At 51.0% G+C, this 50407-nt stretch carries 43 protein-coding genes and 1 tRNA gene; 7 read left to right on the top strand and 37 right to left on the bottom strand.

Features of this window, described 5'->3' with window-relative positions; translation table 11 throughout:
* The coding region (locus JRI46_02425) for a ribonucleotide-diphosphate reductase subunit alpha (GenBank protein ID MBW2038442.1) at positions 1-994 on the top strand (994 nt) is incomplete at its 5' end.
* A 108-nt stretch (positions 995-1102) separates the two neighbouring features.
* On the opposite strand, the gene JRI46_02420 is transcribed toward JRI46_02425, so the two are convergent.
* The 11 genes from JRI46_02420 to JRI46_02370 form a co-directional block, all read right to left on the bottom strand.
* Positions 1103-1795 carry a cytidylate kinase-like family protein gene (locus JRI46_02420; protein MBW2038441.1) on the bottom strand — a complete coding sequence of 231 codons (693 nt, stop codon included), beginning with the start codon at positions 1793-1795 and terminating at the stop codon, positions 1103-1105.
* A 76-nt stretch (positions 1796-1871) separates the two neighbouring features.
* Complete coding sequence (locus JRI46_02415) at positions 1872-3278, bottom strand: M48 family metalloprotease (GenBank protein ID MBW2038440.1); 1407 nt, start codon at positions 3276-3278, stop codon at positions 1872-1874.
* Positions 3279-3284: 6 nt separating this feature from the next.
* Complete coding sequence (locus JRI46_02410) at positions 3285-4556, bottom strand: glutamyl-tRNA reductase (protein MBW2038439.1); 1272 nt, start codon at positions 4554-4556, stop codon at positions 3285-3287.
* Positions 4557-4559: 3 nt separating this feature from the next.
* Positions 4560-5387, bottom strand: coding sequence for a c-type cytochrome biogenesis protein CcsB (gene ccsB, locus JRI46_02405; protein MBW2038438.1), 828 nt, complete (start codon positions 5385-5387; stop codon positions 4560-4562).
* A 72-nt stretch (positions 5388-5459) separates the two neighbouring features.
* On the bottom strand, positions 5460-6806 hold the full coding sequence (locus JRI46_02400) for a B12-binding domain-containing radical SAM protein (GenBank protein ID MBW2038437.1): 1347 nt from the start codon (positions 6804-6806) through the stop codon (positions 5460-5462).
* Between the two features lie 111 nt (positions 6807-6917).
* The gene (locus tag JRI46_02395; protein ID MBW2038436.1) at positions 6918-7763 is read right to left on the bottom strand and encodes a prepilin-type N-terminal cleavage/methylation domain-containing protein; all 846 of its coding nucleotides are present in this window, start codon (positions 7761-7763) and stop codon (positions 6918-6920) included.
* A complete protein-coding gene (locus JRI46_02390) occupies positions 7760-8275 on the bottom strand; it encodes a hypothetical protein (GenBank protein ID MBW2038435.1) in 516 nt (171 codons plus the stop codon). Before JRI46_02390 ends, JRI46_02395 begins: the two co-directional genes overlap by 4 nt.
* A complete protein-coding gene (gene tadA / locus JRI46_02385; GenBank protein MBW2038434.1) occupies positions 8268-10844 on the bottom strand; it encodes a Flp pilus assembly complex ATPase component TadA in 2577 nt (858 codons plus the stop codon). Before tadA ends, JRI46_02390 begins: the two co-directional genes overlap by 8 nt.
* Positions 10837-11160 (bottom strand): Hpt domain-containing protein, encoded by a 324-nt coding sequence (locus tag JRI46_02380; protein ID MBW2038433.1) that lies wholly within the window; start codon positions 11158-11160, stop codon positions 10837-10839. The genes tadA and JRI46_02380 overlap by 8 nt, the downstream gene beginning before the upstream one ends.
* A gap of 59 nt (positions 11161-11219) precedes the next feature.
* Complete coding sequence (locus JRI46_02375) at positions 11220-12203, bottom strand: diguanylate cyclase (GenBank protein MBW2038432.1); 984 nt, start codon at positions 12201-12203, stop codon at positions 11220-11222.
* 17 nt (positions 12204-12220) lie between these two features.
* Positions 12221-15550 (bottom strand): PAS domain S-box protein, encoded by a 3330-nt coding sequence (locus JRI46_02370; protein MBW2038431.1) that lies wholly within the window; start codon positions 15548-15550, stop codon positions 12221-12223.
* Positions 15551-15998: 448 nt separating this feature from the next.
* Between JRI46_02370 and JRI46_02365 the strand changes: the two genes are divergently transcribed.
* The gene (locus tag JRI46_02365) at positions 15999-18149 is read left to right on the top strand and encodes an aldehyde:ferredoxin oxidoreductase (GenBank protein ID MBW2038430.1); all 2151 of its coding nucleotides are present in this window, start codon (positions 15999-16001) and stop codon (positions 18147-18149) included.
* Between the two features lie 200 nt (positions 18150-18349).
* On the opposite strand, the gene JRI46_02360 is transcribed toward JRI46_02365, so the two are convergent.
* From JRI46_02360 to JRI46_02320, 9 genes are all read right to left on the bottom strand, one after another.
* Positions 18350-18655: a hypothetical protein gene (locus JRI46_02360; GenBank protein ID MBW2038429.1), complete on the bottom strand. Its 306-nt coding sequence runs from the start codon at positions 18653-18655 to the stop codon at positions 18350-18352.
* Positions 18656-18862: 207 nt separating this feature from the next.
* On the bottom strand, positions 18863-19573 hold the full coding sequence (locus tag JRI46_02355) for a hypothetical protein (protein ID MBW2038428.1): 711 nt from the start codon (positions 19571-19573) through the stop codon (positions 18863-18865).
* Between the two features lie 321 nt (positions 19574-19894).
* Positions 19895-20800: an MBL fold metallo-hydrolase gene (locus JRI46_02350; protein MBW2038427.1), complete on the bottom strand. Its 906-nt coding sequence runs from the start codon at positions 20798-20800 to the stop codon at positions 19895-19897.
* A 134-nt stretch (positions 20801-20934) separates the two neighbouring features.
* Positions 20935-22362 carry a patatin-like phospholipase family protein gene (locus JRI46_02345; GenBank protein MBW2038426.1) on the bottom strand — a complete coding sequence of 476 codons (1428 nt, stop codon included), beginning with the start codon at positions 22360-22362 and terminating at the stop codon, positions 20935-20937.
* Positions 22363-22451: 89 nt separating this feature from the next.
* Positions 22452-23135: a ubiquinone/menaquinone biosynthesis methyltransferase gene (locus JRI46_02340; protein ID MBW2038425.1), complete on the bottom strand. Its 684-nt coding sequence runs from the start codon at positions 23133-23135 to the stop codon at positions 22452-22454.
* Complete coding sequence (locus JRI46_02335) at positions 23135-24334, bottom strand: lactate utilization protein (GenBank protein ID MBW2038424.1); 1200 nt, start codon at positions 24332-24334, stop codon at positions 23135-23137. Before JRI46_02335 ends, JRI46_02340 begins: the two co-directional genes overlap by 1 nt.
* A 1-nt stretch (position 24335) precedes the next feature.
* Complete coding sequence (locus JRI46_02330; GenBank protein ID MBW2038423.1) at positions 24336-25346, bottom strand: (Fe-S)-binding protein; 1011 nt, start codon at positions 25344-25346, stop codon at positions 24336-24338.
* 424 nt (positions 25347-25770) lie between these two features.
* Positions 25771-27279, bottom strand: coding sequence for a cobalamin-dependent protein (locus JRI46_02325; protein MBW2038422.1), 1509 nt, complete (start codon positions 27277-27279; stop codon positions 25771-25773).
* Positions 27280-27291: 12 nt separating this feature from the next.
* Positions 27292-28557 (bottom strand): U32 family peptidase, encoded by a 1266-nt coding sequence (locus JRI46_02320; GenBank protein ID MBW2038421.1) that lies wholly within the window; start codon positions 28555-28557, stop codon positions 27292-27294.
* A 203-nt stretch (positions 28558-28760) separates the two neighbouring features.
* Between JRI46_02320 and JRI46_02315 the strand changes: the two genes are divergently transcribed.
* Positions 28761-29048, top strand: coding sequence for a hypothetical protein (locus JRI46_02315; protein ID MBW2038420.1), 288 nt, complete (start codon positions 28761-28763; stop codon positions 29046-29048).
* A gap of 137 nt (positions 29049-29185) precedes the next feature.
* Here the strand turns inward: JRI46_02315 and JRI46_02310 are convergent, their stop codons facing one another.
* The 17 genes from JRI46_02310 to JRI46_02230 all read right to left on the bottom strand — a co-directional run bounded on the left by JRI46_02310 (position 29186) and on the right by JRI46_02230 (position 47169).
* A complete protein-coding gene (locus JRI46_02310; protein MBW2038419.1) occupies positions 29186-29887 on the bottom strand; it encodes an ABC transporter ATP-binding protein in 702 nt (233 codons plus the stop codon).
* A complete protein-coding gene (locus JRI46_02305; protein MBW2038418.1) occupies positions 29880-30650 on the bottom strand; it encodes an ABC transporter ATP-binding protein in 771 nt (256 codons plus the stop codon). Before JRI46_02305 ends, JRI46_02310 begins: the two co-directional genes overlap by 8 nt.
* Positions 30650-31729, bottom strand: a complete 1080-nt coding sequence (locus JRI46_02300; GenBank protein MBW2038417.1) for a branched-chain amino acid ABC transporter permease — start codon at positions 31727-31729, stop codon at positions 30650-30652. The genes JRI46_02305 and JRI46_02300 overlap by 1 nt, the downstream gene beginning before the upstream one ends.
* Complete coding sequence (locus tag JRI46_02295; GenBank protein ID MBW2038416.1) at positions 31723-32613, bottom strand: branched-chain amino acid ABC transporter permease; 891 nt, start codon at positions 32611-32613, stop codon at positions 31723-31725. The genes JRI46_02300 and JRI46_02295 overlap by 7 nt, the downstream gene beginning before the upstream one ends.
* Positions 32614-32702: 89 nt before the next feature.
* A complete protein-coding gene (locus JRI46_02290) occupies positions 32703-33899 on the bottom strand; it encodes an ABC transporter substrate-binding protein (protein MBW2038415.1) in 1197 nt (398 codons plus the stop codon).
* Between the two features lie 97 nt (positions 33900-33996).
* Entirely contained in the window at positions 33997-34785 is a 789-nt protein-coding gene (locus JRI46_02285; GenBank protein ID MBW2038414.1) for a class I fructose-bisphosphate aldolase family protein, read from the bottom strand.
* Between the two features lie 146 nt (positions 34786-34931).
* Positions 34932-36281: a sigma-54-dependent Fis family transcriptional regulator gene (locus JRI46_02280; GenBank protein ID MBW2038413.1), complete on the bottom strand. Its 1350-nt coding sequence runs from the start codon at positions 36279-36281 to the stop codon at positions 34932-34934.
* The gene (locus JRI46_02275; protein ID MBW2038412.1) at positions 36281-37501 is read right to left on the bottom strand and encodes a hypothetical protein; all 1221 of its coding nucleotides are present in this window, start codon (positions 37499-37501) and stop codon (positions 36281-36283) included. Before JRI46_02275 ends, JRI46_02280 begins: the two co-directional genes overlap by 1 nt.
* Positions 37479-38549: a chorismate synthase gene (aroC, locus tag JRI46_02270; protein MBW2038411.1), complete on the bottom strand. Its 1071-nt coding sequence runs from the start codon at positions 38547-38549 to the stop codon at positions 37479-37481. Before aroC ends, JRI46_02275 begins: the two co-directional genes overlap by 23 nt.
* On the bottom strand, positions 38546-39067 hold the full coding sequence (locus tag JRI46_02265; protein MBW2038410.1) for a shikimate kinase: 522 nt from the start codon (positions 39065-39067) through the stop codon (positions 38546-38548). The genes aroC and JRI46_02265 overlap by 4 nt, the downstream gene beginning before the upstream one ends.
* Positions 39064-40323 (bottom strand): 3-phosphoshikimate 1-carboxyvinyltransferase, encoded by a 1260-nt coding sequence (aroA, locus tag JRI46_02260; GenBank protein MBW2038409.1) that lies wholly within the window; start codon positions 40321-40323, stop codon positions 39064-39066. Before aroA ends, JRI46_02265 begins: the two co-directional genes overlap by 4 nt.
* Entirely contained in the window at positions 40292-41119 is an 828-nt protein-coding gene (aroE, locus tag JRI46_02255; GenBank protein ID MBW2038408.1) for a shikimate dehydrogenase, read from the bottom strand. Before aroE ends, aroA begins: the two co-directional genes overlap by 32 nt.
* Positions 41098-42054: a type I 3-dehydroquinate dehydratase gene (locus JRI46_02250; protein MBW2038407.1), complete on the bottom strand. Its 957-nt coding sequence runs from the start codon at positions 42052-42054 to the stop codon at positions 41098-41100. The genes aroE and JRI46_02250 overlap by 22 nt, the downstream gene beginning before the upstream one ends.
* Positions 42051-43043 carry a 3-dehydroquinate synthase II gene (locus JRI46_02245; GenBank protein ID MBW2038406.1) on the bottom strand — a complete coding sequence of 331 codons (993 nt, stop codon included), beginning with the start codon at positions 43041-43043 and terminating at the stop codon, positions 42051-42053. The genes JRI46_02250 and JRI46_02245 overlap by 4 nt, the downstream gene beginning before the upstream one ends.
* A gap of 329 nt (positions 43044-43372) precedes the next feature.
* Positions 43373-44302, bottom strand: a complete 930-nt coding sequence (locus tag JRI46_02240) for an FAD binding domain-containing protein (GenBank protein ID MBW2038405.1) — start codon at positions 44300-44302, stop codon at positions 43373-43375.
* 3 nt (positions 44303-44305) lie between these two features.
* Positions 44306-46681 carry a molybdopterin-dependent oxidoreductase gene (locus JRI46_02235; protein MBW2038404.1) on the bottom strand — a complete coding sequence of 792 codons (2376 nt, stop codon included), beginning with the start codon at positions 46679-46681 and terminating at the stop codon, positions 44306-44308.
* Complete coding sequence (locus tag JRI46_02230; GenBank protein MBW2038403.1) at positions 46678-47169, bottom strand: (2Fe-2S)-binding protein; 492 nt, start codon at positions 47167-47169, stop codon at positions 46678-46680. The genes JRI46_02235 and JRI46_02230 overlap by 4 nt, the downstream gene beginning before the upstream one ends.
* Positions 47170-47462: 293 nt before the next feature.
* On the opposite strand from JRI46_02230, the gene JRI46_02225 reads away from it, so the two are divergent.
* The 4 genes from JRI46_02225 to JRI46_02210 all read left to right on the top strand — a co-directional run bounded on the left by JRI46_02225 (position 47463) and on the right by JRI46_02210 (position 49758).
* The gene (locus JRI46_02225) at positions 47463-47825 is read left to right on the top strand and encodes a response regulator (GenBank protein ID MBW2038402.1); all 363 of its coding nucleotides are present in this window, start codon (positions 47463-47465) and stop codon (positions 47823-47825) included.
* Between the two features lie 13 nt (positions 47826-47838).
* Positions 47839-47913 (top strand) — tRNA-Ala (locus tag JRI46_02220).
* Positions 47914-48188: 275 nt separating this feature from the next.
* Positions 48189-49001 (top strand): pyrroline-5-carboxylate reductase, encoded by an 813-nt coding sequence (proC, locus tag JRI46_02215; GenBank protein MBW2038401.1) that lies wholly within the window; start codon positions 48189-48191, stop codon positions 48999-49001.
* A gap of 283 nt (positions 49002-49284) precedes the next feature.
* A complete protein-coding gene (locus tag JRI46_02210) occupies positions 49285-49758 on the top strand; it encodes a PIN domain protein (protein ID MBW2038400.1) in 474 nt (157 codons plus the stop codon).
* Positions 49759-50407: the final 649 nt, after the last annotated feature.

The following is a 50407-nucleotide window of genomic DNA, read 5'->3' as shown; positions in this document are numbered from 1 at the left end:
GCCAGGTGTCATCTTTCTCGACCATATAAACAGAGGTAACCCCACCCCTCATCTGGGCCAGATCGAGAGCACTAACCCCTGTGGGGAACAACCCCTCCTCCCCTATGAGGGCTGCAATTTGGGCTCCATAAATCTGGCAAAGATGACCCAAAATGGCCCAGAGGGTCATGAAATAGATTGGGATAGACTCAGGCGTACGGTACGCCTCGCGGTCCGCTTCCTCGATGATGTCATCGAGATAAATCACTATCCTCTTCCACAGATCGAGAAGCTCAGCCGGGGCAACCGCAAGATCGGCCTGGGGGTGATGGGGTTTGCCCACTTCCTCATCCTCATGGAGGTATCTTATGATTCTGAGGAGGGAATTCGCCTGGGGGAGGAGGTGATGGGGTTCATCCAAGAGGTTGGACATGAGGCCTCCCTGGAATTGGCCAAGAGTCGTGGTCCCTTTCCGAATTTTCCCGGGAGCCGCTACGATCAGGAGGGGAAACCACCCTTGAGAAACGCCACCGTAACCACCATCGCCCCTACAGGGACCCTCAGCATTATCGCCGGTTGTTCCTCAGGGATAGAGCCACTGTTTGCCCTCAGCTATACCAGGAGGGCCTTGGAGGATGTGGAGCTCTTTGAGATTGACCCGCTCTTTTTGCGCCTGGCCAAAGAGATAGGGTTTTGGCGTCCTGAACTGGAGGATACCCTACGACAGACCGGCCTTTTGCAGGCAGAAAAGGAGATACCCCCTTGGGTGCGGCGGCTCTTCGTCACTGCCTTCGATATCCCTCCTTCCCGACATGTCCAGACGCAGGCCGCCTTTCAGCGGCACACCGACAACGCCGTCTCAAAGACCATAAACTTCCCCTCCCACGCTACTAAGGCCGATGTCCAAGAGGCCTTCCTCATGGCCTATCAAATGGGTTGCAAGGGGGTTACCATCTACCGGAGTGGTACCAGGGCGGGACAGGTCCTCACCTGTGGCTTGAATCAGCTTTGTTAGCTAACTATGAAAATCCAATTTATTCCCCTCCCCCCTTTGATGGGGGAGGGGAAGGATTTGAGTAAGGTTGTTTTCTGAGTAATTTGGAGAAGGTCTGGGGATTTATAATTAAAGCACCCCAGGGAATTTCTTCTTATATGCCAAGATGATGATCTCCACGGTCCCATCCAGATTGATATTGGTGGTGTTGATCACCAGATCATAGTGCCGGTGGTCAGTGATATCTTGGTCGTAGTGTCTTTTGATGAAATTTCTCTGTTCCCGGTCCCATTTATCCAAGAGCTTGATGGTTTCCTTCTCTTTAAAACCGTACTTCTGGGCTGCAAACCGCGCACGTATCTCTGGTTCACCCACCAGGCGGACCCGCAGGGCATCTTGGGGGGAAAGGATGAAATTGGCCCCCCTGCCCACGATGATACTCCCTCCAGCTTTACTCAAACTTTTAATGAAACGTTTTAAATGTTGTACATATTCGTCTTGAGAGACCTCATGGTCCCGGCGAAAGACGTTGGCGAACTCCTGAAAGGTGTTTCTGTCTCTTTCATCCAAGAAGTCCAGATGCCTTTCGTCCGCCCCCAGAGTATCAGCAATCTCCTTGATGATGTTTTTGTCATAATAGGGCCACCCTAATTTTTTGGACAATCGCTCGGCCACTGACAGCCCTCCAGCCCCCCGTTGTCTGGATATAAGGATGAGGGGCCTTATCTTCTTCTTCCGCTCCAGCTTATCCTTCTCTTTAATGAACCACTCTTTTATGTGTGACTCTATGATCACCTGTAGATTGGGATTTCTGATCCTCATTGAACACCTCTTCCTTCACCATTTCTTTGTGAGTCTCCTATGCTATGACAGGCAAGAGTAATATGTCAACCTCCTATCACCTCTCACACTCCCTTATCAGATCCTCCAGTTGTCTCTTCTCATCCTCATCCTGATAGTATCTCCAGGCCTTGCGGAAGTGGAAGAGCGCGGTCTCCCTTTCCCCCTTCTCTTTAAAATAAAGGCCAAAGTTTTTATGCGCCGGACCAAGGAGCCCCTTCATGCTGTATATCACGCCTAGGTTGTGATAGATCTCCACCTTCTGAGGATCTAACTCCAGCACCCGGCGGTAGAGGGAGAGGGACTGGTCCCATCTGCCTTCCTCCTGATGCCCTTGGGCCAAGTAATAGAGGATGGTAGTATCGTGGGGAAAGGAATTCAGGGTCGACTGCAAGGTCTGCAGGGCCCTGCCGACCTCTTTCGCCTGGAAATAGGCAATGCCCAGTTCTCGCATGATGTATCCATTCTTCGGTGAGGCCTTCAGTGCCGCAACCAAGATGGGGATGGCTTCTTTTGCCCTCCCTGCCATGACATATGAGACGCCCAGACCGTAGAGCGTGTTTACATCCCCAGGTCTTTCCCGCAGCAGGGAGGAGAAACGGTCGATGCCTGCCACCGCACCCCTCTCTTTTATAAAAAGCCTTATTTGGATCTTCTTTAGATCCCCGGCTGCTGCTGGGTGTGGTGAAGGGGGTTTAGGGGCACTCAAGAAGATGTCCGAAAGGTAGGTGATCCGGAAATCAACCCCAGGATGGGTGGAGAGGTAGGTAGGGATGTTGGGTGAGACATACCTCTGCCAACGATAGATCTTTTTGAGAAATATCACCATGGCCCGCGGATCGTACCCCGCACCCATCATGTACGTAGTCCCTTTTTGATCCGCCTCCACCTCGTTCTCCCTGGTATACTTGAGCATCAAGGATTGGGCCATGGCCATAGCGCTGGTGGCCAAGGCACCAGTACCTTTGGCGTCTTGCGAGAGGAAGGCCCCTGCGATGATGGCCGCCAGAGTGGCAAGGGAGATGCGCTTGGCCCTCTCCATCGCCTTGGCGATATGCCTCAGCACAGAGTGGCCGATCTCATGGCCGATGACCCCGGCCAACTCGTCCTCCTCGTCCACCAACCTGATTAGCCCGCTGCTGACGAAGATATGACCTCCAGGGATGGCAAAGGCGTTGGGTTCTCTCTCTTTGATGACGTAGAAGTGATAGGGGAACCGGTGGTCTCGGGCCTCCTCTAAGAGGCGCCTGCCGATCTTGTCCACATATCCCCTGGTGAGGGGGTCGTCAATGACCTCCAAATTTTGTTGGAGTTGTTGGGCCAGCTTGTCCCCCAGCTCCTTTTCTTCTTCTACGCTCATATAGGCCATCCCCGGGGTGGGAAGGCAGGCAATAACAAGGAGGCAGAAGGCCAATATCAAGCTGACGCATCCAAAGGGAAAAAAGGGGATTGCCCGACAGTTCATGGATGTCTATTCCTCGTCCAATTTGAAGAGTTTCTTCACCACGTCCACATATAACTCCCCTTCGGAGTCCTGACCTGTCTTCTTCAGTAGGGTGATGGGGTCGTGAAGGATCTTTTTGACGATAGCAGCGGTGAGGGCCTCCAGGGCCTTTCTCTCTTTTTCTGAGATCTGGGGGAAGGAGGAAAGGGTCTTCCCCAACTCCCTCCTCCTTATCTCCTCAATTTTCTCCTTTAACGAGACGATGGTTGGGACCACATCCAGGGATTGATACCAGCAGCAGAATTTCTCCACCTCCGTGGTCACGATCTCTTCGGCCCTTTGAGCCTCTTGTTGGCGATCCTTGATGTTCGCCTCAGCCACCTCCTGCAGGTCATCGATGTCATAGAGGTAGACGTTATCGATGGAGTTCACCTGCGGGTCGATGTCCCTGGGCACGGCGATATCGATGAAAAAAAGGGGTCTATTCTTCCTCTCCCTGATGATCTTGGAGACCTCTTCCTTCTGCAAGATATAGTCCGGCGAACCTGTGGAACTAATGACGATGTCCACCCGCAAGAGGGAGTTGGGGAACTCTGGAAAGGGGATTGCGTCACCGTGGAACCTTTCAGCCAATTCCATGGCCCTCTCCCAGGTCCGGTTGGCCACGATGACCCTCTTTACACCCCCTCGGGCCAGGTGTTGGGCGGCCAGTTCGCACATCTCCCCCGCCCCGATGATCAAGACCTCTCTCCCCTCCAGGTGGCCAAAGATCTTTTTAGTCAACTCCACGGCGACAAAGCTTACCGATACCGCCCGGTTCCCGAGGCTGGTCTCGGTCCTCACCCTCTTGGCCACGGAGAAGGCCCTATGAAGCAACTTGTTCAACAGGGTACCGGTGGTCCTGGCGGCGTGGGCCATTCGATAGGCCTCCTTTATCTGTCCCAATATCTGGGGTTCACCCACCACCATGGAGTCGAGGCTAGAGGCCACCCGAAAGATGTGTCTTACCACCTCCTCGCCTTGGAGGACATAGAGGGCGCCCTCGAACTCCGACAGGGGGAGATGGTGCTGATGGGCAAGAAATCCCTTGATCTCCTTGACCCCCCGCTCCGGAGCCCTGGTCGCTGCATAGATCTCCACGCGGTTGCAGGTGGAAAGGATCAACCCCTCGGCAAGGCTGAAAAGATCCTGAAGCGCCTTCAGGTATCGATCCAGGCCCTCCTCGGGAAAGGAGATCCTCTCCCTGATCTCCAGGGGGGCCGTACGGTAGTTGGCTCCGACCAGTATGACCTCCCTCATAGATCACCTAAACCACTCGGCATAGGTATGAAGCCCCTCCAGCAGGAGGTTGACCCCCAGAAAGGTGAACAGGACTGCCCCGAACCCCACAATGGACATGATGGCCGCCTTTTTCCTCCTCCACCCCATTGTCAGCCGTTGATGTAAGAGGGCGGCGTACAGCAGCCAGGTGATCAAGGACCAGGTCTCTTTGGGGTCCCAACTCCAGTACGATCCCCAGGCGTACTCCGCCCACACCGCACCGGTGATAATCCCTATGGTGAGCAGGGGGAAGCCGATGGTCAGAGACCGGTAGTTGATCTCATCGAGGACCTCCAAAGAGGGAAGCCGTTGAGAGAGGGCCCCTGCCCGCTTGGACTTGACGAGTCTCTCCTGAATGAGATAGATCACCCCCGCACAGAAGGCAAGGGCGAAGATGGCATCTCCTAGAAAGGCGAAGGTGACGTGGATGGGGAGCCAGTAACTCCTGAGGGAGGGGGGCAAGGAAAGGATTTCCTTTGGAAGGATGGCGGCCCAGATGACCATTAGCAAGGCAAGGGGGGAGATGAAAGACCCCAGCACGTCTACCCTGTATCGATGACGCAACAGCAAAAAGAAGCCGATAATGGCCCAGGCGAAAAAGGAGAGGGATTCATGGAGGTTGACCACAGGAGTATGGCCTGCCTCGCTATATCTCATCACGAGGGTAAGGCAATGGGAGATAAACCCAAGACCCAGAAGGAACCTCCCAGCCCAAGCCGCCCTCTCTTTGGAGAACAGGAGGTAGATGAGATAGGAGATGGTGCCAAGGAGGTAAAAGACCAGGGTGATATTAAAGAAAAAAAGATTCATAACTTTGTGCCGTATAACTAATTTTTATCATATACCTTTCTCCTTTTTCAATACCAATAGTGAATAGAAAGGCTACCAGTTCTTGGTAAGCCGGTGAAAGCTCCAGTTCATGGGGAGGTAGAAGAGGGGGTGGATGCGAGGGGGTTTGATGATCCTTTGAAAGATGGACCTTAAGGAAAAGGTCTCCTTCCATATCCACCGCATCCCTTTTTCCAGCTCCTCCACGCCCATCAAGAGGGGTTGATAGACGGCGTTCAAGGAGTCGTATTTCTGCCAATCTTTGGTCAGGAACCTACCCTCCCTTTCCAGCCGCTCAAATGACTCCGTGCCGGGATATGGTGTCATGATGAAGGCCAAGGACCAGTCAAGCCTATTCTCCACGACGAAATCGAGGGTCCTCTGGAATACCCCTGGGTCGTCGTCGTCCAGGCCCACAACAAAGGTCCCCATGATCCCGATCCCATATCCATGGATCTTTCTGACCGCCTCCCTGTATTTATGGGGCTTATTAAACCCCTTTTTCATGATCTCCAGGTTCTTGGGAGAGAGGGATTCAAAGCCGATGTTGACGGCGGTGCAGCCACTGGCGGCAAAGAGCTGGAGGAGTTCATCATCGTCGGCGATGGAGACCGGGGCATGTCCCCACCACAGCAGGTCGTAGTCCTTCAATAGTGAGAGCAACTCGATGGCAAATTTCCTGTCTGAGACCACATTGTTATCGATGATATACAAAAGCCTCCTCTTTAAAAAATATGGTAAGTCTCTGCTTATGAAGGAGAGGATCCTCTTGGCCCAAGGGGCCATGACCGGCCCCGCTCCGAACATGGCCTCTAGCTCCTTAGCGATCTCCTTTAGGGGGCGGTTTCGATATTGGTTGCCGAAGAAACGGGATACCTGGCAAAAATCGCACCGGTGGGGACAGCCACGGGTCGTCTCGAGGAGTTTCAGGGGAAAATAGAAGCGAGGGTTCAACAGCTCTCTCCTGGGCAGGGGGATCTCATCACCCCTTACCCACCCATCGGCTCGGTATACCCTCTTTAATCTGCCACAGCAGAAGTCCTCCAGGAGCTGAGGCCAGGTGACCTCTGCCTCACCGATCACCACCGCGTCCACATGCTCCAGGGCCTCTTGGGGTAGTATGCTGGCGTGGACACCACCCATCACCACCGTTACCCCTCTCTTGCGAAACTCCTCCGCGATCTGATAGGCCCTGGGGGCCACCGGCGTCTGAGCCGATATCCCCACCAGGTCGACCTTTTCATTGAAGTTTACGGGTTCATAGGCCTCGTCCACGATCCTCACCTCGGCATCCGGGGGGGTCACAGCGGCCACATAGGGGAGGTTCAAGAAGCCAAGTCGGAAGAGAAAGGCCTCCTCCTTTTTCCTCTCCCGCTCTGGTGCGACAAGGAGGATCTTCATAGATGTCCTGATCTCCTGGAATCTTTTGAAGACTAATTATATCTTGGAACCGAGGGGAAATTCAATGGAAAAAGAGATTGTGGCTGAATCCTTACCTTGCGTGTTGCCTATTCATTTTTGTATTACCCGCAAAGTTGATATGTCTATTTCATTGCCCTTTTTAGTACTGTGATAATACCACTGTTTGTTTTCAACAGAATATACTAAATTCCATTTGTAGCTCCACGGAAGCCTACGTTCTTTGCCCTTAAGATCGGTTACGTAAAACGTGCATCCCTCTTCAGGTTTAATCTGCATTCGGTTTCCTACAGGACTATAAATTATACCATTGTAACCTTTACTCCATTCATCAGGATCTAGTCCAATATCAGTAAACCTGTAATCACCCCAACTTCTTGGGTATCTACCCCTTTTCTTATAAAATCCCTCTATTAAATCTATCATACCCGTGCTTATTTCTTTAAAAGTAGACCCTAAGCTCGTAAGAGGTTTTTTCGGAGCTGGAGGTTTCGGAGGTATAGGAACTGGCGGTTCTGGAGCTGGAGGTTTAGGAGGTTTTGGAGTCGGAGGTACGGGAGCTGGAGGTTTCGGAACTGGGTGTGAGGTAGTTGGCAAGAAATGCATTGAACATGCCACTACTGGGTAGTAGGAATCAACAAGTTCTGCTGGAATCAATACATATTCCCCTCCCAATGGGCAGTTGGGTTCACTCTGCAGGTATCCTTCAGTTACCAGTTGCTTTAGGTTTTTTAGCTCGGTATTGGGATTATCATTGCAATACTGCACAATTATTTTTTGCAGAGCATCCCTGTTTACATGACATTGAGTTGAACGTGCCTTCTTGATGTAGTTCACATATGCTGGAAGCGCCACAGAGGCCAAAAGGCCTACAATGGCTATAACCATAAGGATCTCTATCAAGGTAAATCCTTTAAGATTGCCTTTAAATATTTTCATTTTATTACCTCAGGAATAGGATATTTCTTGCTCACACGGATTTCCTTGACGCCATGGAGTTCTGGATTGGGACAGCTCACCACTGTGTCTCCTTTTATCTTCTTCACCACATAGGGCTTCTTGCTGACAGGACAAACCATATCTCTGCCAGGCAACTTGCCTTCTTGCAGCAGCTTGGATATGTGCCAGAGGTTTTTGATGCACTGGTCAGTCTGTGCATCTGTTGAATATGTGCCGTGTCTGAGGGGCTTACCCTCTTTAAAGGCGGAAATTAGTTTAGGTGATTGTATGGCGATTATTGAAATACATGCCAGGAAAATGATCCATTGAAGCACCAGTCGCGCCCTGCTTTTCCTTTTACGTTTTATTGGCGGTGGTTCTGCCTTCTCAGGTACGTACTGCTCTGCAAGCTCGATCATACAACTGCTGCAGTAATCAGCGTCCTGTTCATCCTCGCTGAGCGGTTTCCCACACCTTTTGCAAACTGCACCCAAAAATTTTTCATCAGCCACCTTTGTCTTCTCCTTTGTTGCAGTTTTCAAGGGCATTTTTCACCCTCAACAATAATATATCCTTCTGGGTTGGCTTCTTGATATAGTCCATTGCTCCAAGTTCCAGTCCCCTTTTCGCATCTTCCGGATCTGTCCTGGATGTCAAAAATATCACCGGGGCTTCTATCCCTTTTTGACTCTTCATCTCCAGTAATTTAAAGCCATCCAGGTTGGGCATGTTAACATCCGAAATGATCAGATCAAATTTATGTCTGCCCAATTGAAGGAGGGCATCAATGCCATCTTCTGCAAGGACTACGGTATAGCCATGGTTTTCCAGGAAGCGAGCTATCAATCTTTGAGAATCCTTATCGTCCTCCACAACGAGGATCGATATCTTATCTTTTATCTTCTTCTCGGTGACAGGCATTCGGTGGTCTTCTTTTTTAGGTCTCTTTTGTTCGAATGCCAACTCTTCCACCAGCACCGTTTCATAAACGTCCTTTGGAGAGAAAAGGAGCTCTTTTACTTTTTCTACAGCATGGTAGCTAACAAGAAAATCTCCCCTATCTCTGATAAAGTTTCTTATCTCAGAAATAGGCACGCCTGAGCGAACCATTTCAGAGATTTCAGGGTCAAATTTTATTATTTCATATATCCCTTCTCGTCCATGGTAGCCGGTGTTGTTACATTTCGGACATCCGACAGGATGCGCGACCTGGGATGGGATCTCATCAGTAAATGGCGAAATCATATCAATCTCTTCCTGAGAGATCTGGATTATCTTCTTACAATGCGGACAAAGCCTTTTCAGCAATCTCTGGGCTACAACACCGATGAGGGGATCTGCCATTGTACCCCGATCAATGCCCAGTCTTTCAAGACGGAAAATTGCAGTGGTAGCATTGGATGTATGCAAAGTAGTGACGGTCAGATGGCCTGTGCTGGCAAAGTCCATTGCCATTTTAGCAGAATATTGATCCCTGATCTCTCCCAAGAACAATATGTCAGGATCCTGCCTCACAGCTGATTTGAGAAGTGATTCAAAGGTAACCCCGGCCTTTTCATTCACCTGTTGCTGATTGGCAAATGGTATATAGTATTCCACAGGGTCTTCTGCGGATATCAGGCTTCGTGTTTTACAATCTATATGGAATAGGAAACTGTAAATGGTTGTAGTCTTTCCTGACCCTGTGGGCCCTACGATCAGGATGACTCCATGGGTTCGTTTGGCAAAATCAATCATGGTGTTGACCTGTTTATCTGCCATACCGAGTTCTTTCAGGTCTTTTGGTTTGGCGCTCGGTTCCAGTAATCGAATAATAAGGCTTTCACCATTAGGTGTGGAAGTGGTAGCCAGTCTTAACTTGAAGGTCTTGTTGTTTATGGTTGCTGCAAAAGATCCGTCCTGAGGCTTCCTTTTCTCAGCCAAATCAAGGCCTCCCAGTACCTTGAGCCGGGATATGAGTTTAACGCCTGTGTTCTTTTTCAGGGCAAAAGAATCCCTCAAATCCCCGTCAATCCGAAAGCGGACAACAGTTTCGGTCTCCTTGGGTTCTATGTGGATGTCGCTGGCCCTTTCCAATACGGCTTTATTGATCATGGTGTTGGCAATATAGACAATAGGGTGTTTTTCAATTTCCTTTTTTGACATCTGTTTGATCAACTCGCTGGTAGGCCCCTCAATTTTTTGTGTGTCTTCAGCTATGGCGACCCTTTTGGCCGGTGTCTCCCCGCCAAGGTCTGCTCCATATTTAAATAATAATTCAATATGTTCAGGTTCGGTTATTGTGAGTTTGAAAGTTTGATCCTTCCCTGTAAGTTTGTTTAAACTATCCAGGAGTTCCAAGTTAAAGGGATTGCTCAGTGCAAAGGTATTCCCTTCACCCCCATCGCTCAATGCAACAACGAGGTTTGTCCTGCAAAATGGTATCGGAAGCACTCCTAATTGAACATCATAAGGGTTGATTTGGGAGATATAAGGTAGTTTTAAAAAATCAGCGATATATTTAGCCATCTGGCTGTTTGTGATCCCTAGGTAACGAACGATTAAATAAATTTGAGAAGGCGAAATAGCAGAAAATTTAACCCTCTTTTCAGACTCAAGATCTAACTGATCGAACAGAAATTCCTTGAATTGGAGAAAATAGGATGGCTGCATCCCTTCCTCAGATGGGACAGCATCTTTGTGCAGTTCCTTCCATTGGGTATTCGTCTTTAGATGTGTACGAGCCTTGTGAATAAGGATTTCTTTTTGAATAGGTTTCACAAGGTAGTCAACAGCGCCAACGGAAAAAGCCCTGGCCTTGTCCTGTTCTTCTCCCAGGGCGGTTATAAATATCACGGGGATGTAGGCAGTTTCGCTGTTTTTTTGCAGTCTTGAACAAACCTCGTAGCCATCCATTCTTGGCATCATAACATCAAGCAGAATAAGATCAGGTTTGTTGGTTTTAACAATTTCTAGCCCTTTGAGGCCGCTGTCGGCACAAATCACATTATAGCCGTTGCTCGTCAGGAGTCGTTCCATCAGCCTCAGCTGATCATGATTGTTGTCAATGACCAAAATTAAGGGCTTTACGGTACTATTCATAGACTACCTCAACACGCTCAAGGTAGTGTAAGAGTTCGTCAACCCACCTTCGCGTTTCTTCGGTATTTTTTGTCTTTGCGGCATCTTCAAGTGATCGGCCTATCTCGGTGATGGCGTCAAATCCATATCCCCCACCAGACCCTTTCATACTATGGCCCAAAATTCGAATAGTTTCATAATCACCTTTAGTCAGGGCTTCCTGCAATGTTTTTACATCATTACGCCTGTTTTCAAGAAATCCGGGTATAAGATCCTCGATCTCGGGATCCACATGGACAATTATTTTTTTCTGATTCGCGCTGTTATCCTGTGTCATGGTTATACGCTCCTTGTCCGGTTAAGCCGGGACCCAAGTTTATAACTTGTGTGCTAAATCTATTTGATTTCTCTTGTTACTACCCGATTACGTCCCTCCTGTTTTGCCTGATAGAGCGCTTTGTCGGCCTCAGCGACAAGTACGTTAGGTACTAAATTATAGTCTGGGATAGTAGATGTTACTCCTAAACTAACGGTAACTGTTTTACTGACCGATGACCTTCTGTGTTCAATCCCCAGGGCTTCCACATTTGAGTGCATAGCTTCTGCCACGTGGGCAGCCCCCTTTATCTCTGTTTCAGGCAAGATAGCCACAAATTCCTCACCGCCATATCGTGCAAGAAAGTCTCTAGGCCTTTTCAATGTATGGCTCAAAGCCTTTACAACCTGTTTAAGACAGTCATCGCCACATTGATGTCCATAGGTATCATTATAAGCCTTGAAAAAGTCTATATCAATCATGATCAGCGACAGTGGCTTATTATTTCGTGCCCCACTCCTCCACTCCTTATTGAGAAAATTTTCAAAATAACGACGGTTGGCGACACCAGTCAATCCATCAAGATAGGAAAGACGCTCCAATTTTTGGTTGGCCTCAGCAAGCTTTTGTGTCATCTCGAGTAATTCTTGCTCATGGGCCTTGCGCCGGTCTGTCTCGTGTTTTAGTTTCAAGACTGAGCGAATCCTTGCGAGAAGTTCTATCTTGTTTATCGGTTTGGTGACATAATCTACAGCCCCTGCGTCAAAAGCCGATTCCAAGTGAACCGCCTCTGTTTCTGCCGTGACCATTATAATCGGGATGTCCTGAAGATGGTCATTCTCCTTGATCAGACGGCATGCCTCTATACCATCTATATCAGGCATTACAATATCCATCAGGATAAGATCAACCCCACCATCCTTTTTAGAACCGTCCATATCCAAATAATTCAAGGCATCAATAGGTGATCCTGCAAGGAGAATATCTGTATGCCCAGCGGCCTTCAGGATAGATTCAAGGAGTAATAGCTGATCCTGTGAGTCATCAACGATAAGTATGCTCATAAATTATCCCCTACTTGCTAACCCTTATTGGCATATTTAGAAACTGCCTCCATCAGCTTTGCCTTCCTTATCGGCTTTGTCAAGTGATCAGTGCATCCTGCGTCAAGACTCTTTTGAATATCTTCTTTCATGGCATGGGCGGTAAGGGCAATAATCGGTGTCTCCTTTCTCCCATTTTCCCGCTCCCACTTCCTTATTTCACGGGTGGCAGTATAACCATCCATTACCGGCATCTGTACATCCATAAGCACAAGATTGTATTTCCCTGACTTGAACTTTTCAACAGCGATCGCGCCGTTTTCGGCTATGTCTATATGATCTTGAGGCCTCTTGAAATAGGATTGGATAAGCAGACGGTTGTCCGCGGAATCCTCAACAAGCAGGACGTTCAGGAAGCGGATTTTAGCGAAGTCGGCGGGCTTTACCCCGGGAATTTTGCCAACAACAGGTTTCATTTTGCGGCCCAATATGTCAGCAATAGCATCCAGCAGTTCTGCCTTTTTCACGGGTTTTACCAAATAAAACGTTATGTCAAGTTCCTTGCATCGGGCAAGATCGCCGCTCCTGTTATCTGAAGTGAGCATCATAATGGCCGTGTTCTTAATGTCCTCCATACTTTCTTTTATGTGTCGTGCCAGCTCGAATCCGTCCATGCCCGGCATACGACAGTCAATTATTGCCAGTTGATATGGATTGGCTGCCTTCATGGCACGCTTGAATTCTGCAAATCCATGCTCGCCGCTGTCCGCCTCTGTTACCATGGCACCTAATCTGGAAAGTGTATTTCCCAATACCATGCGATTCGTGTCGTTGTCATCGACTATAAGTACCTTAAGTCCTTTTATGTCCACTGGAATTTTCTCCATACGTTCTTTTGGTTCGGTCTGAATCGCAAACTTTGCAGTAAATGAAAAGGTGCTCCCCTGACCCGGTTTGCTTTCCACCATTATATGTCCACCCATGAGTTCCACCAGTTGTTTTGAGATGGCCAGACCGAGTCCCGTCCCACCATACCTACGGGTTGTGGAAGAGTCAGCTTGCGTGAAACTGTCAAAAATAGTCTCTATTTTTTCCGGGGGTAAACCGATCCCGGTGTCAGTTACTAAAAATAATAATTCAGCTTCTGCGTCTTCTGACTTCTGACTTCTGTCTCCTGTCTCCTGTCTTTTGACCTGAATGAGCACCTCACCCTTTTCGGTGAACTTGATGGCATTTCCGACAAGGTTTATCAGTATCTGACGCAGGCGGACCGGGTCACCCAGGAGTGCGGTCGGGACATCCGGCATAACATTATAAATCAGCTCCAGACCCTTTTCATGGGCGCGAATGGCCATCACTTCGCATATCTTCTCAATCATATCGCTAAGGTCAAAGTCGGTTGTTTCAAGATGAATCTGGCCCGCTTCCACCTTGGAAATGTCAAGGATGTCGTTGATGACGTTTAAAAGGTTTTCCCCGGCTGACTGGAAGATCTGGACATATTGCTGCTGCTCAGGTGTCAAAGGGGTCTCACACAGCAGATCGGCCATTCCGATAATTGCATTCATTGGTGTTCGAATCTCGTGGCTCATGCTGGCAAGAAATTCAGTCTTAGCCTTAGTGGCTACCTCGGCTTCCTCTTTGGCCTTTTCCAGAGCTATCTCAGCCATCTTTTGAGCTGTATAATCGGTGACTATCTCTATTGCGGCAATAAGACGACCGTCTTGATTATAGAAGGGAAAGGCCGTATTGTAACGCCACATCTCTCGACCATCCTTATCATAGGATTTCATAATTGCCTTGTGTGTCTTTTTATCCTTAAAGACCTTAATTACAGGACAATCTTCACACACATTGTCTCTCTTTTTAAAAAAGCGGTAGCACGGTTCCGTGAACATCTCCGGCCTGTCACCAAACAAGTCCTTGGCCGTTTGGTTGGCGTAAATGGTTTTCATCTCCGGAGTGATAATCACAATTGTATCCTGGATAGAAGATAAAATTTGTGCCTGCTTATACAGTGCCTCCTCCGCCCGCTTGCGATTCAATGCTTCAACAAAGGCAACGGATAGGGTTTCTACGGCTTGCTGATCATCCAGATCATAGCCCGATTCTTTGTTGGCCAGACCGATCATGCCGATAGTCTTACCCGCATGTTTCAATGGAACGCCCAGGAAGGAGGTCACCGGCGGATGACCTTCAGGAATCCCGACTCGGTCAGGGTGGGAGGCAGGATCGTTGACTATTAGGGATTGTTCATCCTTGAGCACTCTGCCCCATATTCCACGTATCTCCATGTCTTCAATCTTCGCCACTGCATCGGACCTCGGCATTCTACAGGCATCCCAACCTGAGTCACTCAAGGCAATGGTATTAAAGCGATTGGCCTGATTAACTTCACCGACAAAACCAAACTTGCTACCAGTCAAATACTCGGCTACAGTAAGACAAGTGCTGGCCACCTCTTCATCAGTTTCACTCGTCAACGTCTCTCTAAAGACCTTGTTGATTGCATCCAACATAGCACTTTGCCTGAAGATCCTTTCCTCTGCCTGCTTGCGTTCGGTGACATCTGCAATAACGGCGGTAATTGCTACAATCTTGCCATGATCGTCTAGAATAGGCGTTACTGAAAGGTCTCCCCACATTATACTACCATCTTTTCGGATGTATCGTTTTTCAATACGGTAGTAATCTATTTCTCCTTCAGCGAGTAGCTTTAGCTGCTGCTCACTGGTTTTCTTGTCTTCAGGGTGGGTAATGTCAAGGGCACTAAGTTGTAAAAGCTCTTCTTTTGTGTATCCAAGCATTTTGGCCAATTGATCATTTACGTTGATAAAATGCCCTTCCGGATCTACAACGTCTATCCCTGTAGCTGCGTTGTTAAAGATTGCTCTAAATTTAGATTCGCTCTCTCGTAATGCTTCCTCCATCCGCTTGCGCTCGGTGATGTCGCGGATGATACCCTGGTATCCCAGAATGTTTCCTTCATTATCCCTTCGCACAGTCGCAGTGAGCAGACATTCCATCTCTGCCCCATCCTTCTTGCGTAACTTCAGCTCGTAGTCCCTAACAGATCCCTTTTGCTCTATCGCCTGCCGAAATCTTAGCCGGTCATCGGGATTAACGTATGTCTCACGCACGTCCAGCCCCTCCAACTCTTCCCTGGTATGGCCAAAGAGATCCAAAAAGGTTTGGTTAACGTCAACCAACCTGCCCTCTCGAGTAGTAATATAGATCGCATCTCTGGAGTGTTCAAAGAGCGCGCGGTATCTCTCCTCGCTCTCTCGCAGCACCTCCTGTGGCCGTTTGAGCCCGGTGATCTCTTTTGGGGCGGCTTGCATGCGCAAGATCTTCTTTTTTGCGATCATTACCATCCTCAAATGCTCCCTTTGGTGTTTAAGCATATTTTATGCCAAACTTGAGAGTTTCCCTTTGTAGAAGTCTTTATAAGTTCATAGGTTATGAGAACAAGGGAATAGATATAGATAACGTAGCTTTTATTGCCCATTAAAGTGACGTTTTTTGTCACTTGCCCCCTGAAACCTACGATAAGGGATTTCCTTTTTTTGGAGGATTCAAGGGGTCAAGGGTTCAAAATGAAGGATTTTAGCGTATTTCACTCGACCACTGGACCCCTTGGCCCCTGGAACCCTGTATCTATTGGCGCCTTTTTAGCAACTTTTTTGGAGAAGAACCAAGTTTAATTATATCTTCGGGCCGAGGTGTTCAAGAAAAAAAGGTGGTTATAATCCTTGACATACAAACCCTGCTTTATTAATTTAGGTTCATATTATTTTGTTCGACGGAGCCGAATCCATGATTATTGCCGAAATGGACTACACCCCTGCTGAGATAGTCCGGGGATATACTGACAGGATACTGAGGGTTGACCTTACGGGTAGCAGGATAGAGACTGAGATACTACCCGATGACTTCAAGGAGAGGTGGATTGGGGGTCGGGGGTATGCCTTAAAACTGATTTGGGATGGGACCAATGAAAAGACCCGTTATGACAGTCCAGAGAACATCCTTGTCCTTGCTGGAGGGCCATTGGGGGCAGAACCCCTCTTCCCAGGCACTGGAAAATTCATAGCAGGCACCATCTCTCCCCTGACAGGGACCTTCATCGACTCCAATGTTGGGGGACACTTTGCCCCACTGCTCAAGCTTTCCGGTTTCGATGCCTTGGCGATCACAGGTATCGCCCCTGAGGAGGTAGTCCTCATTATTGATGGAGATGCAGGAAAGATCAGACTGATTAAAGCCCCCCAGGGAGAGGGTGCCATAAGCTATGCAACCGAACTGATGGAGACCCTTTGCCAGGGGAAAGGGCCTGAAAATGTCGCTGCAATCGCTACTGGCATAGGAGGAAAAAATTCCTCCTTTGGTATCATCAACAGCCTATTTTACGACACCAGGCGCAGGCGTGTCCGCTCAAAGCAGGCAGGTCGGGGCGGCACAGGGACTGTGATGAGGCACAAAGGGTTAAAGGCCATTGTAGTCACAAATAGCCTCCCTAGGTCCAAGGCCAATCGTCCTGCCAACCCAGAGATGGTTAAAGAAGCTGGGCGTAAGCTGAAACATGTTATCAGGACCCAGGATCCCTGCTATATGAACCTCAGGGCATGGGGAACCATTGTCCTCATTGACTACATGAATAAATACGATATACTGCCGGTTCACAACTATCAGGTGGGTACCCATGAAGAGGCTCACCGTCTCTATAGCGGCGTCTTTAAAAAGGAGTATTTTTCCTCTGGATACCAGGACGGATGTTATTATGGATGCAACCTCGCCTGTGCCAAAGGTGTGGAGGATATCACCCTAAAATCGGGCCCCTACAGAGGCAGGAAGGTAAGTGTAGATGGCCCGGAATACGAGACAGCAGCTATCGGACCAGCAACAGGCATCTTCGATCCCCAGTTCGCCCTAGAGTATAACTGGTACTGTGACGAGTATGGCCTCGATACCATCTCGACAGGGGTTACCATGGCGTTTCTCATGGAATGTTTCCAACGTGGATTCTTAACGACCGATGATATCGGCCATCCCCTCATGTGGGGAGATAGTGAGAGGGTACTACGTCTGGTCCACGAGATTGCCTCAGGGGAGGGATTCGGGAAAATAGCTGGAAAGGGAGTCCGTTTCCTTAAGGGTTGGGTCGCTGAGACCTACGGTCGTAACAATAACGGGGATAAAGATACCATACTCCAAGAATTGAGAAAATTTGGAATGGAATGCAAGGGACTTGAGTTTTCTATGTACATTACCAAAGAGTCGCTGGCCCAGCAGGGGGGGTACGGCTTCGCCCTCAAAGGGGCACAGCATGATGAGGCTTGGATGATATTCATGGATCAGGTACACAACGAGCTGCCTACCTTCGAACTGAAGGCGAAGGCCCTTAAGTGGTTCCCACTGTTTCGCACCTGGTTTAACGCTACAGGACTGTGCAAGCTTCCTTGGATCGATGTGCGACATCCAGAGGCCGCCAATACCCCTGAGCCAGCCAAAAACCTTCCCAGCGCCCAATACTTTGTAGAATACTACAACGGGACTGTGGGGATCAACAAGACCTTAGATGATCTACTCAAAGATTCAGAACGTCTTTACACCTTGCAGAAACTCATAAATCTCAGGCATGGTGTAGGTACCCGAGGGCACGATCAGATCCCTTTGCGCGCCATGAGCCCTGTCTTTGTTGAAGAATACAGGTCGCGGCAGGAACGCTACGATAATCAATTGGCTGAGATGCTAGGTAGTAAGGAGAGGTTGCCCATAAACCTCCAGCAACGACTTGATCTCCTTATCGGCATCCGCCAGAAACAGTACCAAGAACTATGCGATGCCGTATATAAAGAAAAAGGTTATGATCGAAATGGCGTCCCCACACAAGAGACCCTGGCCAAGTTTGACCTGTCGGACGCAGAGACTCAGGCCCTCATAGAAAAATATGGGGCCAAAGGCTGACAATGAAATCCTTAAGCAGACTTCCAAGATGACCTGCCTAATACCTTGAATTTAGTAGATTTCTAGACTACAAGGTCTTGGGTTACCTGAGCCTGGGTCTTCCGGAAGATGAGATTAAGATCGGGATGACGATCTAAGGTGAAAGGGGTAGAATCACCCATTGGCCAGATTTTATATGAGTCCATGCCTGCCTGAGGTGATCAAGCCAGGCGCACCGTGCCCGGTGGTATAAACTGGATACCGACGCGGTAAAGGTCAGACTCAGAAGGTTGGACATTCTTCACTTGGCCTCTAAGGGTAATGAGCGTTTCGCCGATGGCGAGCTCAAGCTCGAGGAGGGTCCCAACAGGAAGTTGATCCACCACCTCGACGGTTGCCCCCGCCAGATTCAATTCCAGGGTCCTCCCCAGACTGTGGACGACTGAGCTTGTCTTTTCCGGATCTACATAGACCAGATTCATCGAGAGAACCCGGATAGCAGTTCTCCTTTCCCGTTCTTCCTCCATGACGAGACTCCTTTTCTCGCATGGTGACCGAAACAGTCTTAAACTGTTGATCTTGTCGTGATATTTCCAACTAAAAAATAGTTTACTCTTTTGACCTCCAGGAGTCAATGATTTTTGTGGCTAGCGTAAAGAAATCTAAGGTAAGGTATTACATTATAACCGTGTCCCCGCCATGCTGGTTAGGGCGCAGAACTGAAGAGCTGGGTTTTATTCTTTTTCTTCCTCCCCTTCTTCAATCATAAAGCCCGATGTGGTTACGTAGATTCGAAAGGTCTTGGCTGCGGAGGGAAAGGTGAATACCGTGTTGCCGTAAACAGCATGTACAAAGGGTAGGCGTGCACCATATTCGTACATCCAGCGCCAGCGGGGATCCTCTTCGTTGGCAACCAAACTATACACGGTAGCAGGCTTGTTCACTTCGTCCTTGGCCCGAAGGTAACGACCGCGCACACGTGTGAGTTTGTACATCGTGCGAAGGCCGAGGAAGTTGAGCCAGTCGTCCCACTTTAAAATGTGCCCCTCAATGGCCCATTGTTGGCCATGCAGCCGATATTGACGAAGGTGGGCGACGGTTGGCGATTCAAGCGTCACAAGCTCAAGGATCGCCTCGTCTTTCGCATCGGGCACTGATGCACAATACACCGTGGCAGCCAGTTCGCGGTGTGTGAAGGCGGTGTAGGACTGGATAAATGCAAACAGGAACAAGAGGGCGGCCGCGACAGCAATCGCCAGCAGAATCAGGAGCAGGTGCAGCGTGCTGGTAACGACACCGACCCGGGCCACAGGTCTGCGCCGCAGACGACGAATGAGGCGCTGCACTCGTTTGTAGATGAATCCAATGAGTAGCGCAAGGCTAACGATAAGCAGCCCCAGCGCAATATAGATGGGAATGGAACCTGAAAACGGGGGATTGAACATGAAGATTCGTCCTTACATAAAAACGGCGCTTGACCTTCTGGTGCGTGTTTAAGGATCGTATTAAAGTTACACAATGGAGTATTGCATGAATGGCAAAGAGACTCAAGCCCAAAAGGGCCGGAGGACAACAAATCGGAGGGGTTACCTGTCACCCAATTTCCAGACCACCTGGCTGGCAACCTTTACACTTTTAGTCACGCTGTGAGAACAATATAGGAAATCAAATGGTATAGTGCAATACCTGACCCCTCCCTCTGTACTTACGCCCTTCAAAGCAAGGTGCCACTGCACCGTAAGAAGCCAGGGTCTGGCCCTTGGCCACTAAATATCCCTAAGTCTCTCAGCTAAATGGTTCACCCGGGCCCTTAAGTTAAGTAGGTAGGCCTTTTCTGGCTGTTTAGGCAACGGTTTGTCGTCGTGCTCTTCAGCCTTAATCCGGGCCACGACTCGCTCGACTGATCCCCTTTCGGCCCGCAAAAGCTCTTCCACTCTGGCTCTGAACCTCTCGGTCGATTCGATAGAGCGGGCAAAAAAGTCCTTGACCGCCGCACCGACAAAGACAAAGTGGTGCCCCTGACATAAGACCTCCACCTCTAAGGCAGCCAGGCGCTTCAGCCCAGCTAGGTAGGTTTCATAGTCAACTAGGAACTCCGTGACGATGTGACCGGTCAGATCAGCGCAACCTGCAGCCTCGGTGGCGATGAGAATCTTTTTTTCTGGTATATAGTAGCTTAGAAGATCGCGGGTGTGGCCAGGGGTTGCCAGAACTTGAACGGTCAAACCCTCTTCAAGCTCAACCACCTGTCCATCGCTTAAGATCATATCCACTTTAAATGGCTCGAAGGGCTCATTAAGCAGCTTGGTCCTATCCACCCCAGTAACCAACGAAATTACGTTTTGGCTCAAGGTTCTCATCAGTTTTTGGGCGTTTGGTCGCTCTATGATCTGGGCTGCTATTGATGACGCGGCCACCTGGAGCCCGGGAAAGACCTTCTTGAGGTAGAACGTCGCACCGCAGTGGTCGTAGTGGACATGGGTAATAAAAAGAATCTCTGGTCTGCACCTTCCTAAAACCGCCCGAATGGCCTCCTCGTAGATTCTACCCAGACAGCAGAAGCCGGCCTCAAAAAGAACCGGCCGCCATCCATCCAAAAGGTAGACGGGCGACCAGGGATGGCCCAAAACGTAGAAATCGTCCCTGACCCTACCTGTTCGGTTGAAGATCAAACCGTTCCTCGCCTGGAACCTAAAAAGTCCCCTCACGATTTATAATAACCTATTAGCATATATGACAAAATTATTGAAATGAAAACAAACCTATCGCAATACCCGTTATAATGTAAATAAATGGAAGTTTCCTGCTATTTTTCTCGCTTCGTTGTACATGGTTGAAGTTCATATCCTTTTCTCGGAGGAAATTGAATTAAACCTTCCCAAAGGCTATTATTTCTTAACTCATCCATTTTTTCTCGCACTAAAATTCTAGCAGCATGCTTTAAGCAAGCTGCTTCATTTCGCTTTATATATAAGTTTGTTTCTATTTTCTTCACGGTTTCATATAGCTCAGGATGATTCTCTTTCAAGTCTGAAAATTGCAGATGAACCAGTTTTCCATTGTTTTCCTCCAACCATTTTTGGAGCTCATTCGTCTTTCCATGACGCAATTCAGCCATTAAAGTCTCGTATGCATCGAGAAAGTTTGTATCAACAAAGTAATCAATAAAACTTCTTGGATTTGGATCTCTTGGATTTTTCCCGTGGGTTGGATTATATGCGTCAATGAGAATTATTAATTTTTTTGAGTCGCTATCATTGTTCCTTTCCAGGATCTCCCTTAAAGATGATATGCCAAGGTTATCAGATGCACCACCATCAAAGAGGTGGACATACTGATCATCTTTCTTAGAGAAATCTTTCAGTGTTACGGACTGAAAAACTGCTGGAAACGCAGATGAAGCCATGACGGCATTGGCAATTGGGTATCTATCTAAACTTGATTGAAGCTCATCAAAGTGTTGCCTTGTAAAAGAAAAGATCCGTGTTTCACTAACATTTTCCGTATTATTGGTAGCATTGATAATCAAATAAGGTCTTTGAGGGTTCAAATCTTGGAAACGAAAACCTTTACCTCCTAACAAAGAATTATCATACAAATTGTCTGCGATAGTTTCCACCATAACATCGGTACGGTCATAATAAGTTAACCAATAACGTACTATATTTTCAATCCAAAACGAGTTTGATATCCATCTGGCAATAAAGTTCCTTTCCAGCTTTGGAAACACATCCTTTGGATCCCACTTAAACCTATCGGGTCCTTCCACGGTAGGTGGACAATTCCGCGCGTCATCACAACTGAGTACGTAATATGCTGCCGTAAATGAACCTCCAGAAACAGAAGATATTACATCAACTTGTTGGAGAATTCCGTAGCGTTCCAATTCAAAAAATACTGCTGCAGAAAATACCGCGGAACGGCTTCCACCTCCTGAGATAGCAATGCCGATAAAGTTATTATCATTTTTTGGGCAGGCATCAATTGGGTTAAAAAACATCGTATTCTTGTCAAACTGCCAGTTGTTTCGACACTGCCAATCAACTTCCCACTGAACATCCTCTGAAGCCAAATAAGCACCTGAAGGAGCTTTTGGCTTGTGTGTTATTTTCTTTTGAGGATCGGCTTTTACATTATAGTGACTATAATAAGGGAAGGTGGCGCAGGCTGAAAGAAACAATTGTATGAGTATAAAAATCGTTATGATCCAATAATACTTCATCTTCAACATCATACGACTTACCTCCACCCTGCAAAAAATATCATTTTTGCGATGGAGAGGTATTTTCTCTTGACAGGGTGCCCTTTAATGGGTGCCCCCTTTTATTTCTCCCCTATGTACAGGTTGGCGATGCCCAAAGTCAGTTCACGGCAGCGGATCTGGGAGAAGCCCGCTTTCTTCATCACGGCCACCAGTTCCTCCAGCTCATAAAAGGCCATGATGGAATCGTGCAAGTAGCGATAGGTCTCCTTTTGGCGGGAGATGAGCCCCCCAATCCAGGGGATGACCCGCGAGAGGTACCATCGATAGAGATCCTTGAATACGGGTAGGGTGGGTCTTCCGAACTCCAGGATCACCAATCTCCCTCCCCTCTTGAGGACCCGGAACAGCTCCTCGACCCCCCTCTGTGGGTCCTCCAGGTTCCTGACCCCGAAGCCTACTGCTACCCTGTCGAAGGTCTCGTCTCGAAAGGGAAGCCCCTCGGCGTCACCGCATACCGGGATGATGGAAGAGTTCTTCGTCCTCTTTATCCCCCCCCTCAGCATCTCCAGGGAGAAATCGAGGGCCAACACCCTTGCCTTAGGCCACCTGCGCAAAAAGTTCTTCCCCAACCGCATGGTCCCAGCACAGGCGTCCAGCACAAGCCCCTTGTCCAAATGACCTAGGACCTTTACGGCCTCTCTCCTCCACCACCTATCCAGGCAGAAGCTGAGCAGGGTGTTCAGCAGGTCGTAACTGACCGCGATGGAGGCAAAGCTGCGGCGCACAAACTCCCGTTTTTCCATCAGTCTGTCGGTGATCCTTCTACGATCCGTCTCCTCAGCTCCAGGCACATCTGGGAGGCATCGATCTTCATGGGGCAACGCACCTTGCACCGCCCACAGTTGAGGCAGGAGTAAGTCAGGGGGGCAGCCTTGACTAGATCTCCGGTGACAAAGGCGGTCCAGATGGCCCCGATGCTGCCGAAGTACTTGTCACCGAAGTAGCCAGCAGTGGCGGCAAAGAGGGGGCACTCGTAGAGACAGCCGCCACAGCGCAGGCAATAGAGGGCCTCCCGGAACACGGGGTCTTTGGCGAGCTGGCTGCGCCCTGCATCCAGAAAGATCACGTACATCTCCTTGGGGCCGTGGGCCCCATAGGTGGTGGTCTTCTCGATGTCTCCTGTCTTACTGGGGTTGGAGACGAGGTTAACATAGGCAGGGATTGTATAGCCGGCAAACCTCCAAGTCACCTCTGCTACCTTGAAGGCCTCCTCTATGGTCGGGACCACCTTCTCCATACCCACCAGGGCGATGTAGACAGGAGGGGCGGAGGTTGAGAGTCGGATGTTCCCCTCGTTTTCTATCTGAAAGAGGGTGCCGGTGTCCGCCGCTAGCACATTGGCACCGCTCATCCCCACATCGGCGCGGAAGAACTTATCCCGCAGGATCTCCCTCACCGTGGCCACCTCGGCCTTGATATCCGGGGGGACCTCATGCCCGGTGACCCGGGATAGGAGTTTGGCCACATCCTCCTTGGGGACATGGATGGCCGGGGCAAGCAGGTGCATCGGCCTTGTCCCCAATAGCTGGATAATATATTCCCCCAGGTCTGTCTCGTAGACCTCGTTCCCCTGCTCCTCGAGGTGTTCGCGGAGCTCTATCTCCTCCCCGGTTAAGCTCTTCCCCTTGACGATGAGTTTACCAGAACCCACAATATCATCGATGATCTTCAGGGCCTCCTGAGGGGTGCGGGCCACAAAGGCCACACCCTTGTTCTCTCGGATGGTCTCACACGCCTGCTCGACCAAGTCCTCCATGCGGGAGATGGACTCCTCCTTGATCCGCCTGACCTCCTCGGCCAACTCCAGGGTATGGGGGAATTTCTTCAGGGCCTCATCAACATTTTTACGATAGCTCCTGATGGCCCTCTCTAGGGCCAAACTGATCTTTGGATCACGGGCGGCCTTTCTCAATCTCTCTTTGTAGGCCTTGAATTCGGGCATCTCACCCCTCCGGCAGGGCGCTGCGGAGCAATTGGGCCATATCCATGACCTCCACCCCCCGTGCCTTTAGTTCTTTGACCCCCTCCTTGAGCTGGATGAGACAGCCAGGGCAGGAGGTGACGATGATCGAGGCACCGGTCTGCAGGAGCTCCTTCACCCTGTTGACGGCCAGGATATGGCTCACCTCGGGAAAGATCACCTCAAATCCTCCTCCCCCTCCACAACAGGTGGACCACTCCCCCCTGGTGTGCTCCACCTCCAACAACTCCACCCCCTCGATGCGGCGCAGGATCTCCCGGGGTTCCTCAATCAGGCCGAGGTACCTGGACAAGACGCAGGGGTCATGGTAGGTGACCCTGACCTCCTGCGGTAGGCGGAACTTCATCCCCCCTTTGATCCCCTCCCACACCACCTCCAAGAAGTGGTGTACCTCCATTCCCCACCCCTTCAGGAAGCGGGGGAAGAGCTCCCGCAGGGCATAGGTACAGGAGGGGACTATCCCGATGACCCTCTTGATCCCTCTGTTTTGCAAGGTCTGGCGTGTTTCGGCCGTCCGAGCGGCGAACTCCTCCTGGAAACCGGCATAGTAGAGGGGGGCACCGCAACAGGGTTCCTCTTCTGAGAGATAGCCGAATTCCATCCCCATCCTCCGCAGTACCTCGACTGCACAGCGCAGGGGTTCGCCGGATAGGCGGGCCTGAAGGGTCAGCTTGCCGTATAGCTCTCCCACGTTTATCCCCAGCCTATTGAGGAATTTGGTAACCCCCAGGGTCTTCTCCCAGGCCAGCCCCCTCTTGTCCAGGGCCCTAACGGCTGACAAGGTGGCCTCGGCCCCACCTAAAAACTGATAACCACATCCGGCGAAAAATATCGTCTCCCCCTGGGAGGGAAGCCCCAGCCCTGAGGCCCACTTGGCCTTGGAGGAGGCGCCGAAGATGTTCCCTTTGGTAAGGATGTTGTTCCTGAGCAGGAGCAGCCCTTCCGGGACAAGCCTTTCCCCTCTTTTTGGCATGAAGCTCCCTTTTTCTCTATCAGTTTGTAGAAATTAAATTTATATAACTTTCAGGGAGCGCGAAGTCAAGACATTTTACCACCCTGGCCCAGGTAGAGGGCCTTTACCTCTGGGCTCTCCTTCAGTTGCGCTGCAGGGCCTTCTTTGATCAACCAGCCATTGCGCATGAGGTATCCTCGGTGGGATATGGCCAGAAAGATCTAGCCGACGTACCCCAAGAAGAGGCTCAACCCCAGGGCTAGGATGGCGAGATCCCCGCCAGGACCATTAGATGATGGGAGTGAGGGGCAGGCCAGATCAAAGGAGACACCAACCTCTTCAACCTCACCTTTCGAGGTCAGATTGAAAAATCTTTCACCTTGAAGTTTGTCCTTATTACCCTCATCTCCAGAAGGAGGATTGCCCTCCAGAGGGAATAGTTCGATTACTTGGCCAAGGTCATCAACTCTCCGGGTAATGCCCCTTCCCTGTCTACCAAATAGTCTTTATACTCTTGGTAGTTGGGTTGTACCCACATCGGCGTTCCAAAGACCTCATGCATCATGATATTGAAGGCCACTTTGGTGATGTAATACCGATGGTGATGCCTCAAAATCGGATTGGGAGAGAACAGCTTCAATAACTCCAGAGGTTGCCAATAGTAGCGCCTCATGATATCTTTATAGATGAGGTTTACCTGCTCCAGGTTGTCGGCCTCTTTGGTCGGCATGACAGCGTGAATATAATCGTAATTACGGTAATCCCAGTCCTCTATTCTTCCCATCTCTTTCATTTTATAAAAAAACGGCGTTCCAGGAAGGGGGGTGATCAGGTTTAGTCCAAAATGATCCACATATTTCCCGAAGAATTTTAGAAAACCCTTACGGTCTTCTTCTGTCTCTTCCCAATGGCCGATGAGCAGGGTCGCCATCACCATCAGTTTATGTTTCTTAAGGAGTCTCATGGCCTTTCGGGCTTGATCTACCGAGTGGCGCTTTCGGATATCTTTGAGCACAGAATCCTTATGATATTCGAGTCCCATCATAAACTGATATACACCTGCCTCCCTGTAACCGTCCAGTAAATCTTCATCCCGGATGATGAGGTCAGCCCTGGATTGTAACCAGAAGCGCTGATTTGTCTTCCTCTTGAGCATCTCCTCAATGAAGCCAATGCTTTGATCCTTGGTGATATTGAAGGTATTGTCGCCCACATAGAATGTATCCCGATTGTATTTCTCTTTGAGGAGCTCGAATTCGTCAGCGATCAATTTTGGGCTTCTTCTCCTCCACGTTCGTTTATAAAAGGCCGACTCTGAACAGAAGATACAATCCCATGTACATCCCCTTGAAAAATTGACCACAAGTCCCCTCTGCCCTTCAGAGGGGAGGTTCACAAAGGGATGTTCCATCTTGGCGAGGTGATAAGCAGGCATCGGAAGGATATCGAGATCCTCGATGAAAGGACGGTCTCCGGTATAGACGAATTCTCCCTTTTCATTGAGGTAGGCCAAGCCTAAGACCTTAGAGAGGTCCTGTCCGTTCTTCTCCACTGCTCGCAGAAACTCAGTGAGGGTCACCTCGCCCTCCCCGACGCAGATGAAGTCAATGGCAGGGCAATCCCTGAGCGTCTCCTCTGCCATAAAGGAAGGATGTTCACCCCCCATAATGATGATCGATTGAGGGCTAACCGCCTTTATCAAATTGGCGGCATTCATCCCATCATAGAGGAAGGCTGTGCAGTTGACGGAGATGCCAATGACATCAGGTTTTTCCTTCCGGACCTTTTCCTCCAGATCGCCCCATGGGTTATCGTTGAGTGTGCAGTCCATGTAATCGATATCGAATCCTTCTCTTTCTAAGTAGGCCAATATCTGAAGACATCCCGGGGAGGGTGTCCAAGCCCTGAGGATGGTCCAGATCTTATGGGGTGGATCGACTAACAAAAACCTCATCTCTTGATCTCCCTATGGATAAATTTGTTGGTCTTTTTTTAATCGCCACTTGAGAAGTTGTTTTAGAAGGGACTTGATAAATGGAATACGGAAGATAAAATGGGATTTGGGTATTTCAAAGATCTCTCCGGTAATGAGCTTTTCAGAGAAATCTTTTACCCTTTGGGCGGCCCTCTTCGATTCAGGTTTGTTCACCACCGCCACCTTTTCAAAAACCCCTTCACAGTAGCGGCACTGAGAACAGGTGGTCTGATTGCAGTCCTTTGTCTTAAAATGTTCAAGAAAGCCATCCAACTTATTATTGTCGATTTGAATGAGTTCCCGAACCTCTAAGTCAAATACATTCCTTAATTCAGAGACCTTCATGATGTTGATATGTTCAGGTTTGATAAAGTACTCCAGATGGATAGGGGTGAATGCCCCCTTTCTTGGGAGGGTAAAGAGATCTAAGAGATTTCCATCATAATGGCGTTTTTCATAGGCCCGAACATGTTCGAGCAGAAGGGGAGTCCGTTTAAACCGTTCTGTGATTTTGAAATGATTGTAACCCAGATCCTCATAATAGTGAATATCCTCGGGCCTAATCCATGGGGATTTCAGGAGCTCTACAGGATCCGTCAGTTTTCTATAAAGGCAGAGATAACCTGGATACTGGAGATAGCAGTAATTTTCTTGCTCCCCTTCCCTTGAGGCATGGCCATCGTGGTTGACGTGTTCGTAATTATAAGGACATTGCCAGAGACAGATATTGTTAACGATCAGCTCCAAGTTACAACTCACCGCCTTTCTGATCGCCTCTAGAGTTTTGAACTCCCGATTGATGTGCTCATCGATGATGATTTCCTCGATGCCCATCTCTTCATATTGAAGGGCTTTTCGGGTGGTATTGACCCGGGCTGTGGTGGAGACCTTGACCTTGAGCCGGGGAAAGCGTTTCCGTACGAGATCGATGAGGTATGGGACGCCGATAATGACTGAATCGGCCCCAGATCGGTCGATCCATTCTAGAAGGTCTATCAATTGTCGATAACCCTTTCTGGAATATTGGAGGTTTCCAAGACAGGGGGCGTTCAGCAGGTAACTAAACTCCAATCCCCTTTCATGACAGGCCTGAATGTATTGTTGCACATCTGTTCTATCCACTTGGGGAAGGACGAACCCAGGTCTCGCCCCTCCCACAATATCGAAGGGAAGTTTGCCAAAGAGGACATCCACCGATGTCCCTTTTATTGCGTCAAGAAATGAAATATCCCAATTGGCTCCTACCCGTAGTTTCATAATGATTCTATTTAACACGTAGGCCATTAATTTTCAAGAGAGGCCGAGTATATCTATTCACATTCAATCCCAATTGACGAAGAGGAGTCTTAGTGCTATAGTAATTTTCGAAGATGCTTCCTCGGCCCTGCAAAACATATTACTACGGAGGTCTCCCGGTCAAAGGATCCAGGCGGAAGGGCCGCTTATGGGTCGAGGGCAATGTGTTATTCTTCACGGTGCCCGAGGAAAAGGGAGGTGAAGAGATCGATTTAAGGGTCCCTTTTTCCAAAATGGATAAGATCTCCCTCACCCGAGACAATTACTATGGATCAGATACCGTCCTCTTCAACCTCACCTTCCGTGATCAGCATGAAAAATCTTTCACCTTACGGTTTGCACCCATCGCCATCATTCCCAGAAGGAGGATCGCCCTCCAGAACAAATGGTTTGACTTCCTGTCCCAGGCCATCAACTCATCGGATAAGGGCTTTCCCATTTCGAATAAATAATCTTTAAACTTCTGGCAGTTAGATTATACTTCGTCAGTTTTTCCATGGTTTCATTCCCATCATACCTTTCGGGTACCATTGGAGATAGATACCGTTATTAATTAAATACCTGGCCTCATATATTTCCTTATATCATCTCACATACATAGGTTTTTTACCTCCCGGCTCTCCATGAGGGACGATGAGGTTCCCCCTTTGATCAGACGGCCATTTCGTAGGATATATCCCCGGTGGGAGATGGCCAGTGATAACTGAATCTCCTGTTCAACAATGAAGAGGGTCAGCCCCCTTTTATTCATCTCCTGAAAGGTGGCAAAGATCTCATCGATATATCGAGGGGCAAGCCCCGAGGAAGGTTCATCCAACATCAGCAATTGAGGATGCCCCATCAATGCCCTGCCTATGGCCAACATCTGCTGTTCACCCCCGCTGAGGGTACCGGCCCTCTGATGTCTCCTCTCTTTTAATATAGGAAAGAGTTGATATATCCACTCTAAGTCTTCCTCTACCTCTTCTCTGGCCTTCCTCCTGATATATGCCCCCATCATAAGGTTGTCGAATACGGAGAGGGTGGGGAAGATGTGGCGTCCCTGGGGGACATGCCCAATCCCTCTGGATACAATCTTATGGGAATCTAGGTTTGCGATATCTTCCCCTTGGAAAGAGATCCTTCCCTCAGTCGTCTCCAAGATCCCGGATATGGTGAGCAGAAGGGTGGTCTTTCCTGCCCTGTTGGGGCCGATGAGACTAACGATTTCCCCTCCTTTGACTTTCAGGGAGATCTTGTTGAGCGCAATGAATGGTCCGTAATGGACAATCAGTTTTCTTATCTTAAGCATCAACCCCCCTGCTTTTCAGGTATGTCTCAATGACTCGGGGATTTCTTCTCACTACATCAGGACTTCCTTCGGCGATGAGCTCACCATTATGGAGCACTGCTACCTCAACCGCTATCTCCATCACCATCCCCATGTGATGCTCTACGACGAGGGTGGTGATCCCTTTCTCTCTGAGTTGGCATATCCTTTCCGAAAGTTGTCCTACCTCGGCAGGGGTCAGCCCAGCCGCTGGTTCGTCCAGGAGAAGGAGCTCTGGCTTCATGGCCAGGGCCCGACCCATCTCAAGCATCTTCTGTTGACCAAAGGAGAGTTGAAAGGCGGGCCATTTCCACCTGCCCAATAGACCAAGGAATTCCAGGATTTCCTTGGCCTCCTTTAACGCCCTTTCTTCTGCCCTTTTGATCCAGGGGAGCCAAAGTCCACAGGAGAGAAATTCACCTTTCAATCTTGTGTGCATCCCTGTCAGTATGTTTTCTACAACGGTCATGTTTCCCCAGACCTGGAGTGTCTGAAAGGTCCTCCCCACCCCTAACAGAGAAATCTCATGGGATTCCATGGAGGTAATATCTATCCCCTTAAAGTAGATCCTCCCCGAGGTAGGCCTTTCCACACCAGTGATCAAATGGAAGAGGGTGCTCTTCCCTGCTCCATTGGGGCCAATGAGCCCCATAATAGTCCCTTTTCGAACATGCAGCGAAACCCTGTTCAGGGCAAGGACGCCATCGTAGCTCTTGATTACTTTCTCGACCGATAGGAGTGACATCAGATATCCACCCTTTCCCTCCTCCTCTTCCTCCCCCAGTAGCTAATGAGGTATATCAACCTAACATTCAGACGGGTCCCGACACCGTCGGGGAAAAAGATGAGCAAAAGGATCAAGATCACCCCAAAGATGGGAAGGCTATATTCTTGATAGCCCCCCAGGATGTCCATGAGCCAGGTGAGCAAGATGGCCCCGGCGATTGGGCCATAGAGGTTGCCCATACCTCCCATGATAACCATCATAACGATAAGGACCGAGAGGTTCAGCCCGAAGGCCTCAGGATTGGCTATGGACATAATGCAGGCAAACAGGCTCCCCGCAAATCCAGCAAAGGCAGCCCCAATAACAAATACCCCTATCTTAATCTGAGCCACATTGATCCCTACGCTGTAGGCAGCATCCTCACTCGCCGCAACAGCCAAAAGGGCCCTGCCCATCTTGGAACGAACCAGGTTTTTCGAAAAGAGGAGTAGCCCGATGAGAACCACCCAGACCAGATAGTATTGTTTAAGATAAGTGTCGAAGGTGAATCCAGCCAGGGAGAAATAGGGGACGCCGAAGATCCCGCTGACCCCGCCGGTGAGGCCCCTCGATTCCTTGACGATGACCAAAAATATCTCCCCAAACCCCAGGGTGGCCAGGGCCAAGAAGTACCCCTTGAGCTTGAGGATGGGTCTGCCGATGAAGTAGGCAAAGGCGGTAGCTACTAAAGCGGAGGCCCAAAAGGCCCCAAAGGTGGGGAAGGCATAGCGGGTGGTGAGGATAGCAGTGGTATAGGCCCCGATTCCGAAGAAGGCGGCATGTCCCAGAGAGATCTGCCCGGCATAGCCAAGAAAGAGGCTCAATCCCAGGGTCAAAATGGCGTAGATCCCCGCCAGGACCATGAGATAGTGGAAGTGAGGTTCAGACCAGATCAAAGGAAGCAGCAAAATGGCCCCCAAATAAAAGAGATCCCTCTTTCTAACAAACTCCCTTCTGTATGGAAGGTGGGGATCAGGCAAGATCAGAGAAATCAGCCACAGGCCGGCTGTATAGAGAATATCTCTCTTTCTATACTCTATCTTATATTCTTCTACCATCGGCGACTATCGATAAAGGGTGAACCCAGGATCCCTTTGGGCCTAAAATAGAGGATGAGCAACAGAACCACAAAGGCCACCCCATCCTTATAGCCCGAAGGGATGAAGGCAATACTTAAGGATTCCACAATCCCCAGGGCAAAACCACCAAGGACTGCACCGCTGTTTTTACCCCAGCCGCCCAAGACAGCAGCGACAAAACCCTTTAGCCCCAGTAATGTCCCTGAACTGTAGCTCGTATAAAATATTGGTGTAATAAGTATTCCGGCAATGGCCCCTACCCCCGCACTCACCCCAAAGGCTAAAAAGACCATGAGGTTTCTCGAAATACCCAATAGGTCAGCCCCCAAGGGATCGGTGGAACTTGCCTCCATGGCCTTTCCCAATAATGTCCGGTGGGAAAGGAGATAGAGGGACAGTAGCAGGAGGAAGGTGACTCCAAGGACCCAAAGGCTCTGGGGGGCGACATGAATTCCACCAACCTTCAGAGGGTTCTCTCCTGAGAAAGGGGGGAGGGCCTTGGGCAACATCCCGAAGATCAAGCCACTGGTGTTGCTGAGGAAGATGGATGCTCCCAGGGTCGCCATAAGGGGTATGAGGACTGAAGTCTTTCGCAGGGGGTAGATGACCAGTACATGGAGGAGGAAGCCGATGACGACGACTGCGATCACAGCCATCAGGGCCGCCAGGGGGTAGGAGAGCCCGGCCCCTTTGATAAAAAAGAAGGTAATCACCCCGCCTAACATGACGAACTCCCCCTGGGCGAAGTTTATGATCTGTGAGGCCCTCACAATAGTGACAAATCCCAGGGCAACCAGGGCATAGATGGCCCCCATGGTGATGCCAGCGGCAAGAAGTTGTGGGATATATACCCAAGGGGTCATGAAACCCTCCGTTTAAAAAGGGGTGAGCGAATCCTCATATCCTTCCACCCCTCAACCGTGACAATTACGTATCTTACTTTCAACCCTTATTAGAACCCTGGGAACGTGATCCGCTTGAATTTACCTCCTTCAATCCTGATGAAGACCATATCCTTTTTGCTCAGACCATTGTGGTCTGTGGGGCTGTAGTTGTAGATGCCATGGCACGCCTTAAACCCCTTGGTGTTTTCCAGGGCATCCCTGAACCGTGCCCTGGTGACCTTACCTTTACACCTCTTCAGGGCATCATAGATAAGCCAGATGGCATCGTGGGCATGGCCAGCTATCTGATCAGCCCCTACCCCATAGCGGGCCCTCATCCGCTTGTCGAAATCTATGACGATGGGGCGAACTGGGTCGTCCTTATCGAGTTGATAGGGGACCACAGGCTTTCCAGCCCCGAACTCCACCCCTTCCATTGCTTTTCCCCCAAGGGCGATGATAAAATTGAATCCAAAGGCATGAGTCCCGATGATCGGGGTCTTGATCCCCAGGGCCCGCAGATTCTTACAGATAATTGGCCCTGGAGGACCAGCAGTAGATGCGTAGAAGACGTCTATCCCTTCCCGTTCGATGATCGGCTTGAGCTTGATGAGTTGGGGAGTCATGTCAATGTCAGTCGGCTTATGGGTCTCCTTGGAGATGATGACCTTCATCCCTTTCTTCTCTCCGAATTTCTTGAAGTACCCAGCCAGGCTCTGGGCCAAGGGATGCGAAGCGTAGAAGACAAGGGCCCTTTTGTATCCTCTGGCCAGACAGAGATCCACCAACTTTTGAGAGACGACAATATCACTGTGGGCGATATTGAATGACCAGCGCTGCTTTAAGGCACGCACCATGGGGTTGGAAGGACAAAAAATGATGTTGGTGATCTCTTCCCTTTCGGCGATGGCCCTGGTGGTGGCCTGGAGGGGGTCCTCAAAGGGGCCCAAAACTACCAGGATCTCCTTGTCACGGGCGAACTTGGTCATGTTTGCCGCAGCCCTGCCCAGATCAAAGCCGTTATCCTGTATGATTAGCTCCAGGGGATGCCCATCAACCCCACCCATTTTATTGATCCGCTCCACCTCCATCACTATGGCCATCTTTACGGTCTTGCACACCTCCGCCCACGGGCCGGTCAGCTCGAGGTTGACCCCGATCTTATAGGGGGCCTTTTCGGCTGAGTGGATAAGCAACGGCCATGAAAGGATAAAACAGAGAGCCAAGAGAATTGTCAATGCTCCATGATTTTTGAATGCCTTCATAAAAATACCTCCTCCCTTTTTAGTTCTTTGATCGGTTTTTAGTTTGTAGATTCCCTTAGATTAATTGCAACCTCCTTGTGAAAATGAATTTTTTTACCTATTCCAACAGCTTCAGGGCCTCCTGGACCGTTGCCCCCTGGTGGACCAAAGCACAGATGGCCTGCACCATCTTCTTGGGGCTGTCATGTTGAAACACATTCCTCCCAATAGAGACACCCCTGGCACCCCCCTCTAAGGCCCCTTTGACCATCTCCAGCAATTCCCGTTCCCCCCCCTTTGTCCCCCCGGCAATGACCACAGGGATAGGGCACTCATCGCTCACCTCTCGGAAGGAGAAGGGGTCACCGGTGTAATCCACCTTTACCAGATCAGCCCCCAACTCTGCCGCCACTCGGGCCGCATGTCCCACCAGCTGCGGGTGACGTTCATCCTCTATCCCGGGCCCCCGGACATAGACCATGGCCAAAAGGGGAAGCCCCCATTGGATACACTCCCCTACCACCATCCCCAACTCCCTGATCATCTCCCCCTCATAAGGGTTTCCCAGATTGAGATGGAAGGAGACAGCGTCCGCCCCAAGCCGGAGGGCCTCTTCCACCTTACAAACCAAGACCTTTCTCAGGGGTTCGGGCGAGAGAGTTGTACTTGCTGAAAGGTGCACGATCAACCCCACCCTTTCCCCGTTTCCCCAAGGTCCTAAGCGGACATTGCCCTGGTGGAGGATCACAGCATCTGCCCCTCCCTCGGCCACCTCCCTCAGCACCTTTCTCATGTCTGTGAGGCCCGGTAAGGGCCCCTGTGTCACCCCGTGATCAAGAGGGACGATGACCGTTTTCCGGGAAATGGGGTGAAATATCCTTGCCAGGCGCACCTCTTTTCCTACCATCCCTCTCACCTCCTTATTAAAAAAGAGTTTTTAAGCAATATTTGTACCAGTGAGTTGAGATCTTTAACTAATTGATTTAATGAGAAAATTTGTAAAATAGTAAAGGTGATTTGTCCCATATTGGAATACATAGTTAAAAATTGGAACTATGGTAGGAGTCCATACCCCTTCAACCGCCTCCATAGGGTGTTGCGCCCAATCCCCAGCTCTTTGGCCGCCTTGGCCTGATTCCCAGCATGCCGCTCCAAGACGGAAAGGATGTGACGTCGCTGAAGCTCTTTCAAGGTAACCCCTCCCTCATTTCTTACCTCAGAAGGAGGAAGATCAAGGGAGAGGTCATGCAAGCTGATGTAGGGGGAGTGGGCTAGGATTACCCCCCTTTCCACCGCATTTTCCAGCTCCCGTACATTCCCAGGCCAGGGATGATTGAGCAGGACCTGCACTGCCTCGTGGGTAAACCCCCTGATCTCCTTTTTGGCCCTTTTTCGATAGATCTCCAAAAAGTGATGGGCCAAGGGGATGATGTCATCGGGCCTCTCCCGCAGGGGGGGTATATAGATCCTGAGCACATTGAGGCGGTAGAAGAGGTCATCTCGCAGGATGCCTTGGGCCACCAAGGTCTCGATCTTTTTGTTGGTGGCGGTCAAGATGCGAACATCGACCTGAATATGGGTGGTGCTCCCCAATCTCCTCACCTCCCCCTCTTGGAGGACCCGCAGGAGCTTCCCTTGGAGGGGGAGGGGCATATCCCCGATCTCATCCAAAAAGAGGGTCCCCTGGTGGGCTGCCTCAAAGAGCCCCTTGCGTCCCCTCTCCGCCCCGGTGAAGGCCCCCTTCTCATATCCGAATAACTCGCTCTCCAGGAGGGTCTCGGGAAAGGTGCTACAGTTGATGGGGATGAAGGGACGATGTCGCCGGGGGCTACCCTGGTGGATGGCCCAGGCGACGAGCTCTTTCCCTGTACCGCTCTCCCCCTCAATCAGGACGGTGGCCTCGGTGGATGCAACCTGAGCTACCTTCGCCAAGACCCCCCCCATCCCTTCGCTTTTGGCGATGATCTCCTCCATCCCCCTCTGCCCCTTGAGCTCCGCACGCAACTTCTGAACCTCCCTCACCAGGGCCTTGCGCTCCAGGGCCCTGGCCACTTTCAGGAGAAGCTCTTCTTCATCGAAGGGCTTGCCGATATAGTCGTAGGCCCCCAGCTTCATCGCCTCTACAGCGGAGGCTATTGTTCCGTAAGCGGTGAAGATGAGGACCTCCGTATGGGGGTTAATGGTCTTCACCTGGCGCAGCAGCTCCATCCCATCTACTCTCTCCATCTTCAGATCGGTGAGGACCATATCGTACTGCCCCCGCGCCAATATCTTTAGGGCCTCCCTTCCATCACCTGCCTGAGAGACTTGATAACCCTCCCTCCTCAGGAGGATGGAGAGGGCCGTCCTCATGGAAGGCTCATCATCCACCACCAAGATGTGACCTTTGGGTTCCATTGCCATCATCCCCCATCCTGCAACAAAGGGAGGGAGATGGTAAAGAGGCTCCAGGAACTTGCTTCGCTGGCCACCTGGATAAATCCTCCGTGGGCCTCCACGATCCTGCTGGCAATGGAAAGTCCCAACCCTGTCCCCCTCCGCTTCTCCGTATAAAAGGGTTCGAAAATCTGCTCCCGCTTCTCTGGTGGTATCCCCGGGCCTGTGTCCCGAAAGGATATCTCCACCCAGCGGCCATGGCGACGGGTGGAGATCAGCAGTTCCCCTTCGCCCCCCATGGCCTGAGCCCCATTGAGGGCGATGTTCCAAAAGACCTGCTCCAGCTGCTCGGGGTCGCAGGGAACCTCCTTCACCTGGGGGTCCAGTCGATATTCAATCCTCACCTTCTGGAATTCCTCACCCCTTTTCAGCCCCTCTAAGGTCCGCTGCAGGAGGGGGTGTAGGAGGTTCATCCTGATATTAAGACGGGGGTCTTTTGAGAAGAGGAGAAAATCTGTGAGGATGCGGTCCAGCCGGGTCGATTCCCTCTTTATCACCCCTACCAGATCCTCCTGCTCTTGCCCAGAGGCATCAGGTAGGAGTTTGGAAGCAGTAACCAGGGAACCAAGGGGGTTGCGGATCTCATGGGCCATGCTGGCGGCGAACTCCCCAAGCCTTGCCAGGCGGTTCATCCTCTTCAAGGCCTCGGTCCTTTCCTGGACCATCCTCTCCAACTCCTCCACCATCTGCGCCTTCTGGGCGGCAACCAAGGCCCTCCTGTCCGCCCACATCCAGACCAGGGTGAAGACCCCAAAGGCCACCGTGACCAGGATCACGTTCCTCGTCTCCCTGGCCTCAAAACCTGCGGTCCAGGCGATGACCTCCTGATACGGGGTGCATGAGAGGAGGAACCCATCATCTTCCAAGGGGAGATACACCCAATACTCTCCCGCACGGTGAACCCCCCCGGGGTTAGGAGACAGATATAAAAGGATGTCCTGAACCCCTTCCAGAGGGATATCTCCCCCCAGGGGACGGACCTCCCCTTTGGGGGTCACTAGGTAGGTGGGGTCTTGTAGGGAATACCCCCCAACAGCCACCTCCCGTAGCTCCGTCAATCTCTTGTGGACAAACCCCTCTTCCGCCCTGGTTCGCAGTTCCAAGATGCTGCTGCGGGCAAGGAGCACCACCACCACAAAGATGAAGACCACCAGGGCAAGAAACCTAAGACCCCTCTTCAGAAACATACCTTATGGCCTCCTGGCGCAAGAGATGGTCTACCAAAACCAACCTCACCATGGCCTCACAGACCGGCAATACCCTGGGGATGGCGCAGACATCATACCTCCCTTTGACCACTATGGTCCTTTTCCTCCCCTTTTCATCTACCGTCTCCTGGGGAAGGGAGATAGAGGGGATGGGCTTTATCGCGGCGCGGATCCATATCTCTTCCCCAGTCGATATCCCTCCCAGAACCCCCCCAGCATGGTTGCTTTTGAACCCCTCAGAAGTCATCCCGTCATTGTGTTGAGAGCCGAGCATCCTGGCCGCCGCAAATCCAGCCCCTATCTCTATCCCCTTTACCGCCCCAATCCCCATGATCGCCTTGGCCAGATCGGCATCGAGTTTGTCGAAGACCGGCTCCCCTAGGCCGGGTGGGCATCCTCGCGCTGAAATCCCAACTACCCCCCCTATTGAATCACCTGCCCCTTGGACCTGGGCAAGCCTCTCCTCCATCCGCGCTAAGGCCTTCTGATCAGGGCAACAGAGCCAGTTGTGCCCTGCCTTCTCTAAATCCATCACCTCAGCCTGTACCCCTCCCATTTCCAAGGTATAGGCTGTTACCGTTATCCCCTTTCCCTCCAAAACCTTCTTGGCCACCGCCCCCGCAGCCACCCTGGCCACCGTCTCCCTAGCCGAGGCCCGACCCCCACCCCTGGGGTCCCTGATCCCGTATTTTTTATAATAGGTGTAGTCGGCGTGGCCAGGCCTGAAGGCCCCCTCCAGTTCCTCATAAGGGCGGGAGTCTACATCTCTATTGTAGACGATCATCGCTATGGGGGTGCCCGTGGTTATCCCCTGATAGAGGCCTGAAAGGATCTGGACCCGATCTGATTCCCCCCTGGGTGAAGTCCCCTTTTGGCCGGGCCGGCGGCGGTCTAGGTCTTTCTGCACATCTTCTTCACTCAGGGGTATACTGGGGGGGCACCCATCCACTACCACCCCGATGGCCTCCCCATGGGACTCACCCCATGTGGTCACCCGGAACAGGACCCCAAAGGAGCTCCCGCTCATTTTAATCCCTCCCACCATTGGATGATGACCTCTACCACCTCCTCTACCCCCAGTTGAGTGGTTTCGATCACATAATCAGCCGAGTTCAGATAAGAGGGGGTCCTCATCTGGATCAGATCCCTGATCTCCCGCTCCCAGAGATCCCTGCTCAAGGGAGGGCGGCGCCCCCCGGTGAGGGGGTCTTTCCTCAACCTATCCAGGATGGTCTCTGGATCAGCGGTTAGGAGGATGGTTCGCCCGTTCCTCTTTAGATTGCGGATGTTCTCCTCATCCAGAACTACCCCTCCTCCCGCGGCAATGACATAACCGTCCAAGGGAAAAAGCCCCTTTACCACCTCCTTCTCCTTTCTGCGAAACTCTCGCCACCCGAACTTCTCCACAAACTCCTTGATGCTGATACCGCAGGTATCCTCCAGAGACTCATCGGTGTCGATGTACCCCAAGCCCAGCCGTTGGGCCAGCTTCTTACCTACGGTGGTCTTTCCAGTCCCCCTGAACCCGATGAGGACTAAGTTCACCCAGCTATCCTCTCCAACTCCTCCCAGAAGGAGGGATAAGACTTGCCCACACAATCTTGCCCTTCGATCTCAATCCCCGGGATTGCCAGCCCCATGACGCCAAAGGCCATAGCGATGCGATGATCCCTTCGGCTCTCTATCCTCCCCGCATGGGGCCTTCCCCCCTCGATGGCCAGGCCATCCTCCATCTCCTTAACCTTTACCCCCACCTTGCACAATTCGTTTGCCAATGTCTTGATACGGTCCGACTCCTTTACTCTGAGGTGAGGTACACCCCGGATGATGGTCTCCCCCTGGGCGAAGGAGGCAATGACCGCTAAGGTGGGGACTAGATCGGGCATATCCCCCATTTGCACCTCCAGGCCCTGCAGCCTTTCCCCCTTTACCTCGACCCACTCGTCCCCCACTTCAACCCCACAACCCATCTCTTGCAGGATCTGCAAGAACCCTTGGTCCCCCTGAAAAGAATGGGGGCTAAGGCCATAGACCTTGACCCTCCCTTGGGTGATGGCTGCTGCAGCGAAGAAGTAGGAGGCAGATGACCAATCCCCCTCTATCGGATATTCCCTCCCCCTATAACCCCCTTCGGGAGATACCTTAAAACGGCGGTAGCCATCCCTCTGGACCCTTACGCCGAAGGTCTCCATCACATCCAAGGTGAGGTCTACATAGGGTCTGGACACCAACTTTTCCAGGACCTCTATCTCTACCTCGGCCTGGGCATAGGGAGCCACCAAAAGGAGGGCTGAAAGGAACTGGCTGCTTCTCTCCCCGCTCAGCCTTGTCCTACCCCCTTTGATCCCCCCGGTCTCTATGAGCAGGGGGGGGAAACCATCTTGATAAAGGGTATGGCCCCTCACCCCCCAGTCCCCCAAGGCGTCCAAGAGGTCCTGTATCGGCCTCTCCCTCATCCGCTCATCCCCGGTGATGATGTACCTACCCTCCCCCAAGGCCACTAGGGCGGTCAGAAACCTAAGGGAGGCCCCGGAGTTCCCCATCTCCAAGGGACGTTGGGGGTTTTTAATGGTTCCCTCACACCCTTCGATATAAAAGGCCCCCTCCTGATATTTCACCTTTGCCCCCAAGAGGGTCAGGGCCTTGGTCATGACCTGCGTATCCTGACAGAGGAGGGCGTTTGCCAAGACCGTTTTCCCCTGAGCCAGGACACCGGTTACCATCCCCCGCAGGGTGTAGCTCTTGGAGCCGGGGGTGCGTACCTGGGCGTCAAGCCCCTTTGTCGGCCTTATCCTGGCCATAGATGACTTCCTCCATCACCTCCCAGGGTGGACTCTCCCCGGTCCAGAGGGCAAACTGCTCCCCACCTTGATAGAGCAACATCCTGAGACCATCTATAGTTCTGCATCCCCGCCCCTGGGCCTCCCTGAGGAGTCTGGTCTTTAAAGGGTGATAGACCAAATCCATCACCACCATGCCCTCATGCAAGGCCTCAGTAGGAAGGGGGAGAAGGTCCTCCAGGCCATTCCCACCCAGGGGGGTGGCGTTGACCACCACACCCAGAGAGAATTTCCCCCTCTGATCCCAGGGTAAAAATTGTCCGCCAAAGCTATGGGCTAAGACCTCACCCTTCTCTCCGTCCTTGCTGGTCACCCACAGCTCCCCCCCACGGCTGCGGACGCCGTAGGCCACGGCCCTGGCACCCCCTCCTGCCCCAACCAACAAGACTCGTCTACCTTGCAGAGAGGTCACCTCCTCCAAGGCCCTCACCGCCCCTATCCAATCTGTATTATAGCCGATGAATCCTCGCCCTTGTCTTACTACGGTGTTCACTGCACTTATCTGGGAGGCCACCTCATCCAAGCCATCCAGCAGATTCATGATGGCCATCTTATGGGGGATGGTGATGCTGACCCCTTCCAAAGGTATCTCCCTGATGAGCCTCACTCCCTCTTGGATATCTTTCACTGGATAGGCCCTATAGCGGGCGGGGATACCCAAGGCCTGAAAGGCGGCGTTGTGTATGGGAGGACTCAGGGTATATTGCAAGGGATATCCGATGATCCCGTATTCCCTCACTTCATCAGGACCTCCCAGACCCGGCGCATCTGACCTGCCCTCAGCTGCCCCGGGGCTGCCTCTTCTCCTCCCTCCGGGGAGGCAAAGGCCATAAAGGAGCCAAAGAGGGGGGCCAAGATCCTGCTGATCTTCCCCTCCTCTCCCAGACAGTGAGAGATGACCCTTTGTCCTCTCCCTCCCGCCTCCCTCAAGAACCTGAGCACGGTCAGGGAGTCATCCAGGGTTTGCGCCCAGGTCACTATCTTATAGATATCTGCATCTATCTGTATCATATCCTCCCAGAGGGAGAGGAGCTCCTCCAGGGGTGGGGTCTTCTGGAGATTGTGATAGGAGAGGATGACTCCTGTCTCCCCCTTCTTGCCGAGGAGCCGGGAGCGTAAGGGCTCAGGGGACATCCATTCTACGTCGATATACGTCACTCCATATCTGATAGCCTCCTCCAAGTAAGCAATGCGTTTCTCCTCTTTTCCCCGGAAAAACCCACCCTCCCCCCTCCTCCTATTAGTTACAATCAGGAGGCCCTCAGTGAAGGGGAGAAGATCATTCAACCTGATCTCATCCAGGGCATCCAATCTCAGCTCCACCAAGTCCCCCTCCCTTGCCGCCATCATCATCCCCTGACGGGCCCTCTCTGGATCAGATTCCAAGACGGAAATGCAGAGGTGGCCCCCAACCCTTTCTCTCCCACCCTGCCTCCACCGTGAGATCCGAAAGATGGCTGCGTAGACCTCCTCAATCTCCTGAGGGGTCAGATAACGATGAGAATAGCTGAGTAAGTCCCTTATGATCCCGGTCTCCCTTTCGGGGTCATGGATTCCCATCCCAAGCCCACTCTTCACCTCCCCGATCCGCAGAGCCAAGGCCATCCTCTGATCCAGGAGGGGCAAAATCTGGCGGTCTATCTTATCTATCTCCCCTCGCAGATCATCCAATCCCCCTTTTTCCGACATCATCCCTCCTCTATCCCCTCATGGATCAACTGGCCTAAATGTCTCCCCCCCGCCTCCCTGAGGATCAGAACCCTATCCCCCTCCTTCAGATCGACCAAGGAGATGGGATCCCCGGAAGGGGACACCAAGCGGACGGTCTCGGCGTTTTGCAAGATGCAGGAGGCCCTCCCCCCTTGCACCTCTGCCTCCACCAAGATGAGGGGACGGCGCTCCGTCTTCACCCGCCCCACATAGGTGACCTGTGTTCCACCCTGGGCGTTCACGATGAGGAGTTCCTCCCCCCAACGCAGTTCACTCAGATACCTGGTCTTGTCCCCGGGTACACGGATATAGGAGTGGATGGCCCCAGCGTTGACACGGAAGGGGCGGGGTTCCACATAGGGGTTAGAGAGGCTCTCCGCATGGATGAGAAAGAGGCCGGCACTACTGCTCCCCACCAACATCCCCTCTGTCTCCCTCATCTTGGTACAGGTATCGATGCAGACCCTATCCCCCAAGCCCAAGGGGGTTATTCTGCAGACCTCAGCGGCCTCCAGCCGCAGATTCTCACACTCCCTCTTGGCCAGCCTGATGATCTTTTTCATCTCAGCCAGGTCATGAGTGTCGATCACCACCCCCTCTACCCCCTTCTCCAAAACTCCCAAGGCTGCCTCAGCCTCCTCATACCCCTTTACCAAGGCATAGATTCCCGACCTCTTGGCCACCAGGTTTTCCCAAGGGACCACCTTCCATCCCTCAACCTCTATCACTAAGATGACCTCCGGAGGTATTGCAGAGGCCCTCTCCACATCCTCCTGCCCCTTCACCTGCCAAGGTATCACCTCCTTCCCCCATATGAGATCTCCATCAGGGGCGATGGTAGTGATCATTCCCAACTTTTTCACCTGTGAAGAGCCCCCTTTGAGCAGCAGGATACCGTCCGCCCCCCCTTCCAAGGCGGTCAAGACCATCTCTTTGTCTTTGGGATCGACCTTTACCCAGACCTTTTTCATCTAACTTCTCCTTATTCGCAGGTCAGTGCCTTATAAGATACCAATAAAAGGTGATGGGTTCAACGGGGAAATGAGCCATCTTTTAAGAAAAAAGTTCCCACATTCTTTCCTCAAAAACAGACTTTCCACTTTCGATCTTCTGTAAGCCTGCAACATTAATAAATAGCTTACTTCAATTTGCCAGAGGATTTTGGGGGGAAAGTCCTGTTTTTTAGGGGATCATGAGCAGAAGAAGGTACATTGGTCCCCTTTATAGTGTTGAGGTTTAGGGGGGAGGTGTTATGATATGAAAGGGTGACGGATTGCGTAAGGATATAGGGATGGTGTTTTTATATTCTCCCCAAGAGTTTCTGTGCGAGAACCCTGACCATGCGCTTTCGATAGAGGGGAGAAAAGGGCATATTCGCGACGGGTGTTGCATCCTCATACGCCTTCTCAGTCAGGCTGCTCAGTCGTCTATAGGATGAGAACTCATAAGCGAGAGGTTGAGGCGCTACAGCTCCAACTACGAGTCTCCCCCTCTCTGTCCGATCCATGCTGAGGGCAACTGAGACAATGGGATAGTCTACAGAACTCCTGATCCTGAGCTTTTCGTATCCGCCCACCGTTTCCGGAGCTGGGATAATAACATCCTTGAGTACCTCCCCACGACGCAGAGAAAAGGGGGATCGTCCGTCTCCCACAAAGATGCTTTCGAGCGGTACCACTCGTTCAGCATCAATACTCAGGAGGCACACGGAGGCACCGAGAGATATGAGGGCAGGGGCGAGATCTCCGCAGTACACGGCGAAACACCGATTCCCTCCATTAACGGCGTTGCATCGATCACCACTGCTTTTGAAGCAAGGCTTAAAGGAGGTCCTCCACTGTTTGAATTGGTTGTAGTACATGCAGCGTGTATCCTGAAGTATGTTACCCCCAATGGTTCCCCTGGCCCGGATGTTTTCACTGGCTGTTGACATGGCAGCCTCATACAAAGCTGGGTAGTGACGTCGAATGGTCGGATTATCATGAAGTTCGTAAATCCTTGTTAGGGCACCAATCCGTATCACTTCCGCCTCATAATGCACATACGAAAGGCCGCTTATACCTTTGATATCTATGACGACCTTGGGTTGCTTCAATCCCATCTTTAACCTCGGGATGAAGTCTGTCCCACCAGCGAGGATTGCGGCCTCGTCTCCATACTGTGAAAGGAGAAAAAGGAACTCTTCAAGGTCTTTCGGTCTTTTGTATTCAAATTCTGGCAGTGAAGCCATGATTCATTTCCTCATTGTCTCTGATATCGCCTGGCGTATCCTGTCAGGGGTCAGAGGGAGGGTAAATATCCTCGTTCCTATGGCGTTGCAGATGGCATTGGCGATGGCCGTTATGACGGCCGCCCTCGAGGTTTCACCGATCTCTTTGGCACCGAAGGGACCACTGGGTTCATAACTGTCCACAATTATGGAGGTTATCTTTGGAATATCGGTTGCGGTGGGAATCTTATATTCGAGGAGATTCGGGTTCATGACAATCCCATCTTTCATCCTCATCTCCTCGAATAACGCATCCCCTATGCCCATTACCGCCTGGCTTACGATCTGGCCTTCAACAGACGCCACGTTTATCGGTGTGCCGCAATCATCGGCAATGACGATCTGGATGATCTTTACCTCTCCCGTTTCAGGATTAACCTCTACCTCGGCTGTGGCCGCAGCAAGACCGTAGGCCTCTGTAAAGCGACCCTTTCCCCGTGAAAGAGATGCCGTCTTGTTGAATTCTCCCTTCCAGAAATAGACATCGGGAACACATTTGACGTAGCCCTTCCCAATGAGCGGGTCGCCACCTGCCCTTTGGATCCCAAACTTTGAGATATCGGAAAAGGAGAGCCGCTTTGTCTCATCCGCTCGCGATACGATCCAGCCATCACGCATCTCAAGGGTGTCCGCTGTCGTCTGGAGTCCCTCTGCGGCATAGGTGAACATCTGTGTCTCGAGATCGAGGGCTGCCCTTCTGACTGCCTCACCCGATGTAAATATCCCTGCGCTTAACCAGTTGCCAATGTCATGAGGGGATACCTCGGAGTCACCGGAATTGACAATCACGTAGTCCAAAGGACAGTTGAGTACCTCAGCCACGATTTGGGCCATCACGGTATCCACGCCAATCCCGAACTCCGTCTGTCCCGTATAGAGGATGATCCTCCCATCGTGGTTGAGCCGAACCAGGGCGGCGCTTGCAAAAGGGAAGTTATGAGCACCCGAAAACATGGAGGCCGTCCCTATACCCAACCCCCTGAAGCCTTTCTTGCCGTACTTTGCTTTCCATCCGATTTTTTCCACGGCCTGCTTCAGGCATTCGGGCAGGGCGTAACTCCTCAGCGTGTCTCCATTAGGGAGGACATCGCCCTTCTTCCTGAAGTTTTTCAGCCTCATCTCAACCTTATCAAGACCTAAGTCCTCGCAGATCATGTCGAGGTGTGATTCAACTGCAAAGCTCATTTGCTGCAGTGAGTGGCCCCGTTTCGCTATGGTGGGCAGCTTGCTGGTGTAGACCCCGAAGGCTTCATGCCTCACATTGGGTATATTATAAATCGGGTTTCTAAAGACATGGGCAAGATACATGGCCGTCGGTGAGCTGCTCCGGTATGCCCCCACGTCATCAATAACCTTCACATGCTGGGCTGTGATCCCTCCGTCACGCTTTACCCCGGTCTTCACGGTAACGATCATCCTCCTCGCTGGTGGGCAGACAGAGAAGGCCTCCTGTCTCGACAGGGTGATCTTGACGGGTCTGAGGGTGAGCTTGGAGAGGTAGGCCGCCATGAATTCGTAGGGAAAGAGGCTTATTTTACCCCCGAAGGCTCCACCGACGTAGGTCTTATGAACCCTCACCCGGCTGATGGGGATATCGAGGAGCTTTGCCAGCCAGAAGCGTTTGTGCTCATAACCCATATGGGAGAGCCACACATCGAGCTTTCCGCTGAGTTCGTAACGTGCCACTGCGACATGAGGCTCCATGGCGACGTGGGATGTTGCCGGAACGACAAACCGGTCCTCCCGGATGTAATCCGCCTCTTTAAATCCTGTTTCTACGTCGCCATACTCGATGAGAGTCTTGTTCGAGATGTTATTAGCAACCGTATAGGGTCTGGTTTTTCTGGGGATGCCGAAATCCTCCCAGGCCGTCGTGGTGTTTGGTTCTATGACATCATGGACGGCTGGTGCTCCCTCCTGTAGTGCCTGCTCGGGATCAAAGACATTGGGAAGTTCCTCATATTCAACGTCTATGAGATTGAGCGCCTTTGAGGCTACCTCCTCGTTTATGGCAGCCACAACAACAACCCCCTCGCCAATAAACCGCACCTTATCCACGGCAAGGGGCGTCTGATCTGCAGGGTAGGCCGGTGTATCTATGAACGAGAACCTCCGGTAGCCGATATCCCTTCCCGTGACTACCGTCTTTACCCCTTCGAGTTCCTCTGCTCTTCCTGTCTTGATGTCTTTGATTCGGGCATGGGGATAGGGGCTTCTCAGTATCTTCCCGTAGAGCATACCGGGAAGTTCTATGTCCACAGTATACTGTGCCCTGCCGGTTACTATCAGTCCTCCATCAGTCCTCTTGATGCCCTTTTTTATATATCTGAAGTCATTCATCGCTCTCCGCTACTCTCTTTTTTTCTCATTTTCTCAGCAGCGCTCAATATGGCATTGGTGATATTCCCATAGCCCGTGCACCTGCACAGGTTTCCTGATATGGCATTTCTTATCTCTTCTTCAGTCGGTTCAGGGTTCCTGTCCAGTAGCGCCTTGGCAGCCATAATCATTCCCGGGGTGCAGAACCCGCACTGGAAGGCATGGTGGTCTATAAAAGCCTTTTGGAGGGGATGAAGATTACCCGCCTCTGCAAGTCCCTCGATCGTCTCTATCTCTTGTCCCTCCACCTCTACCGCGAGGGTTATACAGGAGTTTACGGGCTTCCCATTGACAAGCACGGAACAGGCCCCGCACGCACCTATTCCGCATGCCTCCTTGGCGCCCGTCAGGTGCAGGTCGTGCCTAAGGACCTCAAGCAGTGTACGGCTAGGCGTGATAAATACCTCGTGAGTTTCTCCATTTACCCTCAGCAGAACGCTTCTTTTCATCCCCCCTTACTCCCGTAGAGACACCCGATTGTTTCCCCCAATCCTCTCCACACAGCTCATAGGAGACAGCCCGGCATGAACCTTTCTGTTTCATCACCTTACCGAAAATATCTATGAGGATCATGAATGACAGGGTAATCTATAGGCCTCGTATCACTCCCCATACAATTTGTCAAGGTGTCCGTATCACGAGCGAGGCTTTCCTCCATCCCCACCTTCGCCAGAGAAAGGAAGCAGGGATTTTATAATAGACATGGGTCTTGAAATAAGTTAATATTTTTTAAGTGGTAGGTATGAAGAGGATCTTGGTGGTCGATGACGAGGAGCACATCCGCCTCCTCTACAAAGAGGAGTTGGAGGAGGAGGGGTATGAGGTGGAACTGGCCGAGGGGGGGGAGGAGGCCTTGGAAAAACTGGACAAATTGAGGCCAGACTTGGTCACCCTAGACCTCAAGATGCCCGGCATGGGGGGGCTGGAGGTCCTCAGCAGGATAAGGGAGCAGGACAAGGAGCTGCCGGTGATCATCTGCACCGCCTATGGGGACTACAAGAGGGACCTCACCACCTGGGCATCTGATGCCTATGTGGTGAAGAGCTCAGACTTGAGTGATCTTAAGAGGGTAATCAGGGAATTTCTCGAAAACGAAAAGGGATAGAGTGATATCGAGTGGGGATGTAGCTCAGCGGGAGAGCATCACGTTCGCAACGTGAGGGTCGGGGGTTCGAATCCCCCCATCTCCACCAATATTTTATCTTTTTGCAGGATTCAAGAGGTCAAGGATTCCAGTGGTCAAGTGAAATACTTAAAAAGTATTGAGATTAGATGACCTTCAAGTCGTCACTTCAGGGGGGTTACCCCCCTGAAACCCCGATGAAGATTTCCTCTTTTAGGGGGTGCAGGGAGTCCCCTCGCCGGACAGGTCGAAGACCTGGCAGAAGGTACAATACAAAAACTTGAACCCTTGAACCCTCGAATCCTTGAATCCTTCTTTGGGAAAAGGTTTAAGAAGGAGATAGAGATGCTGAAGAAAAGGATTGGAATCATCGGCGTTGGGAACATGGGAGAGGCCATCCTGCGAGGTCTCCAAAAAAAGGGGGTGGCTGAGGGCATAGCTGCCAGTGACATCCGCCCAGACAGAAGGGACTACATCAAGAGGACCTATGAAGTGGAGGTGGTCCAGGATAATCTACAGCTCGCCTCCCAGGTCCAGATCCTCATCCTGGCTGTCAAGCCCCAGGAGTTGAAAAGGGTCCTCCAAGAAATCGCCCCTGCCCTCGATTCCTCAAAGCTCCTCATCTCCATCGCCGCCGGGGTCTCCCTCGGGACCATCGCTTCTATATTAGACAAGGACGCGCGCCTCATCAGGGCGATGCCCAATATTGCGGCCCTAGTATTGGAGTCCGCCATCGCCCTCTCCCAAGGAGGGGAGGCCTCTGCAGAAGATCTGGAGGTGGCCCAGGAGATATTCAATGCCTTGGGCACCACGGTGGTCCTCCCGGAGGCGCTGATGGATGCCGTGACCGGTATGAGTGCAAGCGGTCCTGCCTATGTCTGCCTTTTTATCGAGGCCTTGGCAGATGGAGGGGTGCGGATGGGACTGCCAAGGAAAGAGGCCTTAGAAATGGCGATCCAGACGGTCCTCGGAACTGCCCGGCTCCTCTCAGAAGGGGGTGAACATCCCGCCCATCTGAAGGACAGAGTAGCCTCCCCAGGGGGGACGACTATAGCGGGGGTCGCCTCATTGGAGGCCAAGGGGTTCAGGGGGGCCGTGATGGAGGCTGTGGCCTCCGCTACCCAGCGGTCCAAAGAACTGGCAAAGATGAAGGGGTGATGGCTGTGAATAAAGAGATCCTTTCTTTTTCGGGTGTATGAGAAGTAAAAATAGTTTTAGACCCAACATCCTCCTTAATATTTATTTTGCTAAAGGAAGTGGGGAATGAAGATGTGTCAGCCCTTGACAAGGTATGGGGTGCGTAAGAGAATGGAAAAATATTTTGTCGCACCAACAGATAACAACAGTCTAAAAGCATGAATGATAAATATTGTCGTATTTTTTTAGTCTGCACACGTTATGCGCAATTGAACGCTGAAACAATGAATGATACAATTGTGTTATGAAAAAAACTCTTATTTACGCGGATACATCGGTCATTGGTGGTTGTTGTGACCCTGAGTTTCAGGAATGGTCACTTGGACTTTTAAGAGATTTTCAGGCAGGCACTTTTTCATTGCTTTTATCTGAGCTTACTGAAGCAGAAATCCAGGATGCTCCAGATGAAGTAAAAGGTATTTATGAGGAATTTCAAAAGACTGCACTTGATATTCTTGAGCTTACCACTGAAGCTGCGGAGCTCGCTGATACATATTTGGTTCATAAAATTCTGCCTTTCAACTTTCTGAATGATGCCCGCCATATTGCCATTGCAACCGTTGCGGGGGCAGACCTTGTTGTGAGTTGGAATTTCAAGCATATTGTCCATTTTGAGAAGATTCAGAAATTTAACGCTGTTAATATCGAAATGGGATACAAAACGATATTGATTTTCTCACCAAGGGAGGTGACAACGTATGTCAGTAAAGGCAGTTGAAATGGTGCGTAAGATTCGTGATAAACATTATGAAGACACGAGAGGACTTTCATTTTCAGAACAGATTAAATTTATTAAAGAAAAGTCTAAAAGCTTACGCAACGGATTAAAAAGGTCTCAGCGTTCAACTACCGATAACATCGGCACAGGCTTACGCAAAAAGATAAGGGGGTCAGGCCTTAATTAAATAAGGACAACTAGGACAGAACAAACCCATGGCATGACCACTGAGAATTGAATGCGAGGGGACCATCTACCACCGTCCCCTTCTTGACTTAGTGAGGATCGCCTCGTTGGAGGCCAAGGGGTTCAGGGGGGCCGTGATGGAGGCTGTGGCCTCCGCTACCCAGCGGTCCAAAGAACTGGCAAAGATGAAGGGGTGATGGCTGTAAATTAACTGATCAGGGGAGAGAGGAAGGGACGGGGACGGAGTTGACTATTGTTACTTATTTTTCATTATCTCAGCGTGCCTGATGAGGAATCTTTATCCTATGGATACGATCTTCACTAATACTGAGAAAGTCAACTTAGCCAACAACGTTATATATCAGAGTATTAGAGGGGTATAGGAGTAATAATAGCACAGAAAAAATTTATTTACTATCTAGCCAAAAAGAAACCTCCTGGTAAGATGTGAGTGGAAGAAGCT

The organism is Deltaproteobacteria bacterium, assembly GCA_019308925.1.
Taxonomy (GTDB): Bacteria; Desulfobacterota; B13-G15; order B13-G15; family RBG-16-54-18; genus JAFDHG01.
This window is presented reverse-complemented; position numbering and strand designations above follow the sequence as displayed.

Coding starts and splice junctions, on each gene's coding strand:
- JRI46_02420 (MBW2038441.1), bottom strand. CDS start 1,795: ATGAGGATCAGAAATCCCAATCTACAGGTGATCATAGAGTCACACATA.
- JRI46_02415 (MBW2038440.1), bottom strand. CDS start 3,278: ATGAACTGTCGGGCAATCCCCTTTTTTCCCTTTGGATGCGTCAGCTTG.
- JRI46_02410 (MBW2038439.1), bottom strand. CDS start 4,556: ATGAGGGAGGTCATACTGGTCGGAGCCAACTACCGTACGGCCCCCCTG.
- ccsB (MBW2038438.1), bottom strand. CDS start 5,387: ATGAATCTTTTTTTCTTTAATATCACCCTGGTCTTTTACCTCCTTGGC.
- JRI46_02400 (MBW2038437.1), bottom strand. CDS start 6,806: ATGAAGATCCTCCTTGTCGCACCAGAGCGGGAGAGGAAAAAGGAGGAG.
- JRI46_02395 (MBW2038436.1), bottom strand. CDS start 7,763: ATGAAAATATTTAAAGGCAATCTTAAAGGATTTACCTTGATAGAGATC.
- tadA (MBW2038434.1), bottom strand. CDS start 10,844: ATGAATAGTACCGTAAAGCCCTTAATTTTGGTCATTGACAACAATCAT.
- JRI46_02380 (MBW2038433.1), bottom strand. CDS start 11,160: ATGACACAGGATAACAGCGCGAATCAGAAAAAAATAATTGTCCATGTG.
- JRI46_02375 (MBW2038432.1), bottom strand. CDS start 12,203: ATGAGCATACTTATCGTTGATGACTCACAGGATCAGCTATTACTCCTT.
- JRI46_02370 (MBW2038431.1), bottom strand. CDS start 15,550: ATGATCGCAAAAAAGAAGATCTTGCGCATGCAAGCCGCCCCAAAAGAG.
- JRI46_02365 (MBW2038430.1), top strand. CDS start 15,999: ATGATTATTGCCGAAATGGACTACACCCCTGCTGAGATAGTCCGGGGA.
- JRI46_02360 (MBW2038429.1), bottom strand. CDS start 18,655: ATGGAGGAAGAACGGGAAAGGAGAACTGCTATCCGGGTTCTCTCGATG.
- JRI46_02355 (MBW2038428.1), bottom strand. CDS start 19,573: ATGTTCAATCCCCCGTTTTCAGGTTCCATTCCCATCTATATTGCGCTG.
- JRI46_02345 (MBW2038426.1), bottom strand. CDS start 22,362: ATGATGTTGAAGATGAAGTATTATTGGATCATAACGATTTTTATACTC.
- JRI46_02340 (MBW2038425.1), bottom strand. CDS start 23,135: ATGGAAAAACGGGAGTTTGTGCGCCGCAGCTTTGCCTCCATCGCGGTC.
- JRI46_02335 (MBW2038424.1), bottom strand. CDS start 24,334: ATGCCCGAATTCAAGGCCTACAAAGAGAGATTGAGAAAGGCCGCCCGT.
- JRI46_02330 (MBW2038423.1), bottom strand. CDS start 25,346: ATGCCAAAAAGAGGGGAAAGGCTTGTCCCGGAAGGGCTGCTCCTGCTC.
- JRI46_02325 (MBW2038422.1), bottom strand. CDS start 27,279: ATGAGGTTTTTGTTAGTCGATCCACCCCATAAGATCTGGACCATCCTC.
- JRI46_02320 (MBW2038421.1), bottom strand. CDS start 28,557: ATGAAACTACGGGTAGGAGCCAATTGGGATATTTCATTTCTTGACGCA.
- JRI46_02310 (MBW2038419.1), bottom strand. CDS start 29,887: ATGCTTAAGATAAGAAAACTGATTGTCCATTACGGACCATTCATTGCG.
- JRI46_02305 (MBW2038418.1), bottom strand. CDS start 30,650: ATGTCACTCCTATCGGTCGAGAAAGTAATCAAGAGCTACGATGGCGTC.
- JRI46_02300 (MBW2038417.1), bottom strand. CDS start 31,729: ATGGTAGAAGAATATAAGATAGAGTATAGAAAGAGAGATATTCTCTAT.
- JRI46_02295 (MBW2038416.1), bottom strand. CDS start 32,613: ATGACCCCTTGGGTATATATCCCACAACTTCTTGCCGCTGGCATCACC.
- JRI46_02290 (MBW2038415.1), bottom strand. CDS start 33,899: ATGAAGGCATTCAAAAATCATGGAGCATTGACAATTCTCTTGGCTCTC.
- JRI46_02285 (MBW2038414.1), bottom strand. CDS start 34,785: ATGGTAGGAAAAGAGGTGCGCCTGGCAAGGATATTTCACCCCATTTCC.
- JRI46_02280 (MBW2038413.1), bottom strand. CDS start 36,281: ATGGCAATGGAACCCAAAGGTCACATCTTGGTGGTGGATGATGAGCCT.
- JRI46_02275 (MBW2038412.1), bottom strand. CDS start 37,501: ATGTTTCTGAAGAGGGGTCTTAGGTTTCTTGCCCTGGTGGTCTTCATC.
- aroC (MBW2038411.1), bottom strand. CDS start 38,549: ATGAGCGGGAGCTCCTTTGGGGTCCTGTTCCGGGTGACCACATGGGGT.
- aroA (MBW2038409.1), bottom strand. CDS start 40,323: ATGGCCAGGATAAGGCCGACAAAGGGGCTTGACGCCCAGGTACGCACC.
- JRI46_02250 (MBW2038407.1), bottom strand. CDS start 42,054: ATGATGTCGGAAAAAGGGGGATTGGATGATCTGCGAGGGGAGATAGAT.
- JRI46_02245 (MBW2038406.1), bottom strand. CDS start 43,043: ATGAAAAAGGTCTGGGTAAAGGTCGATCCCAAAGACAAAGAGATGGTC.
- JRI46_02240 (MBW2038405.1), bottom strand. CDS start 44,302: ATGGCTTCACTGCCAGAATTTGAATACAAAAGACCGAAAGACCTTGAA.
- JRI46_02235 (MBW2038404.1), bottom strand. CDS start 46,681: ATGAATGACTTCAGATATATAAAAAAGGGCATCAAGAGGACTGATGGA.
- JRI46_02230 (MBW2038403.1), bottom strand. CDS start 47,169: ATGAAAAGAAGCGTTCTGCTGAGGGTAAATGGAGAAACTCACGAGGTA.
- JRI46_02225 (MBW2038402.1), top strand. CDS start 47,463: ATGAAGAGGATCTTGGTGGTCGATGACGAGGAGCACATCCGCCTCCTC.
- proC (MBW2038401.1), top strand. CDS start 48,189: ATGCTGAAGAAAAGGATTGGAATCATCGGCGTTGGGAACATGGGAGAG.
- JRI46_02210 (MBW2038400.1), top strand. CDS start 49,285: ATGAAAAAAACTCTTATTTACGCGGATACATCGGTCATTGGTGGTTGT.